This window comes from Delftia sp. WSY_22, from assembly GCF_043104185.1.
Classification (GTDB): Bacteria; Pseudomonadota; Gammaproteobacteria; order Burkholderiales; family Burkholderiaceae_C; genus Comamonas; species Comamonas tsuruhatensis.
The window spans coordinates 112,763-167,525 of record NZ_JBICKN010000056.1 but is presented as its reverse complement, the minus strand read 5'-3'; the positions used below and the strand labels follow the sequence as shown (position 1 = coordinate 167,525).

46 protein-coding genes and 1 pseudogene are annotated in these 54,763 nt (G+C 68.0%); 31 read left to right on the top strand and 16 right to left on the bottom strand.

Annotated features, from left to right (window positions below):
- Nucleotides 1-250: 250 nt before the first annotated feature.
- The 10 genes from ACF8NF_RS23985 (at nt 251) to ACF8NF_RS23940 (ending at nt 9,756) form a co-directional block, all read left to right on the top strand.
- On the top strand, nt 251-652 hold the full coding sequence (locus ACF8NF_RS23985; protein ID WP_034363199.1) for a MerR family DNA-binding transcriptional regulator: 402 nt from the start codon (nt 251-253) through the stop codon (nt 650-652).
- A gap of 36 nt (nt 653-688) precedes the next feature.
- Nucleotides 689-1,147 carry a PaaI family thioesterase gene (locus ACF8NF_RS23980; RefSeq protein ID WP_034363201.1) on the top strand — a complete coding sequence of 153 codons (459 nt, stop codon included), beginning with the start codon at nt 689-691 and terminating at the stop codon, nt 1,145-1,147.
- Nucleotides 1,148-1,190: 43 nt separating this feature from the next.
- Nucleotides 1,191-2,378, top strand: coding sequence for an isovaleryl-CoA dehydrogenase (locus ACF8NF_RS23975; RefSeq protein WP_013800381.1), 1,188 nt, complete (start codon nt 1,191-1,193; stop codon nt 2,376-2,378).
- 56 nt (nt 2,379-2,434) lie between these two features.
- On the top strand, nt 2,435-3,097 hold the full coding sequence (can, locus tag ACF8NF_RS23970; protein WP_016450015.1) for a carbonate dehydratase: 663 nt from the start codon (nt 2,435-2,437) through the stop codon (nt 3,095-3,097).
- A 33-nt stretch (nt 3,098-3,130) separates the two neighbouring features.
- Nucleotides 3,131-4,918 (top strand): bifunctional isocitrate dehydrogenase kinase/phosphatase, encoded by a 1,788-nt coding sequence (gene aceK / locus ACF8NF_RS23965; RefSeq protein ID WP_026063009.1) that lies wholly within the window; start codon nt 3,131-3,133, stop codon nt 4,916-4,918.
- 44 nt (nt 4,919-4,962) lie between these two features.
- On the top strand, nt 4,963-6,150 hold the full coding sequence (locus ACF8NF_RS23960) for an acetyl-CoA C-acyltransferase (protein ID WP_016450017.1): 1,188 nt from the start codon (nt 4,963-4,965) through the stop codon (nt 6,148-6,150).
- A gap of 180 nt (nt 6,151-6,330) precedes the next feature.
- Nucleotides 6,331-6,954, top strand: a complete 624-nt coding sequence (locus tag ACF8NF_RS23955) for a pyridoxamine 5'-phosphate oxidase family protein (RefSeq protein ID WP_017406486.1) — start codon at nt 6,331-6,333, stop codon at nt 6,952-6,954.
- A gap of 28 nt (nt 6,955-6,982) precedes the next feature.
- Nucleotides 6,983-7,645, top strand: coding sequence for an SDR family oxidoreductase (locus tag ACF8NF_RS23950; RefSeq protein ID WP_017406485.1), 663 nt, complete (start codon nt 6,983-6,985; stop codon nt 7,643-7,645).
- Nucleotides 7,646-7,692: 47 nt separating this feature from the next.
- Entirely contained in the window at nt 7,693-8,823 is a 1,131-nt protein-coding gene (locus tag ACF8NF_RS23945; protein ID WP_017406484.1) for an acyl-CoA dehydrogenase family protein, read from the top strand.
- A gap of 141 nt (nt 8,824-8,964) precedes the next feature.
- Nucleotides 8,965-9,756 (top strand): alpha/beta fold hydrolase, encoded by a 792-nt coding sequence (locus tag ACF8NF_RS23940; protein WP_016450021.1) that lies wholly within the window; start codon nt 8,965-8,967, stop codon nt 9,754-9,756.
- A 2-nt stretch (nt 9,757-9,758) separates the two neighbouring features.
- Here the strand turns inward: ACF8NF_RS23940 and ACF8NF_RS23935 are convergent, their stop codons facing one another.
- Complete coding sequence (locus ACF8NF_RS23935) at nt 9,759-10,256, bottom strand: DUF421 domain-containing protein (protein ID WP_043790438.1); 498 nt, start codon at nt 10,254-10,256, stop codon at nt 9,759-9,761.
- 166 nt (nt 10,257-10,422) lie between these two features.
- Here ACF8NF_RS23935 and ACF8NF_RS23930 point away from each other — a divergent pair, with 166 nt between their 5' ends.
- Together ACF8NF_RS23930 and ACF8NF_RS23925 are read left to right on the top strand one after the other, a co-directional pair.
- Nucleotides 10,423-10,836, top strand: coding sequence for a YchJ family protein (locus ACF8NF_RS23930; protein WP_392451386.1), 414 nt, complete (start codon nt 10,423-10,425; stop codon nt 10,834-10,836).
- Nucleotides 10,820-12,691, top strand: coding sequence for a hybrid sensor histidine kinase/response regulator (locus ACF8NF_RS23925; protein ID WP_392451384.1), 1,872 nt, complete (start codon nt 10,820-10,822; stop codon nt 12,689-12,691). The genes ACF8NF_RS23930 and ACF8NF_RS23925 overlap by 17 nt, the downstream gene beginning before the upstream one ends.
- Here the strand turns inward: ACF8NF_RS23925 and ACF8NF_RS23920 are convergent.
- A complete protein-coding gene (locus ACF8NF_RS23920) occupies nt 12,661-13,398 on the bottom strand; it encodes a response regulator transcription factor (protein WP_016450025.1) in 738 nt (245 codons plus the stop codon). The genes ACF8NF_RS23925 and ACF8NF_RS23920 overlap by 31 nt on opposite strands.
- A gap of 187 nt (nt 13,399-13,585) precedes the next feature.
- Between ACF8NF_RS23920 and ACF8NF_RS23915 the strand changes: the two genes are divergently transcribed.
- Together ACF8NF_RS23915 and ACF8NF_RS23910 are read left to right on the top strand one after the other, a co-directional pair.
- A complete protein-coding gene (locus ACF8NF_RS23915; RefSeq protein WP_392451383.1) occupies nt 13,586-14,635 on the top strand; it encodes a hypothetical protein in 1,050 nt (349 codons plus the stop codon).
- Between the two features lie 99 nt (nt 14,636-14,734).
- Nucleotides 14,735-15,427, top strand: coding sequence for an HAD family phosphatase (locus tag ACF8NF_RS23910; protein WP_016450027.1), 693 nt, complete (start codon nt 14,735-14,737; stop codon nt 15,425-15,427).
- A gap of 13 nt (nt 15,428-15,440) precedes the next feature.
- Here ACF8NF_RS23910 and ACF8NF_RS23905 read toward each other — a convergent pair whose 3' ends face one another.
- Together ACF8NF_RS23905 and ACF8NF_RS23900 are read right to left on the bottom strand one after the other, a co-directional pair.
- Complete coding sequence (locus tag ACF8NF_RS23905; RefSeq protein ID WP_392451382.1) at nt 15,441-16,106, bottom strand: glutathione S-transferase family protein; 666 nt, start codon at nt 16,104-16,106, stop codon at nt 15,441-15,443.
- Between the two features lie 75 nt (nt 16,107-16,181).
- A complete protein-coding gene (locus tag ACF8NF_RS23900; RefSeq protein ID WP_252652917.1) occupies nt 16,182-17,258 on the bottom strand; it encodes an AraC family transcriptional regulator in 1,077 nt (358 codons plus the stop codon).
- A gap of 136 nt (nt 17,259-17,394) precedes the next feature.
- On the opposite strand from ACF8NF_RS23900, the gene ACF8NF_RS23895 reads away from it, so the two are divergent.
- Nucleotides 17,395-19,113, top strand: a complete 1,719-nt coding sequence (locus ACF8NF_RS23895; protein WP_160853231.1) for an AMP-binding protein — start codon at nt 17,395-17,397, stop codon at nt 19,111-19,113.
- Between the two features lie 44 nt (nt 19,114-19,157).
- Here ACF8NF_RS23895 and ACF8NF_RS23890 read toward each other — a convergent pair whose 3' ends face one another.
- Nucleotides 19,158-20,891, bottom strand: a complete 1,734-nt coding sequence (locus tag ACF8NF_RS23890; RefSeq protein ID WP_126312711.1) for a Na+/H+ antiporter — start codon at nt 20,889-20,891, stop codon at nt 19,158-19,160.
- A gap of 92 nt (nt 20,892-20,983) precedes the next feature.
- Between ACF8NF_RS23890 and ACF8NF_RS23885 the strand changes: the two genes are divergently transcribed.
- The 5 genes from ACF8NF_RS23885 to ACF8NF_RS23865 all read left to right on the top strand — a co-directional run bounded on the left by ACF8NF_RS23885 (nt 20,984) and on the right by ACF8NF_RS23865 (nt 27,288).
- Nucleotides 20,984-22,591, top strand: a complete 1,608-nt coding sequence (locus ACF8NF_RS23885) for a carboxyl transferase domain-containing protein (RefSeq protein WP_016450032.1) — start codon at nt 20,984-20,986, stop codon at nt 22,589-22,591.
- A 34-nt stretch (nt 22,592-22,625) separates the two neighbouring features.
- Nucleotides 22,626-23,411, top strand: coding sequence for an enoyl-CoA hydratase/isomerase family protein (locus ACF8NF_RS23880; protein ID WP_212644665.1), 786 nt, complete (start codon nt 22,626-22,628; stop codon nt 23,409-23,411).
- A gap of 66 nt (nt 23,412-23,477) precedes the next feature.
- Complete coding sequence (locus ACF8NF_RS23875) at nt 23,478-24,227, top strand: DUF4126 domain-containing protein (RefSeq protein ID WP_034363214.1); 750 nt, start codon at nt 23,478-23,480, stop codon at nt 24,225-24,227.
- A gap of 51 nt (nt 24,228-24,278) precedes the next feature.
- Nucleotides 24,279-26,297 carry an acetyl/propionyl/methylcrotonyl-CoA carboxylase subunit alpha gene (locus ACF8NF_RS23870; RefSeq protein WP_016452785.1) on the top strand — a complete coding sequence of 673 codons (2,019 nt, stop codon included), beginning with the start codon at nt 24,279-24,281 and terminating at the stop codon, nt 26,295-26,297.
- 70 nt (nt 26,298-26,367) lie between these two features.
- Nucleotides 26,368-27,288 carry a 2-hydroxyacid dehydrogenase gene (locus tag ACF8NF_RS23865; protein WP_392451381.1) on the top strand — a complete coding sequence of 307 codons (921 nt, stop codon included), beginning with the start codon at nt 26,368-26,370 and terminating at the stop codon, nt 27,286-27,288.
- Between the two features lie 9 nt (nt 27,289-27,297).
- Here the strand turns inward: ACF8NF_RS23865 and ACF8NF_RS23860 are convergent, their stop codons facing one another.
- From ACF8NF_RS23860 to ACF8NF_RS23850, 3 genes and pseudogenes are all read right to left on the bottom strand, one after another.
- Nucleotides 27,298-27,666 carry a tripartite tricarboxylate transporter substrate binding protein gene (locus ACF8NF_RS23860; protein WP_082254729.1) on the bottom strand — a complete coding sequence of 123 codons (369 nt, stop codon included), beginning with the start codon at nt 27,664-27,666 and terminating at the stop codon, nt 27,298-27,300.
- An 11-nt stretch (nt 27,667-27,677) separates the two neighbouring features.
- Nucleotides 27,678-27,839: pseudogene (locus ACF8NF_RS23855) on the bottom strand (3-keto-5-aminohexanoate cleavage protein); the annotation flags it as partial.
- Nucleotides 27,836-28,798, bottom strand: coding sequence for a 3-hydroxyacyl-CoA dehydrogenase family protein (locus tag ACF8NF_RS23850; RefSeq protein WP_392451379.1), 963 nt, complete (start codon nt 28,796-28,798; stop codon nt 27,836-27,838). The gene ACF8NF_RS23850 and the pseudogene ACF8NF_RS23855, both read right to left, overlap by 4 nt.
- 91 nt (nt 28,799-28,889) lie before the next feature.
- On the opposite strand from ACF8NF_RS23850, the gene ACF8NF_RS23845 reads away from it, so the two are divergent.
- The 7 genes from ACF8NF_RS23845 (at nt 28,890) to ACF8NF_RS23815 (ending at nt 34,806) form a co-directional block, all read left to right on the top strand.
- A complete protein-coding gene (locus tag ACF8NF_RS23845; protein ID WP_012207762.1) occupies nt 28,890-29,798 on the top strand; it encodes a LysR family transcriptional regulator in 909 nt (302 codons plus the stop codon).
- A 109-nt stretch (nt 29,799-29,907) separates the two neighbouring features.
- Nucleotides 29,908-30,849, top strand: coding sequence for a hydroxymethylglutaryl-CoA lyase (locus ACF8NF_RS23840; RefSeq protein WP_034363222.1), 942 nt, complete (start codon nt 29,908-29,910; stop codon nt 30,847-30,849).
- Nucleotides 30,850-30,851: 2 nt separating this feature from the next.
- Entirely contained in the window at nt 30,852-31,355 is a 504-nt protein-coding gene (locus tag ACF8NF_RS23835) for a YbaK/EbsC family protein (protein ID WP_016452780.1), read from the top strand.
- Complete coding sequence (locus tag ACF8NF_RS23830) at nt 31,352-31,597, top strand: DUF1289 domain-containing protein (RefSeq protein ID WP_016450040.1); 246 nt, start codon at nt 31,352-31,354, stop codon at nt 31,595-31,597. The genes ACF8NF_RS23835 and ACF8NF_RS23830 overlap by 4 nt, the downstream gene beginning before the upstream one ends.
- Nucleotides 31,598-31,630: 33 nt before the next feature.
- Complete coding sequence (locus tag ACF8NF_RS23825) at nt 31,631-32,266, top strand: DsbA family protein (RefSeq protein WP_017404205.1); 636 nt, start codon at nt 31,631-31,633, stop codon at nt 32,264-32,266.
- On the top strand, nt 32,267-34,120 hold the full coding sequence (locus ACF8NF_RS23820) for a putative nucleotidyltransferase substrate binding domain-containing protein (RefSeq protein ID WP_016450042.1): 1,854 nt from the start codon (nt 32,267-32,269) through the stop codon (nt 34,118-34,120).
- The gene (locus ACF8NF_RS23815) at nt 34,117-34,806 is read left to right on the top strand and encodes a 3'-5' exonuclease (protein ID WP_338499606.1); all 690 of its coding nucleotides are present in this window, start codon (nt 34,117-34,119) and stop codon (nt 34,804-34,806) included. Before ACF8NF_RS23820 ends, ACF8NF_RS23815 begins: the two co-directional genes overlap by 4 nt.
- Here the strand turns inward: ACF8NF_RS23815 and ACF8NF_RS23810 are convergent.
- The 4 genes from ACF8NF_RS23810 to ACF8NF_RS23795 all read right to left on the bottom strand — a co-directional run bounded on the left by ACF8NF_RS23810 (nt 34,782) and on the right by ACF8NF_RS23795 (nt 38,511).
- Nucleotides 34,782-35,630, bottom strand: a complete 849-nt coding sequence (locus ACF8NF_RS23810) for a helix-turn-helix transcriptional regulator (RefSeq protein ID WP_392451378.1) — start codon at nt 35,628-35,630, stop codon at nt 34,782-34,784. The genes ACF8NF_RS23815 and ACF8NF_RS23810 overlap by 25 nt on opposite strands.
- A complete protein-coding gene (locus ACF8NF_RS23805; RefSeq protein ID WP_392451377.1) occupies nt 35,627-36,262 on the bottom strand; it encodes a YbhB/YbcL family Raf kinase inhibitor-like protein in 636 nt (211 codons plus the stop codon). The genes ACF8NF_RS23810 and ACF8NF_RS23805 overlap by 4 nt, the downstream gene beginning before the upstream one ends.
- Nucleotides 36,263-36,472: 210 nt before the next feature.
- Nucleotides 36,473-38,206, bottom strand: coding sequence for a cation acetate symporter (locus tag ACF8NF_RS23800; RefSeq protein ID WP_016450046.1), 1,734 nt, complete (start codon nt 38,204-38,206; stop codon nt 36,473-36,475).
- Nucleotides 38,203-38,511, bottom strand: coding sequence for a DUF485 domain-containing protein (locus ACF8NF_RS23795; RefSeq protein WP_012207753.1), 309 nt, complete (start codon nt 38,509-38,511; stop codon nt 38,203-38,205). The genes ACF8NF_RS23800 and ACF8NF_RS23795 overlap by 4 nt, the downstream gene beginning before the upstream one ends.
- A gap of 303 nt (nt 38,512-38,814) precedes the next feature.
- On the opposite strand from ACF8NF_RS23795, the gene ACF8NF_RS23790 reads away from it, so the two are divergent.
- The 3 genes from ACF8NF_RS23790 to uvrA all read left to right on the top strand — a co-directional run bounded on the left by ACF8NF_RS23790 (nt 38,815) and on the right by uvrA (nt 48,289).
- A complete protein-coding gene (locus ACF8NF_RS23790; protein ID WP_016450047.1) occupies nt 38,815-40,497 on the top strand; it encodes an MFS transporter in 1,683 nt (560 codons plus the stop codon).
- A gap of 413 nt (nt 40,498-40,910) precedes the next feature.
- Nucleotides 40,911-41,900, top strand: a complete 990-nt coding sequence (locus tag ACF8NF_RS23785; RefSeq protein ID WP_016450048.1) for a porin — start codon at nt 40,911-40,913, stop codon at nt 41,898-41,900.
- 431 nt (nt 41,901-42,331) lie between these two features.
- On the top strand, nt 42,332-48,289 hold the full coding sequence (gene uvrA, locus ACF8NF_RS23780; RefSeq protein WP_392451376.1) for an excinuclease ABC subunit UvrA: 5,958 nt from the start codon (nt 42,332-42,334) through the stop codon (nt 48,287-48,289).
- Between the two features lie 3 nt (nt 48,290-48,292).
- Here uvrA and ACF8NF_RS23775 read toward each other — a convergent pair whose 3' ends face one another.
- Nucleotides 48,293-49,471 (bottom strand): MFS transporter, encoded by a 1,179-nt coding sequence (locus ACF8NF_RS23775; protein ID WP_016450051.1) that lies wholly within the window; start codon nt 49,469-49,471, stop codon nt 48,293-48,295.
- A gap of 129 nt (nt 49,472-49,600) precedes the next feature.
- Here ACF8NF_RS23775 and ACF8NF_RS23770 point away from each other — a divergent pair, with 129 nt between their 5' ends.
- Entirely contained in the window at nt 49,601-50,566 is a 966-nt protein-coding gene (locus ACF8NF_RS23770; protein ID WP_126312705.1) for a LysR family transcriptional regulator, read from the top strand.
- A 22-nt stretch (nt 50,567-50,588) separates the two neighbouring features.
- On the opposite strand, the gene ACF8NF_RS23765 is transcribed toward ACF8NF_RS23770, so the two are convergent.
- The 3 genes from ACF8NF_RS23765 to ACF8NF_RS23755 all read right to left on the bottom strand — a co-directional run bounded on the left by ACF8NF_RS23765 (nt 50,589) and on the right by ACF8NF_RS23755 (nt 54,659).
- On the bottom strand, nt 50,589-51,449 hold the full coding sequence (locus ACF8NF_RS23765) for a hypothetical protein (RefSeq protein ID WP_046237941.1): 861 nt from the start codon (nt 51,447-51,449) through the stop codon (nt 50,589-50,591).
- A 180-nt stretch (nt 51,450-51,629) separates the two neighbouring features.
- Nucleotides 51,630-52,958 carry an MFS transporter gene (locus ACF8NF_RS23760; protein ID WP_013800415.1) on the bottom strand — a complete coding sequence of 443 codons (1,329 nt, stop codon included), beginning with the start codon at nt 52,956-52,958 and terminating at the stop codon, nt 51,630-51,632.
- A 48-nt stretch (nt 52,959-53,006) separates the two neighbouring features.
- Nucleotides 53,007-54,659, bottom strand: coding sequence for a GMC family oxidoreductase (locus tag ACF8NF_RS23755; protein ID WP_392451375.1), 1,653 nt, complete (start codon nt 54,657-54,659; stop codon nt 53,007-53,009).
- Between the last annotated feature and the right edge of the window lie 104 nt (nt 54,660-54,763).

The following is a 54,763-nucleotide window of genomic DNA, read 5'->3' as shown; positions in this document are numbered from 1 at the left end:
CATTGGGGTGCAGGAAACGGGGAAACAGGCAGAACAGCCAAAACGGACGGCTCAACGGAACATCCGAAAACGGACAACCCAAAAAAGAGAGCGCTGACGCGCTCTCTTTTTATTCCTGCCAGGCTTCTTCGTCGCACCCGGATGCAACATCCGGCGCAGTTTCCTGCGGACAATTCCGCTAGCATTGACGTTAACGTCAACGTCGCATTCCCATGGCCGCCGGCTGTGGATGCCGGCGGACTCTCCAGCCATGTCGACCACCTACACCATCAGCGATCTTGCCAAGGAGTTCGATCTCACGACCCGGGCCATCCGCTTCTATGAGGACATGGGCCTGCTTGAGCCCGAGCGTGCCGGGCCTGGCGGACGCAATCGCGTCTACAGCGCGCGTGATCGCACACGTCTTCGCCTGACCTTGCGGGCCAAGCGGCTGGGACTGTCTCTGAACGAAGCCAAGGAGATCATCGATCTCTACGACAGCCCCCGTGACACGGGCGTGCAACTGCGCAAATTCCTGGAGGTGCTGGCTGTGCACCGCCGCCAGCTCGAGGACCGCCTGGCCGATCTGCAGGCCAACCTGGCCGAGGTGCGAGAGCAGGAATCCGAGGCCCGCACTTTGTTGCAACACCTGGATGGGAAAAATGCTTCATAATTGACGTTTACGTAAACGTAATTTGTGAGGCTTGCCTTGACCGTGCTCCGCCTGGAACCTGCCAACAGCGACTTTGCCCGCCGTGTGCAAGACAGTTTTGCACGCCAGGGCGCGATGCACACCCTGGGCGCCGAGCTGTCCTTGCTGGAGCCCGGTGCCGTCGATGTCTGCCTGGACTGGGCGCCCGGGCTGACGCAGCAGCATGGCTTTTTGCATGCCGGCATGGTTTCCACGGCGCTGGATTCCGCCTGCGGCTACGCAGGGCTGACCCTGATGCCGGCCGATGCTGCCGTGCTCACCATTGAATTCAAGATCAACTTGCTGGCCCCTGCCAAGGGCCAGCGCTTTCGCATGGAAGGCCGTGTGCTCAAGCCGGGCCGCACCATCACCGTGACCGAAGGGCGCGCCTACGCCATCGACGAAGGCCGCGAGAAGCTGATTGCCACCATGGGCTGCACGCTGATGTGCGTGCAGGGCCGCGATCTGGCCGATTGAGCCGGGCGGCGTTCTTTCCCCCAATTTCCACAGGAGACATGAGATGAGCCTTTCCAACCTGCCGGGCCTGAACTTCCAACTGGGCGAGGACATCGACGCGCTGCGCGATGCCGTGCGCGAGTTCGCACAGGCCGAGATTGCACCGCGCGCCGGCGAGATCGACCGCGACGACCAGTTCCCCATGGACCTGTGGCGCAAGTTCGGCGACCTGGGCGTGCTGGGCATCACCGTGTCCGAGCAGTACGGCGGTGCCGACATGGGCTACCTGGCCCACATGGTGGCGATGGAGGAAATCTCGCGTGCCAGCGCATCGGTGGGCCTGTCCTACGGCGCGCACAGCAATCTCTGCGTGAACCAGATCAACCGCAACGGCAATGAAGCGCAAAAGGCCAAGTACCTGCCCAAGCTGATCAGCGGCGAGCATGTGGGCGCGCTGGCCATGAGCGAGCCCGGCGCCGGCTCGGACGTGATCAGCATGAAGCTCAAGGCCGAGGACAAGGGCGGCTACTTCCTGCTCAACGGCACCAAGATGTGGATCACCAATGGTCCCGATGCCGACACCCTGGTGGTCTACGCCAAGACCGAGCCCGAGCTGAACGCCCGCGGCGTGACTGCCTTCCTGATCGAGAAGGGCATGAAGGGCTTTTCCATTGCCCAGAAGCTGGACAAGCTGGGCATGCGTGGCAGCCACACGGGCGAGCTGGTGTTCGAGAACGTCGAGGTGCCGGCCGAGAACGTGCTGGGCGGCTTGAACAACGGCGCCAAGGTGCTGATGAGCGGCCTGGACTATGAGCGCGCCGTGCTGACGGGCGGGCCGCTGGGCATCATGCAGTCGGTGATGGACAACGTAGTGCCCTACATCCATGACCGCAAGCAGTTCGGCCAGAGCATCGGCGAGTTCCAGCTCATCCAGGGCAAGGTGGCGGACATGTACACCGTGCTGCAAGCGGGCCGCTCCTTTGCCTATACGGTCGCCAAAAACCTCGATCTGCTGGGAACCGAGCATGTTCGCCAAGTTCGCAAGGATTGCGCCAGCGTCATCCTGTGGTGCGCCGAGAAGGCGACATGGATGGCCGGCGAAGGCGTTCAAATCTATGGGGGTAATGGGTATATCAACGAATACCCACTGGGTCGTCTCTGGCGGGATGCGAAACTCTATGAGATCGGCGCCGGCACTAGCGAGATCCGTCGCATGCTGATCGGCCGCGAGCTGTTCGCAGAGACCTGCTGATCTTTCGCCTGCCTGCTGCGCCGTTCTTGAGTTTGACCCCAACAAAAGGATTGTTTATGAGCACAACCTCCATCGAAGAGCTGTTTGTCCACAACCGCGAATGGGCCCAGCAGGTGGAGCGTGACCGGCCCGGTTTCTTCACTGGGCTGATGGCGCAGCAAAAACCCCGCTACATGTGGATCGGCTGTTCCGACAGCCGCGTGCCCGCGAACCAGATCACGGGCCTGGAGCCCGGCGAGGTGTTCGTGCACCGCAACGTGGCCAACGTGGTCGTGCCCAGCGACCTGAACTGCCTGTCCACCATCCAGTACGCGGTGGACCAGCTCAAGGTCGAGCACCTGATGGTCGTCGGCCACTATGGCTGCGGCGGCGTGCTGGCGGCACTGGAGGATGTGCGCGTGGGCCTGGCCGACAACTGGATCCGCCACGTGAAGGACGTGCGCGACAAGCACCAGGCGCTGCTGGCCAGCCTGTCGCCGCAATGGCGCCATGACGCGCTGTGCGAGCTCAATGCCATCGAGCAGGTGATCAATGTGGCGCAGAGCACGGTGATGCAGGATGCCTGGGCGCGCGGCCAGAAGGTCACGCTGCACGGCTGGTGCTATGGCCTGAAGGACGGCCTGATCACCAATCTGCAGATGACCGTGCCCGGTGTCGGCGGCATCGCCAACATCCATGCCGAGGCTGTCGAGCTGGTCGCCAGCCGCCAGCGCGACTGAGCGGCCATGGCAGGCGGGACCCCGGGAGACTTCATGCCGATGCCTGCCCAGGACACCCTGCTTGCCCATGACATCGCGCGGGCGATGATGGATGGCTTCAACCGCCATTACCGCCTGTTCCGCGCCGAATCGGCCCGCGCCAAGCACCGCTTCGAGACGGCCGACTGGCTGGGCCAGCAGCGCGCGCAGCGCGAGCGCATCGAGTTCTACGACCTGCGCGTGCGCGAATGCGTGCGCCGGCTTGAAAAGGAGTTTTCGGCCGGCGCCCAGCCCATGCCGGTCTGGCAGCAGATCAAGCGCCACTACATCGGGCTCATGGTCAACCACCTGCAGCCGGAGCTGGCCGAGACCTTCTTCAACTCGGTCACCACCAAGATCCTGCACCGTACGCACTTCCACAACGACTTCATCTTCGTGCGGCCGGCCGTCAGTACGGAATACATAGAGAACCAGGAGCCGGCCGCACGCCCGGCCTACCTGGCCTTCTACCCCACGCGCGAGACACTGTCGCAGACGCTGCGTGAAGTCGTGGAGCAGTTCGCGCTGCAGCGCCCCTTTGAAGACCTGGAGCGCGACATCGCCCGCCTGGCCGAGCGCCTGGAGCCCCAGCTGCAGGCCATGCGCCTGTACGCCAACTTCCAGATCCAGGTGCTGTCCAGCCTGTTTTTCCGCAACAAGGGCGCCTACATCGTCGGCAAGATCATCAACGGCTTTGCCGAGCTGTCCTGGGCCGTGCCCATCCTGCATGGGGACAACGGCCGGCTGGTGCTGCATGCGGCCCTGTTCGGCGAGAAGGACCTGCACGGCCTCTTCAGCTTTGCGCGTGCCTACTTCATGGTCGATACCGACGTGCCCAGCGCCTACGTGCAGTTCCTGCGCAGCCTCATGCCGCGCAAGCCGCGCGCCGAGCTGTACAACGCCCTGGGCCTGGCCAAGCAGGGCAAGACGCTGTTCTACCGCGACTTCCTGCACCATCTGCGCCATTCGCGCGACCAGTTCCGCATCGCGCCCGGCATCAAGGGCATGGTCATGCTGGTGTTCGACCTGCCCAGCTTTCCCTATGTGTTCAAGCTCATCAAGGACCGGTTCGCCGCGCCCAAGGAGATCACCCGCGAGCAGGTCAAGGCCAAGTACCGCTTGGTCAAGCAGCACGACCGCGTGGGGCGCATGGCCGACACGCTGGAGTACAGCCTGGTGGCCTTCCCGCGCGAGCGCTTCTCGGAGGCGCTGATCGCCGAGATCCTGGAGCACGCGCCCAGCCAGGTCGAGATCAGCGACCGCGACGGCGATGGCCGGCAGGAGGTCATCATCTCCCACCTCTACATAGAGCGGCGCATGGTGCCGCTGAACCTGCTGCTGCAGGAGTGCTTCGATGACGGGCTGGACCTGCCGGGACCGCGGCAGCGGCTGGAGAGCGCCGTGATCGAATACGGAAATGCCATCAAGGACCTGGTGGCCGCCAACATCTTCCCGGGCGACATGCTGTGGAAGAACTTCGGCATCACGCGCGGCGGCAAGGTGGTGTTCTACGACTACGACGAGATCGAATACCTGACCGACTGCCATTTCCGCCAGGTGCCTGCGCCGCGCAACGAGGAAGACGAGCTCAGCGGCGAGGTCTGGTATCCCGTGGGCCCGCGCGATGTGTTCCCGGAAACCTTCGCGCCCTTTTTGCTGGGCAATCCGGCCGTGCGCGAAGTTTTCATGCGCCACCATGCCGACCTGCTCGATCCCGCCTTCTGGCAGGGGCACCAGCAGCGCATCCGCGAAGGCCACGTGCACGACGTCTATCCCTACGAGCGCAGCCGCTGGCTGGCCTGACCCGTTTGTTTTCCCCTCACCATCACCACATCCAGGAGATAAGCATGCAAGACCCCATCGTCATCGTCGGCGCAGCCCGCACCCCCATGGGCGCATTCCAGGGCGACTTCGCCGATCTCGCGGCCCACGATCTGGGCGGCGCCGCCATCAAGGCCGCCGTGCAGCGTGCCGGCGTGGCGCCGGAGAAGGTGGACGAAGTGCTGTTCGGCAACTGCCTGATGGCGGGCCAGGGACAGGCGCCTGCGCGCCAGGCAGGCTTCAAGGGCGGCCTGCCGCGCAGCACGGGCGCCGTGACCCTGTCCAAGATGTGCGGCGCCGGCATGGAGGCCACCATCCTGGCCCATGACCAGCTGGTGGCGGGCAGCCGCGATGTGGTGGTCTCCGGCGGCATGGAGAGCATGACCAATGCGCCCTACCTGCTCAAGAAGGGCCGTGGCGGCTACCGCATGGGTCACGACAAGGTCTATGACCACATGATGCTCGACGGCCTGGAGGACGCCTACGAGCCGGGCCGCTCCATGGGCACCTTTGGCGAGGACTGCGCCGCCAAATACCACTTCACGCGCGAGCAGCAGGACGCCTACGCCATCGAAAGCGTCAAGCGCGCCCAGGCCGCCACGGAAAGCGGCGCCTTCGCGGCCGAGATCACGCCCGTCACCGTCTCCACGCGCAAGGGCGATGTCACGGTCAGCATCGACGAAGGCCCGGCCAAGGCCAAGCTGGACAAGATCGCCAGCCTCAAGCCCGCCTTCAAGAAGGACGGCACGATCACGGCTGCATCGAGCTCCAGCATCAACGACGGCGCCGCCGCCCTGGTGCTGATGCGCGAGTCCACGGCCAAGGAGCTGGGCTGCAAGCCGCTGGCGCGCATCGTTGCCCATGCCACGCATGCCCAGGAGCCCGAATGGTTCACCACGGCCCCCGTGGGCGCCACGCAGAAGGCCCTCAAGAAGGCCGGCTGGACGGCGGCGGATGTGGACCTGTGGGAAGTCAACGAAGCCTTTGCCGTCGTACCCATGGCCCTGATGGCCGAGCTGGGCGTGCCGCGCGACAAGGTCAACGTCAACGGCGGCGCCTGCGCGCTGGGCCACCCCATCGGCGCCAGCGGTGCGCGCATCCTGGTCACGCTGCTGCACGCCCTGCAGGCGCGTGGCGGCAAGCGCGGCCTGGCCACGCTGTGCATAGGCGGCGGCGAGGGAACAGCCATGGCGATAGAAATGGTCACCCCCTGAGGCGCTGCGCGCCCTCCCCCTGAAAGGGGGACGACACCCTCGGTGCGGGGCGGCGCGGCCGGCGTAGGCCCTTCCTCGGTGTCTCTGATTTGCATTGCGCCAGTTTTATGGGCAGCGCCACAGACGTCCAGAGAGCTAGACTTGGATCGGCCGATCCGCTATTACTTTGACCTCTCGACCATGATCACCAGCGAAGAACAGTTGCGCAGCCTGTATGCCATGCCGGCCGAAAGGGCCTTGCTCAAGCAGCAGGTGGACCTGGACCGGCATTGCCTGCGCTTCATCGCGCTGTCGCCGCTGTGCATCGTGGCCACGGGGGGCGCGGCGGGCTCGCTGATGGATGCCTCGCCGCGCGGCGGAAAGCCGGGCTTCATCAAGGCGCCCGACAACCAGACGCTGCTGATCCCCGACTCGGGCGGCAACAACCGCCTGGACAGCTTCAGCAACCTGATCGCCGATCCGCGCATCGGCCTGCTGTTCATGGTGCCGGGCTTCGACGAGACGCTGCGCGTCAACGGCGTGGCCAGGCTGCGCGACGAGGCCCACTACACGGCGCTGTTCGCCAACGAAGGCTTCCGGCCCAAGATCGTTCTGGAGATCCAGGTGCAGGAGGCCTATCTGCACTGCGCCAAGGCCCTCATGCGCGCCCGGCTCTGGAAGCCCGAGTCCCAGGTGCCGCGCAACGTCATGCCGTCGGTGAACCAGATGGTCCACCAGCAGATCGGCCTGCCTGCGCCCACCGAGACGCAGGAGGCCATGGTCGAGCGCTACGAAAAACAGATCGCGGGCGAGCAGGGCCTCTGACCGCATTCCATTTGAAAGGTCGAAAGACATGGCAGTCACTCTGGTGTTGGGAGCCTCGCGCGGGCTCGGTTTTGCCTTGGTAGAGGCCTATGCGGCCCAGGGCCGCAGCGTGGTCGCCACGGTGCGCAGCGAGGCCGATCGCGAGCGCGTCGAAGCCACGGGCGCCAAGGTGCTGCTGGTGGATGTGGCCGATCCGGCCAGCGTCAGCGGCCTGGCCTGGCAGCTCGATGGCGAGAAGATCGAGCTGGCGCTGTACGTGGCCGGAGTGTGGGATGCCCACAGCTCGGCCACGCCGCCCACGCGCGAGCAGTTCGACCGCGTCATGCACACCAATGTGCTGGGCGCCATGCAGGTGCTGCCCCAGGTGGCGCCGATGGTCGAGGCGGCGGGCGGCGTGTTCGGCCTGTTCTCCAGCGAGATGTCGCTGCTGGCCGGCGCCGAATCCGACGCCTGGCTCTACCGCGTCAGCAAGGCCGCGCTCAACATGGTCGTGGCCAGCGCCCAGCCGCAATGGCCGGGCGCCACCGTGGTCGCGCTGGACCCGGGCTGGGTGCAGACCGACATGGGCGGCGAGTCCGCCACCTTCACCGTGGAGCAAAGCGTGCAGGGTCTGGTCCGCACCCTGGCCGGCGTCACGCCGGCTGATCGGGGCCGCATGCTGCGCCACGACGGGCAGCGCATCGCCTGGTAGCTGCGGCCGGGACAACGAACAACGAAACAAGAATCAGGAGACAAGACATGCTGCTCAACGCAGACCAGGAAATGATCCGTGACGCGGTGCGCGACTTCGTGCGCACCGAAATCACGCCCCATGCCGCACGCTGGGACAAGGAACACCACTTTCCCAAGAACGTGCACCAGGGCCTGGCGGCGCTGGGTGCCTACGGCATCTGCGTGCCCGAGGAATACGGCGGCGCCGGCCTTGACTACCTGAGCCTGGCCCTGGTGCTGGAGGAAATCGCAGCCGGCGACGGCGGCACCAGCACGGTGATCAGCGTCACCAACTGCCCCGTCAACGCCATCCTCATGCGCTACGGCAGCGAGGCGCAAAAGCAGCAATGGCTGGCGCCGCTGGCGCGCGGCGAGATGCTGGGCGCCTTCTGCCTGACCGAGCCGCATGTGGGCTCGGACGCCTCGGCGCTGCGCACCACGGCCACCCGCGACGGCAACGACTACGTGATCAACGGCGTCAAGCAGTTCATCACCAGCGGCAAGAACGGCGACGTGGCCATCGTCATCGCCGTCACCGACAAGGCGGCCGGCAAGCGCGGCATGAGCGCCTTCATCGTGCCCACCTCCGCGCCCGGCTACCAGGTGCTGCGGCTGGAGGACAAGCTGGGCCAGCACAGCTCGGACACGGCCCAGATCCAGTTCGAGGGCTGCCGCATCCCCGCCGCCAACCTCATCGGTGCCGAGGGCGAGGGCTACAAGATTGCGCTGTCGGCGCTGGAGGGCGGGCGCATCGGCATTGCCGCGCAAAGCGTGGGCATGGCGCGTGCGGCCTTCGATTGCGCGCTGCAGTACTCCAAGGAGCGCGAGAGCTTCGGCCAGCCCATCTTCAACCACCAGGCCGTGGGCTTTCGCCTGGCCGACTGCGCCACGCAGATCGAGGCTGCGCGCCAGCTGATCTGGCATGCGGCCAGCCTGCGCGATGCCGGCCTGCCCTGCCTGAAGGAAGCGGCCATGGCCAAGCTGTTCGCCAGCGAGATGGCCGAGCGCGTGTGCAGCGCAGCCATCCAGACCCTGGGCGGCTATGGCGTGGTCAACGATTTTCCCGTCGAGCGCATCTACCGCGACGTGCGCGTGTGCCAGATCTACGAGGGAACGAGCGACGTGCAGAAAATTCTCATCCAGCGCGCCCTGGCCTGAGGCCCCTCACTATGCTGCGGGTCGGGCCGGATGGCCCCGTCACCCGCAGGGCTTAGCATGGAGCGTCGCCGGGACGGCGCCCGGGAGAGGCGGGCACCGGACTCCGGCAGGTTTGTGACCACCTTCGCAGGAGATCCCGACATGCCCATTGCTTCCGTCAACGGCCAGAACCTTTACTACGAGGACACGGGCGGGCGCGGCCCGGTCCTGGTGTTTTCGCATGGACTGCTCATGGACCACACCATGTTCGCTCCCCAGGTCCAGGCGCTGCAGGATCGCTATCGCTGCATCATCTGGGACGAGCGTGGCCATGGCCAGACGGCGGACCCCGCGCATTGCGCTCCCTTCGACTACTACGACTCGGCCGACGACCTGGCCGCCCTGCTGGCGCACCTGGGCGTGGAGCGCGCGGTGCTGGTGGGCATGTCGCAGGGCGGCTATCTGTCGCTGCGCTGTGCGCTCATCCATCCCGAGGTCGTGCGTGCGCTGGTGCTGATCGACACCCAGGCCATGCTGGAAGACCCCGAGCAGATGCCCCACCACGAGGCGTTGCTGCGCGCCTGGATGGAGCATGGCCTCAGCGACGACATGGCGGCCACGGTGGAGCGCACCATCCTGGGCCAGGGCTGGAGCGGCGCGGCCGCCTGGCGCGCCAAATGGAAGAAGGCCACGCCCATCAACCTGGGGCAGAGCTTTCTGGCGCTGGCCCAGCGCGATGACATCAGCCCGCGACTGCCCGACATCCACGTACCGGCACTGGTCATCCATGGCACGGACGACATCGCCATCACGCTCGACCGTGCACGCGCCATGGCCAAGGCCTTGCCCAGGGCGCAGTGGGTGGAGGTGCCGGGGGCCGGCCATGCGGCCAACCTCACGCATCCGCAGCCCGTGAACCTGGCCATCGAGCGCTTCCTGGAGCAGCTCGACTAGGCTCAGACCGGCGGATCGCCGTCGTTCTCGCTGTCGCGGCGGCGAAGGACGACGGTGATGCTGCCGTCGGTCTCCAGCGTGGCGCGCTCCACCTCTCTGAGGTGCAGGCAGCCGCCCGCACGCAGCGCGGCCTCGATATCGTCGCGCGTGATGCGTTCCTCGCGCATCAGATCCTTGTTCAGGTGGCCGTCCGTGATCAGGGCCTGTGCCTTGCCGTCGATGAGCCGCTCCAGCGCGGGATAACGGAAAGTCAGCCAGGACAGCAGCAGATGGCACAGGATCAGCGTGGAGGCCGAGATCATGCCGCCGATCAGCGAGTTGTCCCCGGCATTCATGGAGTTCTGAACGGCATTCGACAGGATGAGCAGCAGCACCAGGTCAAAGGGCGCGTACTGCCCCGTCTGGCGCCGCCCCGTCAGCCGAAGGAACACCAGCAAGAACAGGTAGACGGCCACGCCGCGCACCACGAACTCCCACCACGGGACCGACATTGAAAACATGGGCTCTCCTTACAGGCCCGAGGGCCCGCGGTCAGTATCATGGCCCGCCTGTCCTCCATCAAGAACCCGGTCGCAGCAAGGCGGCCGTGACTGACATGCATTCCTGCTCCCCCGGCGTCCTCTCCCAGGTTCCGCAAGTTCCGCAAGTTCCGCAGGGCCAGCCGCTATGAGCGCGGCCGCCACCTCCCCGGCCTGTCCCTGTGGCCAGCACGATGCCAAGGGCCGGTCCCTGGCCTTCGATGCCTGCTGCGGCCGCTACCTGGACCATTTCGACGACTGCCCCGCACCCGATGCCCAGGCCTTGATGCGCTCGCGCTACAGCGCCTTCGTGCGTGAGGACGCCGCCTACCTGCTGGCCACCTGGCACGCCAGCCAGCGGCCCGCCACGCTGGACTTCGAGCCCTCGGCGCGCTGGCTGGGGCTGGCGGTCAGGGACTTCCGAAGCACCGGCGAGGACCGCGCCGAGGTGGAATTCGTCGCGCGCTACCGCGTGGCGGGCCGCGCCGTGCGCCTGCATGAGCGCAGCCGCTTCGTGCGCGAAGGCGGGCGCTGGTTCTACGTGGATGGCGTCCAGTTCTGAACACGACGGCGGCCCTGCGGAGCCGCTGTGGAAGCTGCAGCAGCGCCAGCGGCTGCTGCTGTCCATCGCATCGCGGGGCTCGTCCGAGGCGGCGGCCCTCATCATCCCCGGCATCGTGGTCTGGCTGCAGCGGCACGAAACGGGTGCCTTCCAGGCGCCGCTGCTGCTGTGGTGGCTGGGCATGGCGCTCATGGCCTGCGTCTTCGTCGGTTTGCGGCGCCAGTTGCGTCGGGACCTGGGCGCTGCCGTGCCCTCGGCCGAGTTGCCAACGCGGCTGCAGCGCTGGGAGCGCGTGATGGGCCGCATGGCCTTGCTCAACGCCGGTTCCTGGGCGCTGGCCATACCGCTGACCCATGGCAGCGGCCATGAATTCCGGCTTTTCATCTACCTGGTGCTGTGCGGCGTCGTGGCCTCGGCCGCCACCTTCCTGGCGCCGGCGGCTGCCGTGTTCAAGCGCTTCTTCGGCGTGCTGTACGGCGCCATGCTGCTGGCCGTGGTCTGGTACTTCCCGAACAGGGGCCTGTACCTGCTGCCGCTGCTCATGCTGTATGGCGCCACCATCGCGCGCCATGCCTGGGGGGCGCGCCAGCTCATGCAGCAGCAATGGGCGCAGGAGCGTGACCGCCAGCTGCTGGCCGAGCGCTACCTGGCGGCCAAGGAGCAGGCCGAACAGGCGCTGGAGGCCAAGAGCCGCTTCCTGTCGGCTGCCAGCCATGACCTGCGCCAGCCCCTGCATGCCCTGGGCCTGCTGGTGGAGACCGCCCGCCAGCGCAATGCCGACGGCGCGCTTGCGGGCGTGCTTGACGATGCCCAGGCCTGTGCCCAGTCGCTGGGCACCATGTGCAACGACCTGCTGGACCTGTCGCGCCTGGAGAACGGCACCTGGGAGCTGCGCGCCCAGGTGATGGACCTGCGCATTCTGCTGGGCGATGCCACGCGCCTGTTCGCGGCCGAGGCCCGCCAGCGCGGGCTGGTGCTGCGCTGGCGCGTGGCGCGCGGCATGGATAGCCTGGTGCGTGCCGACGAGGCCCTGCTGCGCCAGATGGTGTTCAACCTGCTGCACAACGCCCTGCGCTACACCCAGCGCGGCGGCGTGCTGCTGGCCGCCCGCGTGCACGGCGGGGGCTGGCGCATCGAGGTCTGGGACACGGGCCTGGGCATTGCGGCCGAAGACCGGCCCCATGTCTTCGCACCGCACTTTCGCGCGCGTTCCGGCCAGGCGGCCCGGCGCGCGGCCCAGCCTGCGGCCGAGCACCTGCCCGGCGTGAGCAGCCAGGGCCTGGGCCTGGCCGTGGTGGCCGCAGCGGCGCGCCGCATGGGCGTGGAGCATGGTCTGCTGTCCACGCCGGGACGGGGTTCGTGCTTCTGGCTGCAGCTGTCGCCCAGCCTGAACGTGCAAGCGGACCTGCCTCTGGGGCACGCGCAGGCGCAGGCAGGGGCAGGGGCCGAGGCTGCCGCGAATCCGCCAGGCCGTCCCCTGCTGCAGGGCCGGTGCTGGGTGGTCGATGACGATGTGCAGGTGGCACAGGCCCTGGCCGGCCTGCTGCGCGGCTGGGGGCTGACCGTGGACGTGGCGGCTGCGGGGCGCGAGGCGCAGGCCTGGCTGGCGGCGGGGCAGCATCCCGATTTCGTGCTGTGCGACCACCAACTGGCCCAGGGCGAGAACGGCTTTGCGCTGCTGCAGAACGTGCTGGCGCAATCGCCGCAGGCGGCCGGTGCCCTGCTCAGCGGCGACCCTTCCGCTGCGCTGGAGCAGCAGGCGCAGGAACTGGGCTATCTGCTGCTGCGCAAGCCCGTGGATCCGCTGGCGCTGCGGGCCCTGCTTCAGCGCAGGCTGGCCGTGGCCGGCGCCTGAACCGTATCGGTCGGCGGTACGGAGGGCGGCAGCTCCAGCGCAATGCCCTGCATGCGCGTGATGGCGTCAATGCGGCTGTGCACGCCCAGGCGCTGCAGGGCGCCTGCCACATGCTCCTTGACCGTGTGCGGCGACAGGTGCAGCAACCGGGCAATGCTGGGATTGGGCAGGCCGCGCAGCACCAGGTCCAGAACCTGGGCCTGGCGCGGGGTGAGGCCCAGCTCGGCCGCCGTCATGCGGATGGCATGGGCGCCGCCCGGCGGCTGCGGCGCCAGCGGGGCGGCGGGGAACCAGGTCTCGCCGCGCAGCAGGGCCGCCACGGCCTGCTGCAGCACCTGCGGCGGCTGCGACTTGAGCACAAAGCCATGGGCCCCGGCCGCGCGTGCCTTCAGGGCAATCGCGCCATGCGTGTCGCCGCTGGTCATGAGCACGCGGCAGGCGGGCGCCAGCGTGCGGATTTCGCGCACCACGTCCGTGCCTGCGCTGGCACCCAGCCAGAAATCCACGATGGCCAGATGCGGCGATCCCCTGGCGGCCATGCACTGCAGGCCTTCGCCCGCATCGGCCACGGCATGGACTTCGGACAGGCCGAATTGTTTCAGGAACTCGGACACGCCCATGGCCGTCAGCGGGTGGTCGTCGATCACCAGGGCATAGCGCCCCGATTGGAGACAGGAGGAATCGGTCAGGAGGGAATGGCTGTGCATGGTCCGCGCGAAGGCATGTCGAAAGGGCTGGAGCGCCAGGGCGCGCCCGGATACACCTTGCGCACATCGTAACGATTACCCCCCGGCCGGGGGGTGACCGGATGTCGGCCAACTCCCCAAAATCGCCGCCGATGCCCTGAGATTCCGCATGGAACGGGCATGTATTCAACGAGAAGGGGAGATAGTCATGAAGATGGTACAGCTCACGCGCCGCAGCGCGGCATTGATGCTTCTGGGAACCCTGGCCGCCTGTGGCAGCGGCGGTGGTGGTGGATTGGGAGAACCGGGCGGCGGAGATCCCGGCAATGGCGGAAATCCTGGCAACCCCGGTACGCCCGGCAACCCCGGCGGCACGCCCACGCCGGTGACCGGCCAGTACCGCATGGAGACCGGTGCGGAGAACTTCGACGCGGCCCTGTCCGCCATGAACGCGCTGGGGGCGCAGGGCTATGCCTTCACCTACAGCCTGGCCTCGGGCGGTACCGCCTTCCCCGTTCCCATCGGTGACTTCTACGTCACCGACACGGCCCACACCGGCACGCGCCTGGACTACCGCATGGTGCCCGATGTGGCGGGCGTCTCGGCCCTGGTGGCCCAGCTCAACGCACAGGGTGCGCAAGGCTACCTGTACAAGTCGGGCATGGCGTTCCCCAGCAGCACGCAGGACCTGCGCAACCTCTATGTGCGCAGCAGCAGCGCCGCAGCCACCTACAGCTACGAGACGCGCCCCGCCGTGGGTGCGCTGGACACGTCGGGCTTCACGCAGCAACTGGCCGAGATGAGCGGCCGGGGTTTCCGCTACATGGGCCCGCTGATCTCGGGCAACGAGATGTTCAACCTCTACGTCAAGGACTCCAAGGCGCCGGCCTTCGAGTACGCGGTGTTCGCATTGGCCGCGCCCTTCGGCATGGCCAACGGCACGGCGCTGAAGCAGCGCCTGGACGAGATGGGGGCCAAGGGCCACCTGCTGCGCGGCGCCCTGGTGCTGCGGGGCAATACCGAAGGCGTGCAGCTGTACGAAAAGAGCGGCGACCAGCAGGGCGCCATCGAGTACCGCGTCGAACCGGTGTCCCAAAGCGCCAGCCTCGCGCAGCGCCTGGAGCAGTTCAACCGCAATGCGGTCGAAGGCTTCTTCGCCTTCGGCGACGTGGTCACCGACGATGGCCGGTTCCATTCCATCTCGGTGCGCAACGTCCGCCGCATGGTGCATCCGCTGGCCGGTGCGTCCTTCCCCTGAGCAGGGCACAGGCATGCGCGGCCGGCGCATAATCCGGCCATTTTCCGCAGCAAGGGCGCCCCAGGGCGCCCTTGCTCAGTTTGTTTCGAGAATCCATCCATGACTGCTTTCGAGGCCGTGCTCTTCGACTGTGACGGCGTGCTCGTCGACAGTGAATCCATCACCAACCGCGTGCTGTGCACCATGCTCAATGAATCGGGCTGGCCCATCAGCACCGAGGAATGCCTGCGCGAATTCATCGGCAAGACCGTGCGCAGCCAGGCCGCGCTGATCGAGGCGCGCACCGGCAAGCCGCTGACCGACGCATGGATGGCCGCCTTCTACGAGCGCCGCAACGCCGCGCTGCGCGCCGAGCTGGTGGCCATTGACGGCGCGCTGTCCGCCGTCAGCCAATCCCATGCGCTGTGCGCTGGCCGCATCGCCTGCGCCTCGGGCGCGGACCGCGCCAAGGTGGAGATGCAGCTGGCCCAGGTCGGCATGGCCCCGTATTTCGAGGGCCGCGTCTTCAGCGGCCATGAGCTGCCGCGCAGCAAGCCCTTTCCCGATGTGTACCTGGCCGCCGCCGCCGCACTGGGCGTGGAGCCGGCGCGCTGCCTGGTCATCGAGGACACGGTGACCGGCGTCACCGCCGGCGTGGCCGCAGGCGCCACGGTCTGGGGCTACTTCCCGGCCGACCAGGGCCACGCATCGGCCGAGCAACTGCTCGAGGCCGGCGCCAGCTGCGTATTCGGCGACATGGGCGAGCTGCCGGCCATGCTGCGCGCCATCGGGCAGGCCAGCGCCAGCGCTTGAGCCTGAGCCGGCCCTAGCGCAGCCGCGGCGAAGGCGTCTCGTCCACGGCCTGCGCACGCGCGGCCTGCTGCTCGGCCTGCAGCGCCCGCTGGAAGGCGGGCCGCTGCTGCAGGCGCTGCCAGTAGGCCTGGGTGGCAGGCCCCCACTGCGGCTCCATCTCCAGGTGCGCCGACAGCATCAGCGCATAGCCCACGGCCACGTCGGCAGCGGTGAAACGGTCTGCCGCGAGCCAGTGGCGCTGTTCCACGGCCTGCTCCACCGCGCGCAGCCGCGCAAGGAACCAGCGCTGGTAGTCCTGGGCCACCTGGGGCTGGCGCCGTTCGGCTGGCTCGAAGTGGGTGTAGCGCAGCACCAGGGTCTGCGGGAAGGTCAGCGTGGCATCGCTCATGTGCAGCCAGTTGAGGTAGGCCGCAAAGCCCGCCTCCTGCGGCTGCACGGACAGGCCCGCCCCGGGGTGCAGGGCGGCCAGGTACTCGCAGATGGCGGCTGACTCGGTCAGCCTGGCCTCGCCGTGGCGCAGCAGCGGCACCGTGCCCAGGGGGTTGAGCTCCAGATAGCTGCGCTGCAGCGCGCGCGGCGGAAACGGCAGCATGTGCAGCGTGTAGGGAAGCTGCAGTTCTTCGAGCATCCACAGCGCGCGGAAGGAGCGCGCGCTGACGCAGTGGTGGAGATGGTGCATGCGCAAAGCCTAGGCCAGATGCGCGGACGACGGCAGTCGCGCAGGATGCAAATCGCGCCAGGATGCGCGCGGCCCTCACTCGGGCCGGGCGCGCGCGCTCTTGCGGAATTCGGAAGGCGACAGCCCCGTCCACAGCCGGAAGGCGCGGATGAAGCTCTTGTCGTTGAGAAACCCGCAGGACTGGGCGATGCGCTTGATGGGCCGGCTGGTGCGCAGCAGCAGGGCCACGGCACGCTCGCGCCGCACCTCGTCCTTGAGCGCCTGCAGCGAGGCGCCTTCTTCCTTGAGCTGGCGATGCAGGCTGCGCTGGGACAGGTGCAGCTGGCGCGCCAGCGTGTCGGCCGTCTGCAGGCATTCGGCGTCGGCCGCCAGCAGCTGGCGCACGCGCTGCACCAGCTGGCGCTCGCGCCGGTAGGGGCGCACCTGCAGCGGCAGGGCGCGCTGCAGCATGCGCTGCAGCGCGGGCTCGTCGCGCGTCAGCGGCATATCCAGAAAACGCGCGTCGAACTGGAGGCAGGCCCGGGCCGCGCCAAACTCCACCTCGCCCGGCGGGAACAGCAGCGCATACACGCCCGCATGCGGCGGGGGTTCGAAGGGAAAGCAGGCGCGCCGCAGCGGCAGCGGCTCATCGATGAACCAGCTGGCCAGGCCGTGGATATTGCGCAGCACCGACAGCAGGCAGAACTCGCGCATGGCGCCCAGCGTGGACAGCTCCTCGATGGCCAGCGTGGCCAAGCCGTCTTCCTGCGTCAGCGTGAGGCGGATGTCGTCGGCCAGCAGGCCATGGTGGCGGCACCAGCGCGCCAGTGCCAGGCCCAGCTGCTCGCTGCCCATGCTGGCGCGCGCCAGCATGCCGTAGCTGCCCCAGGGCAGGCGCCGGGAGAACCAGCCCAGGGCCTCGTCGTCGAGTTCCCGCATGGCGGCATCGGACAGTGCCTCCATCTGCAGCGCCGTGATGCACTCGTTGCGCTCTTTGACGGAGTCTGGCGCAATTTGTGCCTTCTCCAGGGCGGACAGGGCGCTGATGCCCCGGCGTTCGTAGGCCAGCATAATGGCCTGCACAAAGGCCATGGGCGTGACTGCAGGGTGTGCGGAGGCCATGGTGGCGGCCGCCTGGGGCAGGGGGGTCTTGACCAGCGAGGGGGTGAACATGCTGGCAATTATTGCAACCTTCGTGGCCTGTTCTGCTCGGGGTTGGCCCTTATGCTGCCACGCAATAGCTGCCGTGACGGGGCAGGCCACTGCATTTGCCCGTCCCAGGCGCCGCCGACGACACAGGAGACAACGCATGCCCGCCCAGAACGCCCCGCTCGCTTCCAGCCATGCCCAAGGCCGCACCGATGTGCCGCTGATCGAGCAGACCATCGGCGATTTCTTTGCCGACATGGCGGCCCGCCAGCCCGATCGCGAGGCCCTGGTCAGCCGCCACCAGGGCCTGCGCTACAGCTATGCCGGCCTGCACACCGAGGCGCGCCGCCTGGCCAGCGCGCTGCTGGGCCTGGGGCTGGACAAGGGCGACCGCGTCGGCATCTGGTCGCACAACAACGCCGAATGGGTGCTGATGCAGCTGGCCACGGCCCAGGTCGGCCTGGTGCTGGTCAACATCAACCCGGCCTACCGCACCTCCGAGGTCGAGTACGCGCTCAACAAGGTCGGCTGCAAGGCCCTGGTGACCATGGCGCAGTTCAAGACCAGCGACTACCTGGGCATGCTGCGCGAACTGGCCCCCGAGCTGGCCACGGCCGAGCCCGGCCGCCTGCATTGCGCGCGCCTGCCCCAGTTGCGCAGCGTGGTCTGGATCGACGTGGCAGGGCAGGGCGAAGAGCAGCCCGGCATGCTGCGCTTTTCCAGCCTGCTGGCGCGCGGTGATGCGCAGGATGCGCGCATCGACGCCGTGGCCGCCACGCTCAAGAACACCGACCCCATCAACATCCAGTTCACCAGCGGCACCACGGGCTTTCCCAAGGGCGCCACGCTGACCCACCGCAACATCCTGAACAACGGCTTTTTCATTGGCGAGTGCATGCGGCTGACGCCCGAGGACCGGCTGTGCATTCCCGTGCCGCTGTACCACTGCTTCGGCATGGTGCTGGGCAACCTGGCCTGCTTCACGCATGGCTCGGCCATCGTCTACCCGAATGACGGATTCGATCCGCTGCTGGTGCTGGAGACCGTGCAGGCCGAGCGCTGCACGGGCCTGCACGGCGTGCCCACCATGTTCATCGCCGAGCTGGACCACCCGCGCTTCAAGGAGTTCGACCTGAGCACGCTGCGCACCGGCATCATGGCCGGCTCGCCCTGCCCCATCGAGGTGATGAAGCGCGTGGTCAGCGACATGCACCTGTCCGAGATCACCATCGCCTACGGCATGACCGAGACCAGCCCCGTCAGCTGCCAGAGCGATGCCGACACGCCGCTTCAGCGACGCGTGTCCACCGTGGGCAAGGTGCAGCCGCACCTGGAGGTGAAGATCGTCGACCCGGCCACGGGCGAGGTCGTGGCGCCCGGCGTCTCGGGCGAGCTGTGCACGCGCGGCTACTCGGTCATGCACGGCTACTGGGGGGACGAGGCCCGCACGCGCGAGGCCATCGACGACGAGGCCTGGATGCACACCGGCGACCTGGCCACCATGGACGAGCAGGGCTACGTGAACATCGTCGGCCGCATCAAGGACATGGTGATCCGCGGCGGCGAGAACATCTACCCGCGCGAGATCGAGGAATTCCTCTACCGCCATCCGCAGGTGCAGGACGTGCAGGTCGTCGGCGTGCCCGACGTGCGCTACGGCGAGGAGCTGTGCGCCTGGATCATCGTCAAGCCCGGCCAGGCGCTGACCGAAGACGGCGTGCGCGACTTCTGCAAGGGCCAGATCGCCCACTACAAGGTGCCGCGCTACATCCGCTTCGTCGAGGCCTTCCCGATGACGGTGACCGGCAAGATCCAGAAATTCAAGATCCGCGACGAGATGATCGCCATGCTGGATCTGCGCCCGGCCAGGACCGCCTGAGGGCTGCTTTCATGTGCTGCCGCCAGCTGTCCATCGCGTGCCGCTTAGGGCGTGCCGCCCTCGGGCGCGGCCATGGCCGAGGCGGCAGCGCGGCGCGCCACGACCAGGCGCTTGCGCAGCGAGACCTCCTGCATGTCCAGCTCGCTGACCAGGCGGCGCAGCGACTCGTCGTTGATGCGGTGGGCCTGGCGCTCGGCGTAGAGCGCGTCGCGCTCCTGGTGGATGCAGCGCAGGCGCAGCTCGATCTCCAGCAGGTAGCGCAGCTTGCGCTGGCGCACGACTTCGGGCGCCTCGCGCTGGATCTCGATGCTGGAGGCCGTGCCGCTGCCGTCGTCCAGCAGCTGGACGCGGTTGCGGTACTCCTGCGTCAGGTGGCCCATGACCTCCTGGTGCATGGCCACCCATTCGGGCGTGTGGCCCTGGATCTCTTCCTCGCTCAGCGTCAGCCCGCCAATGGCGGACTGGCAGGCGGCCACGCGCGCCAGGCGCTCCTCGCGCACCGTGGGCGATTCGCCGGGCTGGGGCATGCGGCGCAGGATCAGCGGCAGGGCGATGCTGCCCAGCACCAGGGTGAACAAGATGGTGCCCGTGGCCAGGAAGACCAGCATCTCGCGGCCGGGGAAGGGCTGTCCGTTGTTCAGCAGCATGGGCACGGACAGCGCGCCGGCCAGCGTCACGGCGCCGCGTATGCCGGCCATGGTGGTGGCCAGGTTCAGCAGGTGCGAGGGGCGCTCGGCCATCTTTCCCTGGAAGTGGGCGCGAGCCAGGCTGCGCTGCACGCCCAGGGTCAGCCAGATCCAGCGCATCAGCAGCAGCGCGCTGGAGATGATCACCACATAGCCCACCAGCACCCACCATTCGCTGCCCGCATCGTGCAGCGTCACGCCGATGATGGAGGGCAGCTGCAGGCCCAGCAGCAGGAAGATGGCGCCGTTGAACGAGGCTTCCACCATGCTCCAGGTGCCTTCGGTCTGCAGCCGCTCGCTGATGTAGCTGCTGCGCTCCAGGTCGGCGAAGTTGGTGGCAATGCCTGCGGCCACGGCCGACAGGATGCCCGACACGCCGATCTTTTCGCCCACGATGTAGGCGGCGAAGGGCAGCAGGATCAGCAGCAGCACCATCTGCGTGGCCGCCACGTCGCCCAGGCGGCGCGTGATGGTGCTGCGCGCATAGGAAAAGCCCCAGCCGATCAGCGTACCCACGCCCAGGCCGCCCAGGGCCATCCACATGAAATCCTTGGCCACCTCGGTCCACGAGAACAGGCCGGTCAGCGTGGCCGCGATGGCGAATTTCAGCGCCACCAGGCCCGAGGCGTCGTTGAGCAGGGACTCGCCCTCGAGGATGTGCATGGTCTTCTCGGGCATGCCCAAGTTGCGCGTGATGGCCGAGACGGCCACGGCATCGGTGGGCGAGACCACGGCGGCCAGCGCAAAGGCCACGGTCAGCGGCATGCCGGGCACCAGCCAGTGGATCAGCCAGCCCAGCCCCACCACCGTGAACAGCACCAGGCCCAGCGCCAGGCGCAGGATGGGGCGGTACAGCGCAAAGAACTCGCGCTTGGGGATGCGCCAGCCGTCGGCGAACAGCAGCGGCGGGATGAACAGCAGCAGGAACAGCTCGGGATCGAAGGCGATGTGCAGGCCCTTTTGCGGCCAGGCCATCAGCGCTCCCAGGGTGATCTGGATCAGCGGCAGCGGGATGGCGCGCACGTAGCGCGCGGCAATGCCCGTCAGCGCTCCCAGCAGCAGGACGAGCAAGACGATTTCAACGGTGTGCATACGGCATTTTCCCCAGGCCGGACCGCCGTTCTTTGCAGGACATTCGGAAAAACCAAGCGCCCGCATCGGGCAAACACAAGAAGAGGCCACACATGAGCATTCTGGGCACCCAACTCAATCCGCGTTCGGCGGACTTCCTGGCCAATGCCGCGGCCATGCGCGCCGTGGTCGAGGACCTGCAGGCCCAGGTGGCCAAGGTCGCCGAGGGCGGCGGCGAGGCCGCGCGCGCCAAGCACGTGGCGCGCGGCAAGCTGCTGCCGCGCGACCGCGTGGCCATGCTGCTGGACCCGGGCACGCCCTTCCTGGAGATCGCCCCGCTGGCTGCGCTCAACATGTACCGCAACGATGCACCCGGCGCGGGCCTGATCGCCGGCATCGGGCGCGTCAGCGGCGTGGACTGCATGATCGTGTGCAACGACGCCACGGTGAAGGGCGGCACCTACTACCCGATGACGGTGAAGAAGCACCTGCGCGCCCAGGAGATCGCCGCGCAGAACCGCCTGCCCTGCATCTACCTGGTGGACTCGGGCGGCGCCAACCTGCCCAACCAGGACGATGTGTTCCCCGACCGCGAGCACTTCGGCCGCATCTTCTTCAACCAGGCCAACATGAGCGCCGAGGGCATTGCCCAGATCGCCGTGGTCATGGGCTCGTGCACGGCCGGCGGCGCCTATGTGCCGGCCATGAGCGACGAGTCCATCATCGTCAAGAACCAGGGCACCATCTTCCTGGGCGGCCCGCCGCTGGTGAAGGCCGCCACGGGCGAGGTGGTCAGCGCCGAGGACCTGGGCGGCGGCGACGTGCACACGCGCCTGTCGGGCGTGGCCGACCACCTGGCCCACAACGACACCCACGCGCTGGCGCTGGCGCGCCAGGCCGTGGCCAACCTCAACCATGCCAAGCAGCCTTCGGCTGGCGACCTGCCGCCCGAGGCGCCGCTGTTCGACGGCGGCGAGCTGTACGGCGTGATCCCCGTGGACACGCGCAAGCCCTTCGACGTGCGCGAGATCATCGCCCGCGTGGTGGACGGCAGCCGCTTCGACGAGTTCAAGGCGCGCTTCGGCGCCACCCTGGTCTGCGGCTTTGCGCGCATCGAGGGCATGCAGGTGGGCATCATCGCCAACAACGGCATCCTGTTCAGCGAATCGGCGGTCAAGGGCGCGCACTTCATCGAGCTGTGCTGCCAGCGCAAGATCCCGCTGGTCTTCCTGCAGAACATCACGGGCTTCATGGTGGGCCGCAAGTACGAGAACGAAGGCATTGCCCGCCACGGCGCCAAGCTGGTCACGGCCGTGGCCACGGCGGCCGTGCCGAAGTTCACCATCATCATCGGCGGCTCCTTCGGCGCGGGCAACTACGGCATGTGCGGCCGCGCCTACTCACCGCGCTTCCTGTGGATGTGGCCCAACGCGCGCATCTCGGTCATGGGCGGCGAGCAGGCGGCCAGCGTGCTGGCCACCGTCAAGCGCGACGGCATCGAGGCCAAGGGCGGCCAGTGGACGGCCGAGGAGGAAGAGGCCTTCAAGGCCCCCATCCGCCAGCAGTACGAGGATCAGGGCCACCCCTATTACGCGACGGCGCGCCTGTGGGACGATGGCGTCATCGACCCCGCCGACACGCGCCGCGTGCTGGCGCTGGGCCTGGCGGCCACGCGCAACGCGCCCATAGCGGACACGCGCTTCGGCGTGTTCCGCATGTGACGGCGGCTTCCCTTTCCTTGCAGCGAGGTACTTCATGAAAACCACCGCACTGACCCTCGAATTCCAGGGCCCCCTGGCCACCATCACGCTGACCCAGCCCGAAGTGCGCAATGCCTTTAGCGACGAGGTCATTGCCGACATCACCCACGCCTTCCACGCCGTGGGCAAGCGCAGCGACGTGCGCGCCGTGGTGCTGGCCGCCGAGGGGCCGGCCTTTTGCGCGGGCGCCAACCTCAACTGGATGCGCCGCATGGCCGACTACTCGCGCGACGAGAACCGCGAGGACGCCGGCCTGCTGGCCGAAATGCTGCGCGTGATCTACGAATGCCCGCAGCCCACCATCGCGCGCGTGCAGGGCGATGTCTATGCGGGCGGCATGGGCCTGGTCGCGGCCTGCGACATGGCCGTGGCCGCCGAGGGCGCGGGCTTTTGCCTGTCCGAAGTGAAGATCGGCCTCATCCCCGCCACCATCAGCCCCTACGTGATCCGCGCCATGGGCGCGCGCGCCGCCCACCGCTACTTCCTGACCGGTGAGCGCTTCGACGCGGCCGAGGCGCTGCGCATCGGCTTCGTGCACCGCGTGGTGGCGGCAGACGAGCTGGACAACGCCGTGGACGGCCTGCTCAAGCACCTGGTCAGCGCCGGTCCCGCCGCCGCCCGCGCCTGCAAGCGCCTGGTGATCGAGGTGGCCGAGCGCGAGATCAACGAGCAGCTGATCGCCGCCACCGTCGAAGGCATCGCCGACATCCGGGCCAGCGCCGAGGGCAAGGAGGGCGTGCAGGCCTTCCTCCAAAAGCGCAAGCCGGCCTGGCTGGCCTGACACGCGCAGGCTGCCCATTCATCGCGCCACCACCGAGCAACGCCGAGCCAACGCCGAGCCAACACCATGAGCACCCTGACCGACTCCCTCGTCCAGTGGCTGCAGTCCGTGGGCCTGTACCCGGGCCCGGCCGTGCACCACACGGTCAGCGAGGCGGCTGGCGAAGTGGCCGAGCGCGTGGGCCAGGCCACCAGCGGCATGGACATGGCCGGCCTGCTGGCGCTGGCCGCCGCACTGGGCTGGGCCAGCGGTTTCCGGCTCTACGCCGTGGTGTTCGTGACCGGGCTGCTGGGGGCGCTGGGCTGGGTGGTGCTGCCGGGCGGGCTGCATGTGCTGGAGCATCCGGCCCTGCTGTTCGCCAGCGGAGCGCTGCTGTTCGTGGAGTTCTTCGCCGACAAGATCCCCGGGGTGGACTCGGTCTGGGACCTGCTGCAAAGCGTGATCCGCATCCCGGCGGGCGCGGCGCTGGCGGCCGGCGTCTTCGGCGCCGACAGCGCGACCATGGCCACCATGGCGGCCCTGATGGGCGGCTCGCTGGCCCTGTCCAGCCAGGTGGCCAAAAGCACGACGCGCGCGGCCATCAACACCTCGCCCGAGCCGTTTTCCAACGTGGGCGCCAGCCTGGTGGAGGACGGCGCCTCGGTGGGCGCGATCTGGCTGGCGCTCACGCACCCGCTGGCCTTTGCCGCCGTGCTGCTGGTCGTGGTCATCGCGCTGTGGCTGCTGACCTGGGCGCTGTGGCGCTTTCTCAAGGCCGTGGTGCAGCGCCTGCGCGCGCTGTTCGGCGGGTCTCCCGCGATGAATCAAAAACCATAGCCGCCGGTCGCCGAATGACCGGGGCTGCAGAGAAAACACTGGAGATAACGCATGTTCAAGAAGATCCTGATCGCCAACCGCGGTGAAATCGCCTGCCGCGTCGCGGCTTCCGCCCGCCGCATGGGCGTGCGCACCGTGGCCGTGTACTCGGACGCCGATGCCCGCGCCAAGCATGTGCAGGCCTGCGACGAGGCCGTGCACATCGGCGGCAGCGCCCCCAAGGACAGCTATCTGCGCTGGGAACGCATCCTGGAGGCCGCCAAGGCCACGGGCGCCCAGGCCATCCACCCCGGCTACGGCTTTCTCAGCGAGAACGAGGAATTCGCCCAGGCCTGCGCCGATGCCGGCCTGGTCTTCATCGGCCCGCCGCCCTCGGCCATCCGCGCCATGGGTCTGAAGGCGGCCTCCAAGCAGCTCATGGAAAAGGCCGGCGTGCCCCTGGTGCCCGGCTACCACGGGGCCGACCAGGACCCGCAGCTGCTGCAGCGCGAGGCCGACCGCATCGGCTACCCGGTGCTGATCAAGGCCAGCGCCGGCGGGGGCGGCAAGGGCATGCGCCTGGTCGAGCGCAGCGAGGACTTTGCCGCCGCCCTGGCCAGTTGCCAGCGCGAGGCCATCAACAGCTTCGGCGACGACGCCGTGCTGGTCGAGAAATACGTGCTGCGCCCGCGCCACATCGAAATCCAGGTCTTTGGCGACACCCAGGGCAACTGCGTCTACCTGTTCGAGCGCGACTGCTCGGTGCAGCGCCGCCACCAGAAAGTGCTGGAGGAGTCCCCCGCGCCCGGCATGACGCCCGCGCTGCGCCAGAAGATGGGCGAGGCCGCCGTGGCCGCCGCCCAGGCCGTGAACTACGTGGGCGCGGGCACGGTGGAATTCATCGTCGAGCAGCCCGGCGGCTACGACCAGCCCGAGGCCATGAAGTTCTACTTCATGGAAATGAACACCCGCCTGCAGGTCGAGCACCCGGTGACCGAGGCCATCACGGGCGAGGACCTGGTGGACTGGCAGCTGCGCGTGGCCAGCGGCCTGCCCCTGCCCAAGCGCCAGGACGAGCTGCGCATCACCGGCCATGCCATCGAGGCGCGCATCTGCGCAGAAAACCCCGACAACGGCTTTCTGCCCGCCACCGGCACCCTGCATGTCTACCGCAAGCCCGACTGCGCCAGCTTCCATGTCGGCGACGTGCGCGTGGACGACGGCGTGCGCGAGGGCGATGCCATCAGCCCCTTCTACGACTCCATGATCGCCAAGCTCATCGTGCATGGCGACACGCGCGAACAGGCGCTGGCGCGGCTCGATGCCGCCCTGGCCGAGACACGCATCGTGGGCCTGGCCACCAATGTGCAGTTCCTGCGCCAGGTCATCGCCAGCGATGCCTTTGCAACCGCCAAGCTGGACACGGCGCTGATCGAGCGCGAGAAGCAGCATCTGTTCCACCAGCAGCGCCTGCCGCAGGCCCAGGCCGTGGCCGCCGCCGTGGCCCAGGTACTGCAGGCCGAGCGCGCGCAGGAAACCGCCGACCCCTTCAGCCGCCGCGACGGCTGGCGCTCGCACGGCGTGGCCGAGCGGCGCTGGGACTTCCGCCAGGGCGAGGCCGCCGTGCCCGCGCGCCTGCGCTACCTGCATGACGGCGCGCTGCAGCTGGCCGTGGGCGAGGGCGAGTCCCTCGCCGAGGGCCTGCTGTCCTGGCAACAGGCCGGGGACGGCGCCTTCGACGTGCAATTCGCGGGCCAGCGCCTGCGCGCCCAGGTCCATGTGCTGGGCGAGCAATGCCATGTGTTCGCTCCCCAGGGCGCGGCCGTGCTGGGCCTGGCCGATCCGCTGGCCCATGCGGGCGATGTGCATTCGGAAGGCGGCCGCCTGACGGCGCCCATGCCGGGCAAGGTGGTCTCCTTTGCCGTCAAGGCCGGCGACAAGGTCAGCAAGGGCCAGCCGCTGGCCGTGATGGAGGCCATGAAGATGGAGCACACCATCGCCGCGCCCGGCGACGGCGTGGTGGCCGAGCTGCTGTATGCGCCCGGCGACCAGGTGACCGAAGGCTCCGAGCTGCTGCGCCTGGAAAGCTGAGCCCGCAGACAAGACAGTTTTGCGCAAAAGTCGCGCGTGGGCGTCGCCAGGCCGTTAGGCTTGGCCACCTATGCGAGTGACTTTCTGCTGCGAAGACACCAGGCCCGACGCCTGGCTGCAAGGACTGCGCGCGGCCCTGCCGGGCGCCGAGGTGGACATCTGGTCGCCGGGCGCGCCGCAGGCCGACTACGCTCTGGTCTGGGCGCCACCCCAGCGCTTCATCGACGAGCAGCCGGGCCTCAAGGCCCTGTTCAACATCGGCGCCGGTGTCGATGCGCTGCTGCCGCTGCGCCTGCCGGCCGACCTTCCCGTCTACCGCCTGGAGGACGCCGGCATGGCCGTGCAGATGGCCGAATATGTCTGCCAGGCCGTGATCCGCTTCTTCCGCGGCCTGGACGGCTATGAGGCCGACATGGCCGCCGGCCTGTGGCAGCACCGGCCCAATCCCCGGCGTGCCGACTTCCCCGTGGGCGTCATGGGGCTGGGCCGCATGGGCGAGCGCGTGGCGCGCGCGCTGGCGGTGTTCGATTTCCCCGTCAACGGATGGAGCCGTACGCCGCATGCCATCGACGGCGTGCGGGGCTTCTGCGGCCCGCAGGACTTCGACGCCTTTCTGCGCGCTACCCGCATCCTCGTCAACCTGCTGCCGCTGACGCCCGAGACCGACAGCATCATCGACGCGCGCAGCCTGGCCCTGCTGCAGCCGGGCGCCTATGTGATCAACGTGGGACGCGGCGGCCATGTGGCGGACGAGGACCTCGTCGCCGCCATCGACGGGGGCCATGTGTCCGGCGCGTTGCTCGATGTGTTCCGCACCGAGCCGCTGCCCGACGGCCATGCCTTCTGGCGGCATCCGCGCATCACGCTCACGCCCCACACTTCGGCGCGCACCCTGGCGCGCGACAGCGTGGAGCAGATCGTGGGCAAGGTCGCGGCGCTGAGCCGGGGCGAGGCCGTGAGCGGCCGCGTGGACCTGCAGCGCGGCTACTGACGGGCGCGCTCAGTCCAGCGTCACGCCGGTGCTGCGCACCAGCGCGCCCAGGCGCTGGGAATCGCTCCTGATCAAGGCGCCGAATTCGGCCGCCGTGCCGCCCACGGCCGGCGTGCCGATGGCCTCCCAGCGCGTGCGGAAGGCCGGGTCCTTGAAGACGGCGTTGACCGTGGCATTGAGTTTGTCGATGGCGGCGGGCGGCGTGCCCGCGCGCACGGCAATGCCATGCCAGCCCGTGATCTGGTAGCCGGGCACGCCGGCCTGGGCCATGGTGGGCACGTCGGGCAGCACCTTGCTGCGCTCTGCCGAGGTGACGGCCAGCGGGATCAGGCGCCCGCCCTGGATGTGCTGCAGCGAGCTGCCCACGATGTCGAACATCACGCCCACCTGGCGGCCAGCGCCTGCGGAGTGACCGGCAGGGCTCGGTGGTCGGCCGGCTGCTTGTAGGCGCCGTTGGGGGCCACGGTGATGATCAGTGGGTCGTTCCACTGCGAGGTGGGTGACGTGGGCGACGCGGTTGACGCGGTTGACGTGGGGACCGGCGTGCTCATGGCGTGTCCTGTGCCTGCTCCGGCACCGGCAGCTCGCTGGCCAGCAGGGCCAGGCCCTGGCGCAGCAGCGCGTCGTAGCGTGCACGCTCGGCCAGGCGGCGGTCCTCGGGCCAGTCGAAGAAGCCCTTGCCGGTCTTCATGCCCAGATCGCCGCGCGCCACGCGATCGCGCAGGGCCTGGGCCGGCACATCGGTGTTGGACAGCGTGGGGTACATGGTGGCGGCCGCTGCGCAGTGCACCTCGATGCCTGCATGGTCGCGCTGCAGCACGGGACCGGCTGCCAGGAAGCGGAAGCCGAAGCCGAAGCGCACGGCGGCATCCACATCCTCGGGCGAGGCAATGCCCTCGTCGATGAGGGCGAAGGCCTCGCGCGACAGCGCATGCTGCATGCGGTTGGCCAGAAAGCCGGGCTTGTCCTTCTTCACCAGCACCGGCACGCTGCCGCAGCCGCGCATGAAGCCGTACAGCCACTGGCCCAGGGCCGGGTCGCTGCGCTCTCCCAGCACCACCTCCACCAGCGGCACCAAGTGGGCGGGCATGAAAAAGTGCAGGCCCAGCATGCGCTGCGCCGTGGGTAGGCCGCTGGCGATGGCGCTGATGGGAAAGCCCGAGCTGTTGCTGGCCAGCACGGCGTCGGCCGGCGCATGCGCCTCCAGTTCGGCGAACAGCGCCTGCTTGGCGTCCAGCCGCTCGGTGATGCATTCCACCACCAGGGCCACGCCGTCCCAGGCCACATCCTCCAGCGCCGCGCAGACCGAGACCTGGGACGCGCACCGGGCAAAGCCGGCCGTGGCCAGCTCGATGGCAATGTGCTGCAGCAGCAGCTCGCGCCGTGCCGCGCCGGGGTCGACCACGGTCACCAGGGCGCCGCCCCGGGCCAGGACCACGGCCACATCGGCACCCATGGTGCCTCCCCCGACGACCACCGTGCGCGCGTGGCGCGGCGAACTGCTGTGCATGCTGTCTCCTGCTGATTTCATGGATTTGAGGCGCAGTCTAGGTAGCCGTCATTGAACGGTAAAGACGCATTTTTCGATAAACTGATCGGCCATGAAGATCAATTGGTCGGCCCGCGAGGTCGATGTCTTTCTGGCGCTGGCCGATTCGCTGAGCTTTCGGCGCACGGCGCTGCAGATGCACCTGTCGCAGTCGGCCGTCTCGGGCACGCTGGCGCGGCTGGAAGAGATGCTGGGCGCGCGCCTGTTCGAGCGCACCACGCGCGCCGTGGAACTGACCCAGGCCGGCGAGGTCTTCGCCGAGCAGGCGCGCATCCTGCGCCACCAGATGGACGAGACCGTGCGCCGCGTGCAGGAGGTGGCCCAGGTGCAGGTGGGGCGGCTGGCGCTGGCGGCCCTGCCTTCGCTGGCCGCGGGCCTGCTGCCCCGCGTGCTGGCGCGCTTCGCGGCCGAGCATCCGGGCGTGCACCTGGAGCTGTTCGACAGCCTGGCCGGGCCGGCCTTCGACATGGTGCGCGCGGGCCGCGTGGACTTTGCGCTCACGGCGGCCAACCCCGCCTATGCCGACCTGGACTACCTGCCGCTGGCCTCCGACCGCTTCGTGCTGCTGCTGGGCCGCGGCCATGCGCTGGCGCGCGGGCGCGGCGATCTGGGCTGGGCCGACGTGGCCCATCTGCCCCACATCTCCATGCCGGCCGGCACCAGCGTGCGGCAGTACGCCGACGAGGCCCTGCTGACCCACGGCATACGCTTTGCGCCCCAGTACGCCGTGGAGCACCTGGCCACCATCGCGGCCATGGTGGCTGCCGATCTGGGCGTGAGCGCGCTGCCGCTGCTGGCCGCGCAGGTGGTGCAGCGGCCGGAGGTGGTGGCGCGCCCGCTGGCACGGCCGGTGCTGCGCCGCCCCATCGGCCTGGTGCGCCTGAGCGGCCGCCGCCTGTCGCCGGCTGCCGCGCGCATGGTGGAGATGCTGCGCGAGGAAATGGCGGCCCTGCCGGGCTGAACGGGGCGCTGGCAGCCGTTGTGCATGGCCCGGCAGGATATGGGGTGGTGCCCGGACCTGCAAGACTGGACAATAGGGGCCGTACCCGTCATCCCGGTGAGAACACCCCATGAGCATTCCTTCCCGCGTCAAACTCGTCGATGTAGGCCCCCGCGACGGCCTGCAGAATGAAAAACAGCCCGTGCCCGCCGCCGTCAAGATCGAGCTGGTGCACCGCCTGCAGGAAGCCGGCCTCAAGGAAATCGAGGTCACCAGCTACGTCAGCCCCAAATGGGTGCCGCAGATGGCCGACAACGCCGAAGTCATGGCCGGCATCGTCCGCCGCCCCGGCGTGCGCTACAGCGTGCTCACGCCCAACATGAAGGGCCTGGAGGCCGCGCTGTCGGCGCCGCGCGAACTGTGGCCCGACGAGATCGTGGTCTTCGGCGCAGCCAGCGAGGCCTTCAGCCAGAAGAACATCAACTGCTCCATTGCCGAAAGCATCGACCGCTTCGCCCCCGTGGCCGAGGCCGCACGCGCCCAGGGCATCTACGTGCGCGGCGCCATGAGCTGCACCGTGGGCTGCCCCTACGAAGGCGAGATCGCCCCCGAGCGCGTGGCCTACCTGGCCGGCCTCATGAAGGGCATCGGCGTGCAGCATGTGGGCGTGGCCGACACCATCGGCGTGGGCACGCCCGTCAAGGTGCGCAAGGCCATCGAGGCCACGCTGCAGCACTTCGCCATCGACGATGTCTCGGGGCACTTCCACGACACCTACGGCCAGGCCGTGTCCAACACGCTGGCCGCGCTGTCGCTGGGCGTGTGGCAGTTCGACACCTCGGTGGCGGGCCTGGGCGGCTGCCCCTACGCCAAGGGCGCCACGGGCAATGTGGCCACCGAGGATGTGGTCTACATGCTGCAGGGCATGGGCATAGAGACCGGTATCGACCTGGACAAGCTGATTGACGCCGGCCAGTTCATCAGCGACCACCTGGGCCGCCCCACGCAGTCGCGCGTGGCCAAGGCTCTTTTGACGAAACGCGCCAGCGCGGCGGCATGCGAGGCGGTGTGAGCATGTGCGGATCTGAACTCCACCATCTTCCCGAAGGCGTGCAGCGCGTGGCGGCCTTCCTGCAGCAGGCCGGCCACGGCGAGGGCCCGCGCATGCTGGACGGCGCGGCGCGCACGGCCCAGGAAGCGGCCGACCAGCTGGGCATCCTCGTGGGCCAGGTGGCCAAGAGCATCATCTTCCGCCGCCGCAGCGACGGCGTGGCCGTGCTGGTCGTGGCCTCGGGCGACCGCCGCGTGGACGAGAAGAAGGTCGCCGCCCTGGTCGGCCCCGTGGGCCGTGCCGACGCCGATTTCGTCAAGGCGCAGACGGGTTTTTCCATCGGCGGCGTCAGCCCCGTGGCCCATGCCAACACGCCCGTGACCCTGGTGGACCGGGAACTGCAGCGCTTCGACACCGTCTGGGCGGCCGCCGGCCATCCGCATGCGGTGTTCGCGGCCACGCCGGCCGCGCTGCAGGCCCTGGCCGGTGCGCCCTGGGCCGACGTGGTGCAGGAGGTGGCGGCATGATGGGCCCCAAGGAAATGCTGGCCCACAAGGCCGGCGCAGCCTTCGCTGCGCGCGCTGACGACGAGCCCGTGCCATCGCCCTGCATCTCGGTCTGCCGCATGACGCCGGACCGCAGCCATTGCGAAGGGTGCTTTCGCACCATCGACGAGATCCGTGCCTGGTCCAAGTCCGATGCGTCCCAGCGCCTGGTCATCTGGAATGCGCTGCTCGAGCGTGCGGGCATCACGGTCGCCGTCCCCTAGACCCCCTGGACTGCACTGCAGGAGCCTGCCGCCATGAAGCAGATCACCTTCCATCTCGACTTCGTCTCGCCCTATGCCTGGCTGGCCTTCGAGCAACTGCCTCAGGCCCTGCAGGGCATCAGCCACCACATGCAGTACCGCCCCGTGCTGCTGGGCGCGCTGCTGCAGCGCCATGCCAACCCGGGGCCGGCCGGCATCGCGGGCAAGCGCGAGTGGACCTACCGCCATGTGAGCTGGCTGGGCCATGCCATGGGCGTGGGGCTGGACATGCCGGCCCGCCATCCGTTCAACCCGCTGCCGCTGCTGCGCCTGGCGCTGGAATGCAGCGACGACGGCACGGTCAACCGCTTTGTCGCGGGCACGGTGCTGCGCCATGTCTGGCTGGGCGGCGCCGACGCGCTGGACCCTGCGCGGCTCGACGCCCTGCGCGCCACGCTGGCGCCACAGCTGCGCACGGATGCGGCGGACAACGCCAAGCGCCTGCTGCGCGAGAACACCGACGCCGCGGCCGCGCAAGGCCTGTTCGGCGTGCCGGCCTGGGAAGTCGACGGCCGCCTCTTCTGGGGCCTGGACAGCCTGCCCATGCTGCGCGCCTACCTGGAAGGCGACAGCTGGTTCGACAGCGGCTGGGACGCGGCTGCAAGCGTGGAGCAAGGCCTGAAGGTTTGAATGGCGGGGCTGGAACAACGGCCCCGCCCCATGCCCAACGCCTTCAACTTCGCCGCCTCGCCCTTCGACTGCCTCACGCCCGACGAACAGGCGCTGGTGCGCGATGGCGTGGACATCGCCTACTTCCCCGAAGGCGCCGTGGTGCTGGACGCCGGCTCGGCGCCCACCCACCTCTTCGTCATCATCAAGGGCCATGTGGTGCAGACCGAGGGCGACGAGGTCCTGGCCAGCTACGGCCCCGACGACAGCTTCGACGGCCGCGCCCTGGTGGCCGGCCGCACGGGCAGCCGCTTCACCGTGGCCGAGGAGCTCATCGCCTACCAGCTTGCGCGCGAAACCGTGGGCGAGCTGATCGCGCGCAACACGGCCTTTGGCGCCCTGCTGTTCTCCGACCTGGGTCACAAGCTGGGCACATTGGCCCAGCGCGCCGACCGGCACGAATTGCAGTCGCTGACGCTGGCGCGCGTGGACCAGGCCTATCTGCGCGCCGCCCATGTGGTGGATGCGGCCACCGACATCGTCTCCGTGGTGCGCCTGTTCCATGCCGAGCGCACGACCAGCGTGCTGGTCTCGGGACTGCCGCAGGGCGGCCTGGGCATCTTCACGGGCACCACGCTGCAGCGCGCCATCCTCGACGGCCGCCCGCTGGAGCGGCTGGCCGTGGGCGAGTTCGCCAGCCAGCCTGTGTTCACCGTGCGCGCCGACGACCAGCTGGGCGATGCCCTGGTCGTGCTGCTGCGTGCGCGCGTGCACCGGCTGGCGGTGCTCGATGCACAGGGCCAGGTGCTGGGCATCCTGGAGGCGCTGGACCTGTTCAGCTTCCTGGCCAACCACTCCCACCTCATCACGGTGCAGATCGAGCAGGCTGCCGACCTGCAGGCGCTGGAGCAGGCGGCCGCCCAGATCACGCGCCTGGTGGCCGCCCTGCACCGGGGCGGCACGCGCATTGCCCTCATGGCGCGCCTGGTGCAGCAGCTCAATGCCCGTTTGTTCGAGCGTGCCTGGCAGATGCTGGCGCCGCCGGACTTGGTGGCCCACAGCTGCCTCTTCGTCATGGGCAGCGAGGGGCGCGGCGAGCAATTGCTCAAGACCGACCAGGACAACGGCCTGCTGCTGCGCGACGGCTATGCGCCGCCCCAGGACCTCGATGCCATCTGCGCGCGCTTTTCCGCGCAGCTGCAGCGCTTCGGCTACCCCGAATGCCCGGGCGGCATCATGCTCAGCAATCCGCTGTGGCGCGGCACGGTGGCCGACTTTGGCCGTCGTGTGCGCGAATGGCTGATCCTGCCCAGCCCGCAAGGGCTGATGCACCTGGCCATCTTTCTGGATGCCCACGCCGTGGCAGGCGATGCAGCCTTGCTCGCGCAGGTTCGGCGGGACCTGATGGCGCTGGCCCTGGACAGCGACGCCCAGGTGGCGCGCTTTGCCTCGGCCGTCGACGCCTTCGCGCACGAGCCGGGCAGCTGGTGGGAGCGGCTGCTGGGCCGTGGTGACGAGGGGGCGCCCGTGCACCTCAAGAAGGCCGGCATCTTTCCCATCGTCCACGGCGTGCGCAGCCTGGCGCTGGCCCACCACATCGCCGCCACGGGAACGGCCGAGCGCCTGGCGGCCCTGGTGGCCGAAGGCGTGCTCGATGAAGTCCAGGGCCGCGAACTGCTTGAAGGACTGCACTTTCTCATGGGCCTGCGCCTGCAGGCGGGCCTGGCCGAGATCGACCTGGGCCGGCCCGTCACCGGCCATGTGGACCCGGCGCGCCTGAGCAGCCTGGAGCGTGATCTGCTCAAGGACACGCTGGCCGTGGTGCGGCGCTTTCGGGAACTGCTGCGCCAGCGCCTGCGGCTGGACGCGGTATGAGCGCGGCACCCCTGTCGAAATGGGTGGCGGGCCTGCGGCGCAACTGGCAGCGGCGCAGGCTGGCGGACCCCGCCTATGACTTCCTTTTCGGTGCGCCGCCGCCCGGCGAATGGGTGGCGCTGGACTGCGAGACCACGGGCCTGGACGTGCGCTGCGACGAGATCGTCTCCATCGGCGCCGTGCGCATCGTGGGAGAGCGCATCCTGTCCAGCGAGCGCCTGGAGCTGCTGGTGCGCCCCTCGCGCAGCGTGCCCGGCGACAGCGTGCGCATCCACCGCCTGCGCGAGCGCGACCTGGCCCGGGGCCTGGCCATCGAGGACGCGCTCGCGCAGCTGCTGCGCTTCATCGGCAGCCGCCCGCTGGTCGGCTACTACCTGGAATTCGACGTGGCCATGATCGAGCGCGTGCTGCGCCCCTGGCTGGGCACGGGCCTGCCCAACGAGCGCATCGAGGTCTCGGCCCTGTACTACGACCACCGCTTCCGGCAGCTGCTGCCCTGGCAGCAGCAGGCGCCCGAGATCGACCTGCGCTTTGCCACGCTGATGGCCGATCTGGGCCTGCCCCGGCGAGAGGCCCACGACGCGCTCAACGACGCCGTGATGGCAGCGCTGGCCTTCATCAAGCTGCGCAGGCTGGCCGGCGGGACGCCGGCCGCGCTGCATCAGCGCAAGGCGGACGGCGAATAGCCGAAGCGCGCACGGAAGCGCTCCGAAAAGCGCGCACGCGACTGGTAGCCACAGGCCTGGGCGATGTGTTGCAGGCTCCAGCCGGTGGTCTGCACCAGCAGCATGGCGTGGTGCATGCGCGTGTCCACCAGCAGTTCCTCGAAGCGGACGCCCTCGCCGGCCAGGCGCCGGCGCAGCGTGGCCTCGCTCATGGCCAGCGCGCTGCCGGCACTGTGCGCTGTCCAGTGCTGCTGGGGCGCCTGGGCAATGAGGGTGCGCAGGCGCGAGGCCGTGCCGGGCGGGCCCGCGCGGCGCAGGATGTGGCCGCGCTCCGCGAGCGCGGCGAGCAGGTCCATCAGCCGGTAGCGCAGCCGTTCGTCGCTGAGAGTCGGCGACGGCACGCTGGCCAGCACCTGCCGCAGAGCGTCTTGCAGGTCGTCGTCCAGCGGCAGTTGCCGAAAGGCCTGCTCGTCCAGCGGCAGCGCTGCGGGCTGGGCGCGTGTGCGGTGGAACGCCTCCAGCAGCTCGGGCGACAGTGCCAGCAGCACGGAGCGAAAGGGCTGTCCGCCGCTGCCCGGTGTCTTCATCAGATCGGCGCTGGTATGCGCCTGCACCAGCAGCAGGCAAGAGGGCGTGTCCACCGTGGTCTGGTGGCTGCCGTCGTGCAGGTCCAGCCTGCCTGCCGCCACCAGCAGCAGGCAGGCTTCATGGAACAGGAAGCGCGGCGTATGCCGGGCCTGGCGCAGGCTGGGCTGCGCCAGGCTGCACAGGCCGGCCCGCACCACGGGGGCGGCAGAAGGCAGCAGCCAGTGGCTGCCGGGCACCGGGTTGCCGTTCAGGTTCAAGCGGCGCAGACCGCAGGGTTCAGGCTGTACAGGCCGGTGATGCTGGCTTTGCCCAGCACCTGGCCGGCTTGCAGCGCCGCGCGCACATTGGCGCCGGTCAGTTCGCCGGAGACGGCCAGCGTGGGCGTGGCCAGCGCATAGACGGTGAAGACGTAGTGGTGGACGATGCTGTCGTTCCACGGGGGGCAGGGGCCGTCGTAGCCGTAGTAGTCGCCCTTCATCTGCTCGTCGCCCGCGAACCAGCCCGTGTAGTCGTTGATGCCGTGGCGCAGGCCGCCGGGGGCGGCCGGGCCGCTCTTGCCGCGCGGCGTGACGCCGTCGGACTGGGCACCTGCCGCGATCTCGGTGGTGGCGGCCGGAATGTCCAGCAGCAGCCAGTGGAAGAAGTCCACGCGCGGCAGGCTGGCCGGCACTTCGCGGCCTTCCTGGTTCACATCGTCGCCGCGGCTGGGCACGTCGGGATCGTGGCAGACCACGACGAAGGACTGCGTGCCCGCCGGTACGCCGCTCCAGGCAAGGTGCGGATTGCGGTTGGACGACAGCGCCACGTGGGATGCCGCATCGGGCACGGCGAACGCGAATTCGCCGGGGATGGCCTGGCCGTCCTGGAAGCTTTGGCTGGTGAGTTGCATGTCGGATGGATCCTGTGCGTTGAAGAGAGAAGTCATGCTGCACGAAGCGCTCGGCAGACCCCCGAGTCTAGGTGCGGGGAAAACGCAGGACATCGCCCATCCGCTCAAAAGGCTTCTCCAGCCGATCAAACTGAGTGTCTCTGGTGTGGCGAGGGATGAAAAAAAGCCGGGCGCATGGCCCGGCTTGTGCGTGGTTGCCGCTTCGGCAGCTCAGTGGCCGGAGGCGCCCGAAGCTCCCAGACCCGTTTCCGAACGCACCTGCTGCGCGGGGAACACGGCGCGTTCCCTGGCGGCCTGGGCACTCTTGTCGAGCACCGAGAACAGCCACACGCCCACGAAGCCGATGGTCATGGAGAACAGCGCGGGCGATGCATAGGGGAACCAGGCCGAGCCTGCAGGGTTGCCCAGCGTGGCTTCCCAGACCGGGGGCGAGACGATGGTCAGGCCCACCGAGGACGCCAGGCCCATGAAGCCGCCGATCACGGCGCCCTTGGTCGTGCAGTCCTTCCACAGCACCGACAGCAGCAGCGGGGGGAAGTTGGCCGAGGCCGCGACCGCGAAGGCCAGCGACACCATGAAGGCGATGTTCTGCTTCTCGAACACGATGCCCAGCAGCACGGCGATGGCGCCCAGCGTCAGCGTGGTGATGCGCGAGACGCGCAGCTCAGCGGCGCTGTCGGCCTTGCCCTTCTTGATCACGGTGGCGTACAGGTCATGCGACACGGCCGAGGCGCCCGACAGCGTCAGGCCCGCGACCACGGCCAGGATGGTGGCGAAGGCCACGGCCGAGATGAAGCCGTAGAACACGTCGCCGCCCACGCTCTTGGCCACCAGCACGGCCGCCATGTTGGCCGTGCCCGCGCCGCCGTGGATCACGCCCTTGACCGTGTCGGCCATCTCGGGGTTGGTCAGCACCAGGGTGATGGCGCCGAAGCCGATGATGAAGATCAGCACGTAGAAGTAGCCGATCCAGGTCGTGGCCCAGAACACGCTCTTGCGCGCTTCCTTGGCGTCGGGCACGGTGAAGAAGCGCATCAGGATGTGGGGCAGGCCCAGCGTGCCGAACATCAGCGCCATGCCGAAGCTGATGGCCGAGATCGGGTCCTTGATGAAGCCGCCCGGGCCCATGATGGCCAGGCCCGCCTTGGCGGCGGCCGAGGGGTCGGCGCCGTTGTTGGCAGCGATCTCGGAGCGCACGCGCACGCCTTCGGCGAACAGCGCCTCGGGGCTGAAGCCGTACTTGGCCAGCACCATGAAGCCCATGAAGGTCACGCCTGCCAGCAGCATGCAGGCCTTGATGATCTGCACCCAGGTCGTGGCCGTCATGCCGCCGAACAGCACGTAGATCATCATCAGGCCGCCCACCAGCACCACGGCGATCCAGTAGTCCAGGCCGAACAGCAGCTTGATCAGCTGGCCCGCGCCCACCATCTGCGCGATCAGGTAGAAGGCCACCACCACCAGCGTGCCGCTGGCCGCGAAGGCGCGGAACGGCGTCTGGGAGAAGCGGTAGCCGGCCACGTCGGCGAAGGTGAACTTGCCCAGGTTGCGCAGGCGCTCGGCCAGCAGGAAGGTCAGGATGGGCCAGCCCACCAGGAAGCCGATGGAGTAGATCAGGCCGTCATAGCCGCTGGCCATGACCGAGGCCGAGATGCCCAGGAAGGAGGCGGCCGACATGTAGTCGCCCGCAATCGCCAGGCCGTTCTGGAAGCCCGTGATGCCGCCGCCGGCCGTGTAGAAATCGGCCGCCGACTTGGTGCGGCCCGCGGCCCACTTGGTGATCCACAGCGTGGCCACGACGAAGGCCGTGAAGAGAATGATGGCGGTCCAGTTGGTGGCCTGCTTGGCGGCCACGCCGACATCGCCGCCGGCGGCCAGCACGGGCCCCGTCAGGGCCAGCGCCACGGCGGGCGCCAGCAGCATGCGTTGTGCGGAATTCTTCATTTCGTGGCGTCCTTCAGGATGTCCTGGGTGAGCTTGTCGTACTCGCCATTGGCACGGCGCACGTAGAGGCCGGTGACGATCACCGAGAACACGATCACGCCCATGGCGATAGGAATGCCCAGCGAGGTCACGCCCGCGCCAATGGGCTGGGCCAGAAAGGATTTGTCGAAGGCAATCAGCGCGATATAGCCGTAATAAACGACCAGCATCAGCAGCGTCAGAAAAAGGCCCAGGCGATTGCGTCTGGACCGCAGCTCCTGGTATTTGGGATGGCGCTGTATCTTGTCTACCACCGGATCGGTCATGGTTTGTCTCCTGAAGTTGGAATCGCGGCGGCAGCCCCATGGATCTGCAGCCTTGCGGCGCATTCTGGAAAGCGCTTCTGACCGAGTGCTTACGCAGTGCAGCATGGTTTGCCAGGGTTTTTACGGTGCTTTTCACATGGAAAAAGACGGCATCAGGGTTGCTGCTGAGTTAGTAAGAAATCGTTCAGTTCGCCGTCAATTTCTGTAAGAGGTGAGTCAGATTCGCGTCAGCAGGCAGGCGGATAGTGAATCGGCGGGCCTATGGCAAGCCCGCTAAATATTCAATAAATCAAGGAGACAGACATGGCTATCAACGCATCGCAAGGCGCGGGGGTCAAGGCGACCCCGCGGCCCATGACTCCGGAAGAACGCAAGGTGATCTTTGCCTCGTCGCTAGGCACGGTATTCGAGTGGTACGACTTCTATCTCTACGGATCGCTGGCGGCCATCATCGCCAAGCAATTCTTCAGCGGGCTCGATGCGGGATCGGCCTTCATCTTCGCGCTGCTGGCCTTCGCGGCCGGCTTCATCGTGCGGCCCTTCGGCGCACTGGTGTTCGGGCGGCTGGGCGACATGATCGGCCGCAAGTACACCTTCCTCGTGACCATCCTGATCATGGGCCTGTCGACCTTCATCGTCGGCATCCTGCCCACCTACGCCAGCATCGGCGTGGCGGCGCCGGTGATCCTCATCGGCCTGCGCATGCTGCAGGGCCTGGCCCTGGGCGGCGAGTACGGCGGTGCGGCCACCTATGTGGCCGAGCACGCGCCGCACGGCAAGCGCGGCGCCTACACCTCGTGGATACAGACCACGGCAACGCTGGGCCTGTTCCTGTCGCTGCTGGTGATCCTGGGCGTGCGCACCTCCATCGGCGAGCAGGCCTTCGCGGACTGGGGCTGGCGTATTCCCTTCCTGCTGTCCATCGTGCTGCTGGGCATCTCGGTGTGGATCCGCATGACGCTGTCCGAGTCGCCAGCCTTCCAGAAGATGAAGGCCGAGGGCAAGGTCTCCAAGGCTCCGCTGTCCGAGTCCTTCGGCCAGTGGCGCAACCTCAAGATCGTGATCCTGGCGCTGATCGGCCTGACCGCCGGCCAGGCTGTCGTCTGGTACACGGGCCAGTTCTATGCGCTGTTCTTCCTGACCCAGCAGCTCAAGGTCGATGCGGTGACGGCCAACCTGCTGATCGCGGCGGCGCTGATCATCGGCACGCCGTTCTTCGTGATCTTCGGCTCGCTGTCCGACAAGATAGGCCGCAAGCCCATCATCATGCTGGGCTGCGTGCTGGCCGTGGTGACCTACTTTCCCGTGTTCAAGGCGCTGACCGAGGCGGCCAACCCCGACCTGGCCGCGGCCCAGGCCAAGAGCAAGGTGGTGATCGTTGCCGATCCCAAGGAATGCTCGTTCCAGTTCAATCCCACGGGCACTTCCAAGTTCACCAGTTCCTGCGACGTGGCCAAGCAGCTGCTGGCCGCCGGCTCGGTCAGCTATGACTCCGAGGACGCAGCGCCCGGCAAGACGGCCTTCATCCGCATCGGCAGCACCGAGATCCCCTCGTTCTCCGTCAAGGGCCTGAGCCCCGAGGAAGCCAAGGCCAAGGACGCCGAGTTCAAGAAGACCGTGGCCAAGGTGCTGGCCGAGGACGGCTATCCCACCAAGGCCGACCCTGCGAAGATGAACAAGGTGATGATGGTCGCCATCCTGACCTACCTGGTCATCCTCGTGACCATGGTCTACGGCCCCATCGCCGCCATGCTGGTGGAGCTGTTCCCCACCCGCATCCGCTATACCTCCATGAGCCTGCCGTACCACATCGGCAATGGCTGGTTCGGCGGCCTCCTGCCCACCATGTCGTTCGCCATCGTGGCCCAGACCGGCAACATGTACAGCGGCCTCTGGTATCCCATCGTCATCGCGGGCGCCACGGCCATCATCGGCACGCTGTTCCTGCGCGAGACCAAGGATGTGGATATCTACGCGAATGATTGAGGGCTCCCCCTGAGGCGCTGACGCGCCTTCCCCCGTATGCACGGCGCCTTCTCTCGCTTCGCGGGAGGGGGACGACGCCATCGCCGCGAGGCGGCTCTTGCTCGGCGTCTCTGAGTTGGGGCCGCGCCGGTTGCATGCGGTGTGCGCAGTATCCGACTGTGTTTTGTGGCGCTGCATTGACGAAAGCCCATGGCGGTTTGCCATGGGCTTTTTTCGTATGGCGCTTCTACTGGTTTTCCATGTCATGCCTGTGGCAGCAAAGCATCAGATCGCGCATTTTCAGAGGCGGCCGTACATTTTTTGACATGCCCGCACCTAGAATTCGCAGCAGCCGCAAATGGCACTGATCTAGAGCCGGAGTCGGCCCTGAGATTTCAAGAATACCCACTCAACAATCCCAAGGAGATGCCGAGATGATCAAGATGAACCGCGTTGCCCTGGCCGTGCTGGCCGTGCTGGGTTCCACCACCGTGATGGCGCAAAGCAGCGTCACGATCTATGGCCGTATCAACACCACGATCGAGCGCCAGAAGATCGGTGACGAAAGCGTCAGCAAGATGGAGAACAACTCCTCGCGTTGGGGCATGCGCGGTGTCGAAGATCTGGGCGGCGGCCTGAAGGCCGGCTTCGTGCTGGAAAGCGGCTTCGCTTCCGACACCGGCATGGGCTCCTCCTCCACCGGCGCGCTGACCTTCGGCCGCCAGAGCGAAGTGAACCTGTCGGGCAACTTCGGTATGCTGCGCCTGGGCAACTTCTTCCCCGGCTCGTACTTCGCCACGGCCGACTACGTGAGCATGCACAACCATGACACGGGTTCGTCCTCCGACGCGCTGTACTTCGATCCCGTCTGGTTCGCCAGCGGCCTGGGCACCGCCAACAAGATCTCCTACACCACGCCCAACTTCGGCGGCCTGACGGTGGAAGGCTCGGTCTCCATGCACGAGAAGGCCACCGCCCTGGCCAAGAAGAAGAACGGCTACGACCTGGCCGCCAACTACAACGTGGGCCCCCTGGCCCTGGGCGCCGGCTACAGCCAGTTCGACGAAGACAAGCAGCTGGCCTTCCGCGCTGCCTACACTCTCGGCCAGTTCGTGCTGGGCGGCTACTACCAGCGCAACGACGAAGAAATCCGCGGCACGCGCAACAACTTCCGTCTGTCGGGCATGTACACCCTGGGCGCTTCCGAGTTCCACGTGAACCTGGGCCACGCCAACAAGTGGAGCAACATTGCCGACTCCGGCGCCAACCAGTGGACCCTGGGCTACAACTACAACCTGAGCAAGCGCACCAAGGTCTACGGCTACTACACCAAGGTGGACAACAAGGCCGGCGCCAACTACATGACCGGCGTGAAGGGCGCGGACTTCTCGTCCTTCGCCGTCGGCGTGCGCCACGCATTCTGATCGCCGCGCGGCGTAAGCCGCGAGCAAAGCAGGTCTGTTCCAATCAGCACCTGCCTGCCATCAGGCCTCGTACCGAAAGGTGCGGGGCCTTTTTGTCTGGGCCCGTCTTTTCACAGCCTGATCAAGGAAATACCCATGAGGATCATCGCGGCCGGTTGCCTGGCCTTTGTTGTCGTGTCGCTGCTGGCCATCACCCAGGTGAAGGGCGTGCCGGACGGGCAGGCCATGCCTGCCTCCGTGCAGATGGCCAAGTAAGGCCTTGAAAGAGGCACGAGCCCCGGACTGGTTCCGGGGTTTTTTTATGGTCGCGCGGATTTGTTGAGGAGGCGTTTTGTGTTTAACCTGTATGAAAATACAGGTATTGAGAAGCGTCCGATGCCTGACGCATGGACTGCCTAGAATGTTTGGCTCCCACTGACCACACAACATCCATGACGCACGGTCTGATTCGAATTCGCGGCGCACGCCAGCACAATCTCCAGAACCTGGATCTCGACATCCGTACCGGCGAGCTGACCGTGGTCACGGGGCCCAGCGGCTCGGGCAAGTCCAGTCTGGTGTTCGATACCCTGTATGCCGAAGGCCAGCGCCGCTATGTCGAGACCTTCTCGGCCTATGCGCGGCAGTTCCTGGACCGCATGGACAAGCCGGCCGTGGACCGTGTGGAAGGTGTGCCGCCGGCCATCGCCATCGACCAGACCAATCCCGTCCGCAACTCGCGCTCCACCGTGGGCACGATGACCGAGCTCAACGACCACCTGAAGCTGCTGTTCGCGCGCGCAGCCCAGCTGTTCGACCGCGACACCGCCGTGCCCGTGCGCCACGACACGCCCGACAGCGTGCTGGAGGAGCTGGCCGAGCGTTGCCGGCAGGCCGGTGATCCGCGCATCGCCATCACCTTCCCCGTCGAGCTGCCCGCCAACACCACGGCCGCCGAGGTGGAGCAATGGCTGTCGGCCAGCGGCTTCACCAAGGTCCAGGCCGAGCGCGAGGCCGAGAAGGCCGGCGCCGTGGAGCCTGCCGCAGACGCCAAGGGCAAGAAGGCCAAGGCGGCGGCGCCGCTCAAGGTCAAGATGCTGGACGTGGTGGCCGACCGCTTCCGCCTGGGCAACGTCGAGCGTGCCCGCGCCTACGAGGCCATCGAGGTGGCACTCAAGCGCGGCAGCGGCCACATGACGGTCTATGTGCTGCCTGAATCCGCCGTGGAAGCCGCAGGTGCCCAGCCCACCGAGCCCCAGCTGTGGAAGTTCTCGCTGGGCCTGCACTGCCCCGAAAGCGGCCTGAGCTACCAGGAGCCGATTCCCTCGCTGTTCTCCTTCAACTCCGCCGTGGGCGCCTGCGAGGCCTGCCGGGGCTTTGGCCGCGTGATCGGCGTGGACTGGGGGCTGGTCATCCCCAACGACAAGCTCACCCTGCGCACGGGTGCCATCAAGCCCGTGCAGACGCCGGCCTGGAAGGAGATCCAGGACGACCTGATGCGCCACGCCGAGGCCGAAGGCATTCCGCGCGACACGGCCTGGGCCAAGCTCACCGACGCGCAGAAAAGCTGGGTGCTGGACGGCTCGCCCAACTGGAATGGCAAGTGGACCCAGACCTGGTACGGCATCAAGCGCTTCTTCGAATACCTGGAGAGCAAGGCCTACAAGATGCACATCCGGGTGCTGCTGTCCAAGTACCGCAGCTATACCGAATGCCCCACCTGCGGCGGCGCGCGCCTGAAGACCGAAAGCCTGCTGTGGCGCCTGGGCGGCAAGCAGGCCGCCGATGCCGTGCTGCCGCCCGGCGACGAAGGCCGCTACCGCCGCTTCATGCCGAAGGGCGTGGCCTGGAGCCGCGAGCAGCTGGACGCGCTGCCGGGCCTGTGCCTGCACGACCTGATGCAGCTGCCCCTGGTGCGGCTGCGTGATTTCTTCCAGCAGCTGGCGCCGGCTGCCGATGCCCCGCTGCATGACGGCGAGGCCCAGGCCCTCAAGATGCTGCACGCCGAAATCATGGCGCGCGTGCAGTACCTGTGCGACGTGGGCATCGGCTACCTCACGCTGGACCGCCAGAGCCGTACGCTGTCGGGCGGCGAGGTGCAGCGCATCAACCTGACCACGGCCCTGGGCACCTCGCTGGTCAACACCCTGTTCGTGCTCGACGAGCCCAGCATCGGCCTGCACCCGCGCGACATGGAACGCATCACCGAGGCCATGCAGCGCCTGCGCGATGCAGGCAACACCCTGGTCGTGGTCGAGCATGACCCGGCCGTGATGTTCGCGGCCGACCGCATGATCGACATGGGCCCCGGCCCCGGCGCGCGCGGCGGCCAGATCGTCTTCGACGGCACGCCCGACGACCTGCGCCATGCCGACACGCTGACCGGCGCCTACCTGGGCGGCCGCAAGCAGGTGGGCTTCGGCCTCAAGCGCATGGTGACCGAGTCCACGCCGCGCCTCATCCTCGAAGGCGCGCGCGAGCACAACCTGCGCAGCATCGACGTGGACTTTCCGCTGCAGCGCCTGGTCACCATCACCGGCGTCAGCGGCTCGGGCAAGTCCACGCTGATCCAGGACGTGCTGGTGCCCGCGCTGATGCGCCACTTCGGCAAGCCCACGGATGCGGCCGGCGCCTTCGAGCGCCTGCTGGGCGCCGACCACCTGAGCGACGTGATGTTCGTGGACCAGTCGCCCATCGGCAAGACGGCGCGCTCCAACCCGGCCAGCTACGTGGGCGCCTGGGACTCCATCCGCGAGCTGTTCGCCATTGCGCCGCTGTCGCGCCAGCGCGGCTACACGGCCGCCAAGTTCAGCTTCAACAGCGGCGACGGCCGTTGCCCCACCTGCGGCGGCTCGGGCTTCGAGCATGTGGAGATGCAGTTCCTCTCCGATGTCTACCTGCGCTGCCCCGACTGCAACGGCACGCGCTACCGCCCCGAGATCCTGGAAGTCACGATCGAGCGCCACGCGGCCGGCGAGTTGCAGCCGCGCAAGCTCAACGTGGCCGATGTGCTGGAGCTCACCGTGGCCGAGGCGGCCCTGCTGTTCGCCCAGGACCGCGAGGTCATCCGCGCCCTGCAGCCCATCGTCGATGTGGGCCTGGAATACGTGAAGCTGGGCCAGCCCGTACCCACGCTGTCGGGCGGCGAGGCCCAGCGCCTCAAGCTCGCGGGCTTTCTGGCCGAGGCGGCCAAGTCCCAGGCAAAGTCGAAGCAGGCGCTGGCCAAGAAGGGCACATTGTTCCTGTTCGACGAGCCCACCACGGGCCTGCACTTCGACGACATCGCCAAGCTCATGCGCGCGCTGCGCAAGCTGCTGGAGGCCGGCCATTCGCTGATCGTCATCGAGCACAACCTGGACGTGATCCGTGCCAGCGACTGGCTGATCGACCTCGGTCCCGAAGGCGGCGACGGCGGCGGCGCCATCGTGGCCCAGGGCACGCCCGAGGAGGTGCGCCAGGTGCCTGGCTCGCACACGGCCCAGGCCCTGCGCGAGTACGACCTGGCCATGGGCGTGGGCGGCGAGGCCGTGCGCGAGGTCGCCCCCATGCTCTACAAGAGCCAGCGCAAGGCGCATGCCATGTCGGGGGCGGCCGCCAGGAATGCCATCGAGATCGTCAACGCCAAGGAGCACAACCTCAAGCAGCTGTCGGTGGAGATCCCGCGCGGCAAGTTCAACGTGGTGACGGGCGTCTCGGGCTCGGGCAAGTCCACGCTGGCCTTCGACATCCTGTTCAACGAAGGCCAGCGACGCTACCTGGAGTCGCTCAACGCCTATGCGCGCTCCATCGTCCAGCCTGCGGGCCGGCCCGAGGTGGATGCCGTCTACGGCATTCCGCCCACCGTGGCCATCGAGCAGCGCCTGTCGCGTGGCGGGCGCAAGTCCACCGTGGGCACGACCACCGAGGTCTGGCACTTCCTGCGCCTGCTGTACGTCAAGCTGGGCACGCAGCACTGCATCCACGACGGCGCCGCGGTGCAGCCGCAGACGGAGGAAAGCATCGCGGCCCAGCTGCTCACGCAGTTCCGGGGCCAGACCATCGGCCTGCTGGCGCCGCTGGTGGTCAACCGCAAGGGGGTCTACACCGAGCTGGCCGACTGGGCTCGGCCACGCGGCTACACCCATCTGCGCGTGGACGGCGAATTCCTTCCCACCACGGGATTCCCGCGCATCGACCGCTTCAAGGAACACACCATCGAGCTGCCCGTGGCCAGCATCACCGTCACGGCGGCCAGCGAGCGCGAGCTGCGCGGCCACCTGGCGCAGGCGCTGGAAACAGGCAAGGGCGTGCTGCATGTGCTGTCCGGCCTGGACAACCTGGCCGATGCCATGGCCGGCGGCCGGAGCACGGCCGGCATCGGCAGCCTGCAGGTGTTCTCCACCCAGCGCGCCTGCCCGGTCTGTGCCACCAGCTATGCCGAGCTGGACCCGCGCCTGTTCTCCTACAACAGCAAGCACGGCTGGTGCCCCGACTGCGTGGGCACGGGCGTCAAGCTCACCAAGGACCAGCGCAAGGTCTATGACGACACCCTGCTGGTCGAGGACAACCGGGGCCGCGAAGTCAAGTTCGAAGGCCAGGAAATCGAGGACCTGGCCGAAGTGACCTGCCCCACCTGCCAGGGCACGCGCCTGAACGCCACGGCGCGCGCCGTGCGCTTCCATGGCGTGGGCATTGCCGAGATCGCCCAGCTGTCGGTCAACGACGTGCGCCAATGGGTGCAGGCGCTGGCGATGTCGGGCCGCGAGGCCGACATTGCCCGCGATCTCATCCCCGAGATCCAGAGCCGCCTCGAATTCCTCGAGGAAGTGGGCCTGGGCTACCTGACGCTGGACCGTGGCGCGCCCACGCTGTCGGGCGGCGAGGCCCAGCGCATCCGCCTGGCCGCGCAACTGGGCAGCAACCTGCAGGGCGTGTGCTATGTGCTGGACGAACCCACCATCGGCCTGCATGCGCGCGACAACCAGATCCTGCTCAACGCCCTGCACAAGCTGGGCGACAAGGGCAACACCCTGGTCGTGGTCGAGCATGACGAGGACACCATCCGCCGGGCCGACCACATCATCGACATCGGCCCCAGCGCCGGCATACGTGGCGGCCGCCTCGTGGCCCAGGGCACGGCGGCCGACATCATGGCGGCCGAGGACTCCATCACGGGCCGCTATCTGCTGCACGCCATGCGCCACCCGTTCCAGCCGCGCCGCTGGGTGGGCGAGGGCCAGCCGCCGCAGGCGGCCGCCGAGCTTGCCGCCGTGGCCGAACCGGTGCCGGAACCCGCGCCTGTCAAGGTATCCAAATCCAAAAAGAAGGCCGCGCCTGTCGTTGTCGACGCCGAACCCGCCTCCGACGCGCTGGGCTGGCTGACCGTGCGCGGCGCCCATTTGCACAACCTGCAGAACGTGGATGCGCGCGTGCCGCTCAAGCGCTTGGTGGCCGTCACAGGCGTCAGCGGCTCGGGCAAGTCCACGCTGGCGCGCGACGTGATGCTGGCCAATGTGGCCGCCTGGGTGGGCCAGCGCGCCACCAAGGCCGGGCGCGATGCCATGGACGCGGGCAAGGCGCCTGCGCTGTCGGGCTGCAAGGGCCTGCAGGGCTTCGAGGGCATTGACCGCGTGCTGGAAGTGGACCAGACCCCCATCGGCAAGACCCCGCGCAGCTGCCCGGCCACCTACATCGGCTTCTGGGACACCATCCGCAAGCTCTACGCCGAAACGCTGGAGGCCAAGGCGCGCGGCTACGCGGCCGGCCGCTTCTCGTTCAACACCGGCGAAGGCCGCTGCCCGGCCTGCGAGGGCCAGGGCATGCGCACCATCGAGATGAGCTTCCTGCCCGACGTGAAGGTGCCGTGCGAGGTCTGCCACGGCGCGCGCTTCAACCCCGAGACCCTGGCCGTCTCCTGGCGCGGCAAGAGCATTGGCGACGTGCTGCAGATGGAGGTGGACGAGGCCGTCGAGTTCTTCGCCAGCATGCCCAGCATCGCCCACCCGCTGCAGTTGCTCAAGGACGTGGGACTGGGCTATCTCACGCTGGGCCAGCCCTCGCCCACGCTGTCGGGCGGCGAGGCCCAGCGCATCAAGCTCGTCACCGAGCTGACCAAGGTGCGCGACGACGTGACCCGGCGCGGCAACAAGGCGCCGCACACGCTCTATGTGCTGGACGAACCCACGGTGGGCCTGCACATGGCCGATGTGGACAAGCTCATCCGCGTGCTGCATCGCCTGGTCGATGCGGGCCACAGCGTGGTCGTCATCGAGCATGACCTGGACGTGATCGCCGAGGCCGACTGGATCATCGACCTCGGCCCCGAAGGCGGCAAGGACGGCGGCCGCATCATTGCGGCCGGCACGCCCGAGGATCTGGTGGCTGCGGGCACGCACACGGGCAAGGCGCTCAAGCCCGTGCTGGCCCGTTGAGCCTCAGGCGCAGGCCACGCCTGCGCTGCGTGCGGAGCCTGCGGGCAGGCGGCTGCTCCAGAAGACCAGCACCAGGCCCACGGCCGTCAGCGCGGCGGCGGCCCAGCCCAGGTTGACCAGGCCCAGGCCACCGGCCAGGGCCAGGCCGCCGACCCAGGCACCCAGGGCATTGCCCAGGTTGAAGGACGCAATGTTCAGGCTGGAGACCAGGTTGGCGCCCTGGGGGCCGGCCTGGTCCAGCACGCGCATCTGCATGGGGGCCACCGTGGCGAAGGCCACGACGCCCAGCACGATCACATAGGCCATGGCCACGGCCTGGTTCCCGAAGGCCCAGCGGCCTGCCGCCAGCACCACCATCAGCGCCGCAATGCTCCACACCAGGGCGCGCATCACGCCCCGGTCGGCCAGCTTGCCGCCCAGCAGATTGCCGGCGGCCAGGCCCGCGCCGAACAGCAGCAGGGTCAGCGCCACCAGGCTGTCGCCCATGCGGGTCACCTGGGTCAGCAGCGGCTCCACATAGGTGTAGAGCGCGAACACGCCCGCAAAGCCGAAGGCCGTGATGCCCAGGCCCAGCCAGACCTGGCCGTTGGCCAGCACGGCCAGCTCCTGCGCCAGCGGTGTGACCTCGGGGCGGCCCTGGTCGCGCGGCACGAAGGCGGCCAGGATGGCAAAGGCCAGCACGCCGATCGCGGCCACGGCCAGGAAGGCGCTGCGCCAGCCGAACATCTGGCCGATCCAGGCGCCGGCAGGCACGCCCAGCAGGGTGGCCAGGGTCAGGCCCGAGAACATCAGCGCAATCGCCGACGCCTTCTTGTCCACCGGCACCAGTCCCGTGGCCACCACGGCGCCCACGCCGAAGAAGGTGCCGTGGGTCAGCGAGGTCAGCACGCGCGCCGACATCAGCCATTCATAGCTGGGCGCGAACGCGGCGGCCAGGTTGCCGGCGATGAAGATCAGCATCAGCGCCAGCAGCAGGCGCTTGCGCGGCCATTGGCGCGTCAGCAGCGTGAGCACGGGCGCGCCCACGGCCACGCCGATGGCGTAGCCCGAAATCAGCGAGCCCGCCGTGGGAATGCTGATGTGAAGATCCTGGCTGACCTGGGTCAGCAGGCCCATGATGATGAATTCCGTGGTGCCGATGCCAAAGGCACCGGCCGCCAGGGCGAGTAGGGAAAGAGGCATGGACGGATTCCTTGTGATCCTTGGTGTGATGTCCAGTAATGTCGCACTGCAACATACCTTTGTGTAGATGGAATAATGGAAACGGATCTGTTCCTGTGTGGAATAGATGATCCTTTTCTCGGAGACACCATGCCCGCACTTGTTCCTCTCGCCGCCGCCGACACGGGCAGCGCCGACGCCAACCGCTTTGCCGAGCTGGAAATGCTGATCCTGGTCGCCGAGCGCGGCAGCCTCTCGGCCGCTGCGCGCCACCTGGGCATCTCGCCCTCGGCCGTCAGCAAGAGCATGTCGCGGCTGGAGGCGCGCCTGGGCGTGCAGCTGCTGCAGCGCAGCACGCGGCGCCTGCATCTCACGCCCGAAGGCTGCCAGCTGTTCGAGCGCGGCAAGCGCGTGCTGGCCGACCTGGAGGAACTGGAGGCCTGCGTGGCCGTGCGCAGCGAACCACGCGGCCTGGTGCGCATCAACACCAGCTCATCGACCGGAAAAATGCTGCTCGTGCCCCTGGTGCCGCAATTGCTTCAGCGCCATCCCGGGCTGAGCCTGGAACTGAGCTTCACGGACCAGATCGTGGACCTGGTCGAGGCCGGCACCGACATCGCCGTGCGCTGGGGCCAGCTTCCGCCCTCGGACATGGTCGCGCGCTTGCTGGGCCGCACGCGCCAGGTCATCCTGGCATCACCGGAGTACCTGGCCCGCATGGGCCGGCCCCTGCATCCAGACGAGCTGGGCCACCATGTGCGCCTGGGCTGGAGCTACCAGCGCGCCATACCGCACTGGCCGTTTCTGGTGGACGGCCAGCGCGTGGCCGTCGATATCGGGGAGGTGGTGCGCGTCAACGACGGCGATGTGATGCGCGAGCTGGCGCTGCACGGCACGGGCCTGGCCCGCCTGTCGCTGTACCACGCCTGGGCCGACGTGCTCGCCGGCCGGCTGGTGCCCGTGCTGGAGGAATTCAACACGGGCGACCTGGAACCCATCCACGCCGTCTACCTGGGCAAGCCCGACCGCCTGCCCCCGCGCACGCGCGCCGTGCTCGACTTCCTGCAGGCGCATGTGGATCTGCGGCATGCGGAGCAGCTGCCGGCGCTGCCCTGAGGGGTGGCCGGCAGCGAGGGCGTCACTCCTGCTCGGCTGGCAGAGGTGCGGCGTTGAAGGACAGGTTCTCGATGATGTCGTGCAGCACGGTGGGCACTGGGTCCACGGGTGCGTCGGCCGCGTAGACGATGCCTGTACCCACGCCCTTCGGGTCAAGCAGGCGTTTGACCACCAGCACCTGTTCGGGGCGGGTGCCATTGGTGCGGGAGCTGCCTTCACCCTCGTTCACGCTGTAGACGAAGTAGTAGGAGCGCAGCAATTGGCCGTAGTTGTTGACCTTGACGCACAGGACGCCGCCCGCCAGATTGCCCCGGATCTGGTGTTCGCAACCAAACAGCCTGTCCGCCGTTTCCATCAGGCCATTGCCGTTCGCGGTGGCAGGCGTTTGCAGCTGCATATTCACCACTTCGGAAGCAACGCCTTCGCTGCCGAACGAAGTCAGCGCCCAGAGTCCCCTCAGGCTGGATGCCACGGCGGGGTAACCGAAGTTGAAACGCGAAATCGCCACTTCCTGTTCGCCGGGCAGCGTGATGAAACCCGACACGCCGCTGGTGAAGCGCATGCTGACCTGGCCCATGTTCCGGTCTTCGGAGCCCGACATCGGGCCGCTGCCCAGAAAGCGGCCGCCCTTGTAGCGGATCAGCGGAGCGGCAAAGCGGTTATTGGTCAGCGCGCCCGAGGTCATGTAGAAGGTGGGCTGGCCGCTGGGCTCGTAGGCATACATCTGCATGACCAGCGTGCCGTTCTGTGCATCGATGGCCAGCCCGCGACCCGGCTTGCCGTTGAGTTCGGAAGTCACGACCCAGGTGCCATTGCTGGGCATGAATGCGTGCGCCAGGCCGCAGCCCAGCAAGATGGCTGCTGCCAATGCTTTCTTGAACATGGTCCCTCTCTGTCTGATTAAGAAAATGCATGGGCATTCTAGCCATCGTCTTTACAAAGAGAAACAGTGTGATGGTTTTGAGTGGCTTTTGCTGGAGTCCCTGAAATGGGTTCGTACGCCGGCAATGTGCTTTCCAGCGTGCGTATTCAAACTTCTTGAAAGCGCCCGAGTTCCATCCATTCACAGGCCTGCCCTGGCATTGCCCACGGGCCGAAAGGCGCGGGCACCCTGTCCATCCCTCCCAATCGCCCAGGCACACCAGGCCGATACCGCTCCCGCAAACACCACATACAGGCACACCAGCCACGGGCTGCCACCGGCTGTCTTGACCAACGCCGTCGCAATGATGGGCGTGATGCCGGACGCGAAAATGCCCGAGAACTGGTAGACGAAGGAAATGCCGGTGTAGCGCACCTTGGCGTCGAACAGGTCGCAGAAGAGGGCGGCTTCGGGACCGTAGACCGCCGCGTAGAGAATGCCGAAGGGCACGACGATGGCGATCCATATCAGCAGCACATTGCCTCCGCTGTGGGCCATGAGCCAGAAGGCCGGGAAGGCCGAGACCGCGGTGATCAGCGATCCCCACAGATACACGCGGCTGCGGCCCAGGCGGTCGGACAGGCGGCCGAACAGCGGAATCGTGAAGCACATCACCACGGCGGCGACCATCACGCCGATGAGCGCGTCCGTGCGGCTGATCTGCAGGGTAGAGGTCAGGTAGCTGATCGAGAACACGCCGAAGACGTTGAAGAAAACGCCGTCGATATAGCGTGCGCCCATGCCCTTGAGCACATTGCCCGGATAGCGCCGCATCATGTCCATGAAAGGGATGGCCGTTTCCGCATTGCGTGCCTTGACAGCTGCGAATTCGGGCGTCTCCTTCACATGCAGGCGGATGTACATGCCCACGGCCACCATCAGGCCCGAGATCAGGAAGGCGATGCGCCAGCCCCAGGCCATGAATTGCTCTTCCGTACACAGCCAGGACAGCAGGGCCACCACGCCCGAGGCCATGAACAGGCCGATGGCCAGGCCCACCTGGGGCAGGGAGGCATAGAAGCCCCGCTTTTCCTTGGGCGCGTATTCGTAGGCCATGAGCACGGCACCGCCCCATTCGCCGCCCAGGCCTATGCCCTGGGCCACGCGCAGCAGCAGCAGCAGGATGGGCGCGGCCACGCCGATCTGCGCATGCGTGGGCAGCAGGCCGATCAGGAAGGTGGACACGCCCATGATCATCAGCGTGACCACCAGGATGCTCTTGCGCCCCACGCGGTCGCCGAAGTGCCCGAAGATCACCCCGCCCAGCGGCCGTGTGACGAAGCCCACGGCAAAGGTGGTGTAGGCCAGCAGCGTGGAGATCAGCGGATCGTCGCTGGGAAAGTACAGCTTGCTGAACACGATGCCGGCGACCACGCCGTACAGGAAGAAGTCATACCACTCGATGGTTGCGCCGATGAGCGCGGAGGTCACCACCTTGCGGATGACCCTGGGATCGGTTGCCGTCGTCATGCTGTCTCCTGGTTGTCTGTCGCATTGCCGGGATGCAGGAACGGGCAGTCATGCGACCTTGAGCTGCCCTGTCTCTTCGTACCTGTCTTCGCGAACCATGTCGGCGGCCTTCTCGGCCATCATCACCACGGGCGCATTGGTGTTGCCCGAGACCAGGGTGGGCATGACCGAGCAATCGACCACGCGCAGCCCGGCCATGCCGTGCACGCGCAGCCGCGCATCGACCACGGCCAGGGCATCGCTGCCCATGCGGCAGGTGCCGCTGGGGTGGAAGATGGTGGCGCCGTGGTTGCGGCAGAACTCCAGCAGCTCCGCATCGCTGTGCGCATCGGGGCCGGGCTTGACCTCGCGCTTCACGAAGGGGCGCATGGCCGGTGTGTCGGCAATGGCGCGTGCCGCGCGCACGGCCGCCACGTTGGTGCGGCGGTCCAGGTCGGTGGCCAGGTAGTTGGGCTGGATGGAAGGCGGCTCGAAGGCATCGCGCGAGCGGATGCGCAAGCGCCCGCGCGATTCGGGCCGCAGCTGGCAGACCGACATGGTGAAGCCCGAGTACGGATGGACCTGGCCGCCTGCCATGTCGGCCGACAGCGTGGAGACGTGGAACTGGATGTCGGGCGTGTCCGCCACGGGCCGGCCCTGCTCGTCCCTGAGCGCACGCATGAAGCAGCCGCCCTGGTTGATGCCCACGGCCAGCGCGCCCGAGCGGAACAGCAGCCACTCCAGCCCCAGCCTGGTCCTGCCCACCCAGGAATTGAGCTGGTCATTGGTGGTGATGGGCTGGCTGCATTCGTAGCCCAGGCGGATCTGAAGATGGTCCTGCAGGTTCTCGCCCACGCCCGGCAGATCGTGCACCACGGGAATCCCCAGGGACTGCGACAGCGCGGCCGGGCCTATGCCCGACAGTTGCAGCAGCTGCGGCGACTGGATGGCGCCAGCCGACAGAATCACCTCGGCCCGCGCCTGGGCCTGGCGCTCCTGCCCGCCTTGCCGGTAGCGGATGCCGGTGGCGCGCCGGCCGCGCAGCACCAGCTGCGTGGCCATGGCGTCGGTCTCTATGCGCAGATTGGGGCGGCGCCGGGCCTCGCCCAGATAGGCCTTGGCCGTACTGCAGCGCAGGCCCTTGTGGGTGGTGAGCTGGTAGTAGCCTGCGCCCTCCTGGTCGCGGCCGTTGAAGTCCTCGGTGCGGGGCACGCCGACCTGGCCTGCACCGGCAATGAAGGCCTCGATCAGCGGATGCCGGGCGCCGATGTCCGAGACCTTGAGCGGCCCGTCCGCGCCATGGTCCGGGAAGGCGCCGCGCGCATTGCCTTCGGACTTCACAAAGTAGGGCAGTACCTCCTCATACGACCAGCCCGCATTGCCCAGCGCGGCCCAGTGGTCGTAGTCCTCGCGCTGGCCGCGCACGTAGATCAGGCCGTTGATCGAACTGCTGCCGCCCAGCGTGCGGCCGCGTGGCCAGTAGATGCGCCGGCCGTTCATGTTGGGGTCCGGGTCGGTCTCGAACTTCCAGTTGTAGACGGGGCTCCACATGGTCTTGCCGTAGCCGATGGGCAGGTGGATCCAGGGCGAGCGGTCCGGCGGGCCGGCCTCCAGCAGCAGCACCCGCGTGGCCGGGTCCTCGGACAGGCGCGCGGCCAGCACGCAGCCGGCAGAGCCTGCTCCCACGATCACGTAGTCATAGCTGTCGATGGGGTCCGGCATGCAGTGGCTCCTTTTTTGTTTCTTTTGAAGGAACTATTTGTTCCTTTGAGTGAAACTTATTCGTTGCCGCCGTGGACTGCAACCCCGCGCAAACCCTTGCCGCC

Bases quoted from the DNA above. Each gene is read 5' to 3' on its own strand.
- ACF8NF_RS23985 (WP_034363199.1), top strand. From the start codon at position 251: ATGTCGACCACCTACACCATCAGCGATCTTGCCAAGGAGTTCGATCTC.
- ACF8NF_RS23975 (WP_013800381.1), top strand. From the start codon at position 1,191: ATGAGCCTTTCCAACCTGCCGGGCCTGAACTTCCAACTGGGCGAGGAC.
- can (WP_016450015.1), top strand. From the start codon at position 2,435: ATGAGCACAACCTCCATCGAAGAGCTGTTTGTCCACAACCGCGAATGG.
- aceK (WP_026063009.1), top strand. From the start codon at position 3,131: ATGCCGATGCCTGCCCAGGACACCCTGCTTGCCCATGACATCGCGCGG.
- ACF8NF_RS23960 (WP_016450017.1), top strand. From the start codon at position 4,963: ATGCAAGACCCCATCGTCATCGTCGGCGCAGCCCGCACCCCCATGGGC.
- ACF8NF_RS23955 (WP_017406486.1), top strand. From the start codon at position 6,331: ATGATCACCAGCGAAGAACAGTTGCGCAGCCTGTATGCCATGCCGGCC.
- ACF8NF_RS23950 (WP_017406485.1), top strand. From the start codon at position 6,983: ATGGCAGTCACTCTGGTGTTGGGAGCCTCGCGCGGGCTCGGTTTTGCC.
- ACF8NF_RS23945 (WP_017406484.1), top strand. From the start codon at position 7,693: ATGCTGCTCAACGCAGACCAGGAAATGATCCGTGACGCGGTGCGCGAC.
- ACF8NF_RS23940 (WP_016450021.1), top strand. From the start codon at position 8,965: ATGCCCATTGCTTCCGTCAACGGCCAGAACCTTTACTACGAGGACACG.
- ACF8NF_RS23935 (WP_043790438.1), bottom strand. From the start codon at position 10,256: ATGTTTTCAATGTCGGTCCCGTGGTGGGAGTTCGTGGTGCGCGGCGTG.
- ACF8NF_RS23930 (WP_392451386.1), top strand. From the start codon at position 10,423: ATGAGCGCGGCCGCCACCTCCCCGGCCTGTCCCTGTGGCCAGCACGAT.
- ACF8NF_RS23925 (WP_392451384.1), top strand. From the start codon at position 10,820: ATGGCGTCCAGTTCTGAACACGACGGCGGCCCTGCGGAGCCGCTGTGG.
- ACF8NF_RS23920 (WP_016450025.1), bottom strand. From the start codon at position 13,398: ATGCACAGCCATTCCCTCCTGACCGATTCCTCCTGTCTCCAATCGGGG.
- ACF8NF_RS23915 (WP_392451383.1), top strand. From the start codon at position 13,586: ATGAAGATGGTACAGCTCACGCGCCGCAGCGCGGCATTGATGCTTCTG.
- ACF8NF_RS23910 (WP_016450027.1), top strand. From the start codon at position 14,735: ATGACTGCTTTCGAGGCCGTGCTCTTCGACTGTGACGGCGTGCTCGTC.
- ACF8NF_RS23905 (WP_392451382.1), bottom strand. From the start codon at position 16,106: ATGCACCATCTCCACCACTGCGTCAGCGCGCGCTCCTTCCGCGCGCTG.
- ACF8NF_RS23900 (WP_252652917.1), bottom strand. From the start codon at position 17,258: ATGTTCACCCCCTCGCTGGTCAAGACCCCCCTGCCCCAGGCGGCCGCC.
- ACF8NF_RS23895 (WP_160853231.1), top strand. From the start codon at position 17,395: ATGCCCGCCCAGAACGCCCCGCTCGCTTCCAGCCATGCCCAAGGCCGC.
- ACF8NF_RS23890 (WP_126312711.1), bottom strand. From the start codon at position 20,891: ATGCACACCGTTGAAATCGTCTTGCTCGTCCTGCTGCTGGGAGCGCTG.
- ACF8NF_RS23885 (WP_016450032.1), top strand. From the start codon at position 20,984: ATGAGCATTCTGGGCACCCAACTCAATCCGCGTTCGGCGGACTTCCTG.
- ACF8NF_RS23880 (WP_212644665.1), top strand. From the start codon at position 22,626: ATGAAAACCACCGCACTGACCCTCGAATTCCAGGGCCCCCTGGCCACC.
- ACF8NF_RS23875 (WP_034363214.1), top strand. From the start codon at position 23,478: ATGAGCACCCTGACCGACTCCCTCGTCCAGTGGCTGCAGTCCGTGGGC.
- ACF8NF_RS23870 (WP_016452785.1), top strand. From the start codon at position 24,279: ATGTTCAAGAAGATCCTGATCGCCAACCGCGGTGAAATCGCCTGCCGC.
- ACF8NF_RS23865 (WP_392451381.1), top strand. From the start codon at position 26,368: ATGCGAGTGACTTTCTGCTGCGAAGACACCAGGCCCGACGCCTGGCTG.
- ACF8NF_RS23860 (WP_082254729.1), bottom strand. From the start codon at position 27,666: ATGTTCGACATCGTGGGCAGCTCGCTGCAGCACATCCAGGGCGGGCGC.
- ACF8NF_RS23850 (WP_392451379.1), bottom strand. From the start codon at position 28,798: ATGCACAGCAGTTCGCCGCGCCACGCGCGCACGGTGGTCGTCGGGGGA.
- ACF8NF_RS23845 (WP_012207762.1), top strand. From the start codon at position 28,890: ATGAAGATCAATTGGTCGGCCCGCGAGGTCGATGTCTTTCTGGCGCTG.
- ACF8NF_RS23840 (WP_034363222.1), top strand. From the start codon at position 29,908: ATGAGCATTCCTTCCCGCGTCAAACTCGTCGATGTAGGCCCCCGCGAC.
- ACF8NF_RS23835 (WP_016452780.1), top strand. From the start codon at position 30,852: ATGTGCGGATCTGAACTCCACCATCTTCCCGAAGGCGTGCAGCGCGTG.
- ACF8NF_RS23830 (WP_016450040.1), top strand. From the start codon at position 31,352: ATGATGGGCCCCAAGGAAATGCTGGCCCACAAGGCCGGCGCAGCCTTC.
- ACF8NF_RS23825 (WP_017404205.1), top strand. From the start codon at position 31,631: ATGAAGCAGATCACCTTCCATCTCGACTTCGTCTCGCCCTATGCCTGG.
- ACF8NF_RS23820 (WP_016450042.1), top strand. From the start codon at position 32,267: ATGGCGGGGCTGGAACAACGGCCCCGCCCCATGCCCAACGCCTTCAAC.
- ACF8NF_RS23815 (WP_338499606.1), top strand. From the start codon at position 34,117: ATGAGCGCGGCACCCCTGTCGAAATGGGTGGCGGGCCTGCGGCGCAAC.
- ACF8NF_RS23805 (WP_392451377.1), bottom strand. From the start codon at position 36,262: ATGCAACTCACCAGCCAAAGCTTCCAGGACGGCCAGGCCATCCCCGGC.
- ACF8NF_RS23800 (WP_016450046.1), bottom strand. From the start codon at position 38,206: ATGAAGAATTCCGCACAACGCATGCTGCTGGCGCCCGCCGTGGCGCTG.
- ACF8NF_RS23795 (WP_012207753.1), bottom strand. From the start codon at position 38,511: ATGACCGATCCGGTGGTAGACAAGATACAGCGCCATCCCAAATACCAG.
- ACF8NF_RS23790 (WP_016450047.1), top strand. From the start codon at position 38,815: ATGGCTATCAACGCATCGCAAGGCGCGGGGGTCAAGGCGACCCCGCGG.
- ACF8NF_RS23785 (WP_016450048.1), top strand. From the start codon at position 40,911: ATGATCAAGATGAACCGCGTTGCCCTGGCCGTGCTGGCCGTGCTGGGT.
- uvrA (WP_392451376.1), top strand. From the start codon at position 42,332: ATGACGCACGGTCTGATTCGAATTCGCGGCGCACGCCAGCACAATCTC.
- ACF8NF_RS23775 (WP_016450051.1), bottom strand. From the start codon at position 49,471: ATGCCTCTTTCCCTACTCGCCCTGGCGGCCGGTGCCTTTGGCATCGGC.
- ACF8NF_RS23770 (WP_126312705.1), top strand. From the start codon at position 49,601: ATGCCCGCACTTGTTCCTCTCGCCGCCGCCGACACGGGCAGCGCCGAC.
- ACF8NF_RS23765 (WP_046237941.1), bottom strand. From the start codon at position 51,449: ATGTTCAAGAAAGCATTGGCAGCAGCCATCTTGCTGGGCTGCGGCCTG.
- ACF8NF_RS23760 (WP_013800415.1), bottom strand. From the start codon at position 52,958: ATGACGACGGCAACCGATCCCAGGGTCATCCGCAAGGTGGTGACCTCC.
- ACF8NF_RS23755 (WP_392451375.1), bottom strand. From the start codon at position 54,659: ATGCCGGACCCCATCGACAGCTATGACTACGTGATCGTGGGAGCAGGC.